Consider the following 46450-nt stretch of genomic DNA (forward strand, 5'->3'; position numbering starts at 1 on the left):
GCGGCATGGTCGCCGGCCTGATCAACGACATTCCGACGTGTCAGGAACTGATCGATCGGATCATGACCGAAGCGGACGGCATCATCCGGGAGCGTTTGGCGAACGCGCTTTGACCCAGCGTCGGGTAACCATTGACGGCTCGACGGGCCCAGCCTGGGAGCTTGCTTCGGGCACGTGGCCGGTGCTCCAGGCAACGGCGTTTTCAGTACCCCCGCCGTTGAATGACGTGAGCGTCGCGCTCCAGCGCCTCGCGAAAATCCGGATGGGCGATCGTGATCAGGCGTCGAGTGCGCTCGGCCAGGTTTTGCCCCTTGAGTTCGGCCGCGCCGAATTCGGTGACGATGACATCCACCTCGCTGCGGGCGGTGGTCACAGGCCCTGACAGCCGGGCGGTGATGCGGCTGAGGCGGCCGCCCTTGGCGGTCGCGGGCAGGGCGATGATCGACCGTCCACCCGGCGAGCGCGCACCGGCGCGGACATAATCGACTTGACCGCCGGTGCCGCCGAAGTAGCGGTCACCGCTTTGCTCTGCGTTGACCTGGCCGGTCAGGTCGACCTCGACGGCCGAGTTGATCGTCACCAACTGATCCAGTTGGGCGAGCACGGCGGCATCGTGGGTGTAGCCTGCGCGACGCATACCCAACTGGGGATTGCGGTCGGCGAACGCGAACAAGCGGCGCGTACCGATCAGTGCGCCGGTGATGGATACGCCCGCATCGACGGACTTGCGGGCGTTGGTCACCACACCAGCCTCGACCAAATCGACCAGGCCGTCGCCGATCATGCCGGAATGCACGCCGAGGTCGCGACGGTCGGTCAGCAGGCGCAAGGTGGCATCCGGGACCGCGCCGATTCCGACCTGCAGAACGCTGCCATCTTCGATGTATGCGGCCAGCATTGTCGCGATGGCCTGGTCCGTTTCGGTGACTGGGGCGGCCTGCACCTCGACCGGGGGGCGTGAGACCTGCACGGCACAATCAATCTTCGATGCAGGTAGCAGTGCGTCGCAGTGCGTGAATGGCACCTGATCATTGACCTCGGCAATCACCACCCGGGCTTTCGCCACGGCAGCTTGAGTAAAGTCGTTGATCAGTCCATAGCTGTGATTCCCGTTCGCGTCGGGCGGGCTCACTTGCACAAAAGCCACATCGCAGCCGATCAGCCCCTGCTCGATCATGGGCGCCACCTGGCCGACGTGGCAGGGAATGATCTTGAGCCGCTGTACCTTGCTCAGGGCGCGCAGGGCGCCCATCGCTCCCATGCTGGACAACCCGATGCGATCCGCTGCCGCGATCGTGAGCACGCCGGAAAAACTGGTAGCCGCAAAGGCTGATAGCTCGCCGACCGCCTCGGCCTGGGCAATCAACGTTTCGATCAGCGTGCTCGGCTCGCCACAGGCTTGACCCCAGATGATGTGGTCGCCGGGACGCAGATAGCGGGTCAGGTCGAGATCGGTCGCGTGGCTCGTTGCCGTCATGTACGTGCGGCCAGCTTCAGCAAGGTTTGAGCGCGTGCCAGATGCGGCCGGTCGAGCATGCTGCCTCGATGGCCGATGGTGCCGGCCTCGGGGTTTGCCGCGAACAGATCGACGATCTCCTGGGCGGCAGCCACTTCGTCCGCATTCGGCGTAAAGGCTTGGTTGATCACGTCCACCTGCGCCGGGTGAATGGCGAGCATGCCGCCAAAGCCGGCGCGTCGAACCTGGATTGCCCGTTCTCGTAGCCCGTCGAGGTCGCGAAAATCGCCATGAATCGTTTCCACGGCTACGACGCCCGCGGCGGTGGCCCCAAGCAGGCACAGGCTGCGCGCGAGTTCGTAGGTGAAGCCATAGCGGCCATCCGAGTCGCGGTTCTCGCTGGCGCCGACGTCATCGGCCAGGTCTTCGGCGCCCCAACTCATGGCCACGAGCCGTGGAGCCCCGCGGTACTGTCCGGTCGTGAACATGCCGGCGGCGGTTTCCGTCACCAGCGCAATGATCGCCGTGGAGCCGGACTCAATGCCATGGGCGGCCTCCAGGGCTGACAGATAGTGATCCAGGCGTTCGATATCTCCCGGCCCGCAGGATTTGGGGAGCATGATGCCGCCGGGCCGACCAGGCATCACCGCGGCCAGGTCGGCCAGGGCGTGCGACCCCTCCAGCGGGTTGATGCGCACCCAGAGCCGCGCCAGGTCATCGGCATGAGCCTGGAGCAGCGCTGGTATCTGTTCGCGCGCCAGCGGCTTCGCCTGCTCGGTCACCGCGTCCTCCAGGTCGAAGATCACGATATCGGCGTCGCTTGCCGCCGCCTTGTGCATCTTGCGCTCGCTGTCGCCTGGCGCAAAAAGCCAGGATCGCGCCGGTATTGGAAGTTGCATCATGAGGGTCGTAGCCTGATCGCAGGCTGTGATCGGACAGGCCGGCTATTCTGTCGCAATCACGAACCGCTTGCTTGCGACCCTCTGATGCCTGCCGCGGCCTCAGGCCGCCATGACCATCACCGCCTTGGCGTTGACGAATTCACGGACACCAAAGCCGCCATGTTCGCGGCCGTAGCCTGAATTCTTGACGCCACCAAAGGGCATGTTGGGCTGAGCCAGGCCGAAGCCGTTGACGAAGACCATGCCGGTGTCGAAGTGCTTGGTGGCCAGTTCGATGGCGCGGTCGGTGTCGGCGCTGAAGATGCCGCCGCCGAGGCCGAAGCGGCTGTCGTTGGCAATGCGCATGGCATCGTCGCTGTCCTTGGCGCGGATCAACGAGGCGACGGGACCAAACAGTTCGTCGTCGTAGGCCGGTTGGCCGGGCTCCACGTTTTCCAGCACCGTCGCCGGGTAGAAATAGCCGGGACCGTCTGGTTTCTCACCGCCGCATAGCACGGTGGCGCCGGCGTCCACGCTCTTGCGCACCTGGTCGTGCAGGTCATCGCGCAGGTCTTGGCGGGCCATGGGACCGACATCCGTGTCGTCCGCCATCGGGTCACCGCTCTTCAGCGACTGCATGGCCTGGACGAACCTGTCCTTGAACTGATCGTAAACGGCGTCGGTGACGATGAAACGCTTTGCAGCCACGCAGGTCTCGCCATTGTTGTAGACCCGGCCCATGACGCACATCTGCACGGCCCGGTCCAGATCGGCGTCCTCCAGCACCAGATAGGCGTCGTTGGAGCCGAGTTCCAGCACCGTTTTCTTCAGGGCCTTGCCCGCCTGCTCGCCGATGATGCGTCCGGCCGACGGACTGCCGGTGAGCGTCACGCCACGCACCTTGTTATGGGCGATCACGGCATCCGACTGGTCGTGATCGATGACCAGCACCGTGAACAGGTGCTCGGGCAATCCGGCTTCGCGATAGATCCGCTGCAGTTCCAGCGCACTGCCGGTGACCGATTCGGCGTGCTTGAGCAGCACGCCGTTGCCCGCCATCAGATTGGCGATGGAGTAGCGCACCACCTGATAGCACGGGAAATTCCAGGGCTGGATGCCGTAGATGACGCCGATTGGCTCGTAGGCGACCAGGCCGTACTCGCCACTTTGCAGCTCGCGGCGTTCGGTGGCGAGTTGTGCGGGCGCGTGCTCGGCCGTCCACTGGCAGATGCCGGCACAAAGCTCGACCTCTTCCATCCCCTGTGACCGCAGCTTGCCCATCTCGGTGGTCATCAGATCGGCCAGCTTGTCCTGATTGGCGGCCAGGCCCTCGCCGATCTTGCGGATGATGTCGGCCCGATCTTCTAGCGAGACCAGCTTCCATTGCTCGAAGGCCTCGTGGCAGCGGTCGATCGCCGCTTGCATTTGCTCATCGCTCATCTGCGGATAGCGGGCGAGTTCTTCGCCGGTGTTGGGGTTGTGGGTGATGGCGTCGCTCATGTTGTGTACTCCAGGGAGTGGGAATGGCGGAGGGGTCAGGCCAGTTCCGCGAGCAGAATGGCGCAGGCGAAACCGGCCGAGGTGGCCAGGGCGACCCAGGGGCCTCCCTGTTCAAAGGCTTCGGGGAACATGGTGTCGGCCAGCATTGCGAGAATGCCGCCGGCCGCCAGGGCCAGCAGAAAGCTTTCGCCGGCGGCGGGAATATCGGCCAGCAGGACGTAGCCGAGCACGCAGGAGGCCGTGCAGGCGATGCCGACCAGCGACCAGGCCACGATGATGTAGGTGGCCGAGCGGCCGGACTGGCGCATGCCCACCGTGCTGGCGATGGCCCCAGGCAGGTTGGACAGGAACACCGCGCCGAGCAGCACCAGCCCCAGGCCGGGGCCGCTCTCGGCCGCCAGCCCCATGCCGATGGCCGCGTTTTCGGGAATGCCGTCGAGCACCGTGCCCATGAGTACGGCCATGCCGCTGATGCCGGCCTGCTGGCGTGATTCCGGAATCCGCGCGGCCTGGGGCATCACGTCCTGCGGGTCGTTGCCTTGCAGCCGCGGACTTTCGTCGGCGGCGCGGTCCAGCAGCTGATCCAGTCCGATATAGAGCAGAGTGCCGGCGAACAGGCCCAGCAGGGCATAGCCCACCGAGCCGGTCTCGACAGCTTCGGCCATCAACTCGAAGGTCAGCGCCACTACCAGCGTGCCGGCGCCGAAGGCGATCACGGCGGCCAGCAGGCGGCGTGGGATGTGGACCAGCAACCCCAGCGCCACGCCCAGCGGAAACGCGGCGCTGGCCAGCAGGCCGTAGAGCAGGGCGGCCGTCACTGGTTGGACTGGCGGCTCCGAATGGCCTTGATCAGCTCATCCTTGTTCATCTGGCTGCGGCCCTCGATGTTCAGTTCAGCGGCCCGGTTGCTCAGCTCGTCCACCGATCGGGATTCCAGTGAGGTATTGGGGTTGCCGGTGCCCTGGGTGTTCTTGTTCGGGGTCCGGTTTTCTTCGCGGCGCTGGCTGTTGACGGTGCGTGCGGCGATGGACTTCGCCTCGTCCGCGGAACGGCCCCGGTCGAGTTCGCTCTGCTTGACGTGCTCGTATTGCCGTTCGTCCTTGTCGCTCCATGCTTGTGGCATTGCGCTCTCCTGTGTCGTGCGAACACCGGGCTCAATGCCCGGCATCCGGCTCGGGGGGATGAACCTGTTCGCGCAGCTCGGCCACCTGCTCCGGTGACACCTGCGCCCGTTCGGGGGCGCGTTCGCCAAAGCGTTCGCGGACATAGCTCGCCAGCGTGGCGACCTGTTTATCGTTCAGCCGCCAGGCGAAATCAGGCATGGTCAAAACGGTCGGATCTTGCTGCGTCTGCACACCCTGGGCACCCTGCAGAATCACCTTGATCAGGTTTGACGGGTCGTCCTGTGCGGTGGCGGAGTTGTTAACCAGTGCCGGAAACGCGCCGGGCATGCCCTGGCCCTGCAGGTGACAGGCCTGACAGTTGTCCATGAACAGGCGTTCGCCGGCGGTGACGCCACCATGGCCGTCGCCGATCGGCACGGCGGGCGGTGGCATCTTGCCGATCCGGATGGCCTGCGCTGTGCCGGATTGAGCCGGTCGCGAGGCAACCGACGGCGACAGGCCGCTGTTGTCGCCCGTCGGGGCGGTCGCGATCACAGTCTCGCCGTCCTCGTAACGCAGCGATTTCAGATAGGTTGCGATGGCCCGCAGGTCGTCTTCGGTGAGGTATTGCAAGCTGTCGTGGATGGCTTCCTTCATCGTTCCGGTTGCGGCGCTGCGTGACGCGGCCCCGGTTTGCAGGAACTGGACGATCTCGTTTTCCGGCCAGTCGGCCAGGCCCGGAGCGTCGCTAGTGCCTTCGCCGGCGGGCAGACGTGGTGCGTGCCAGCCCTGGATGCTGTGACCCATGAAGGCCTGGTCGGTCTTGCGCGCCATGGCCAGGTTGCGGGGTGTGTGGCAACTGCCGCAATGGCCTGGCCCCGTCACCAGATAGGCCCCTCGGTTCCAGCGGTCGGACTGCTGCGGATCCGGCTCGAACCGGCCGTCATCGAGGAACAGCAGGTTCCATCCCCACATGGCGGCCCGCCAGCTGAATGGCCACATCAGTTCATTACGCTTGTTCGGGACAGCCTGCGGCTCGACATGCTGGAAATAGGTCCACAGCGCCTCGACGTCCTCATCGCTTAGATGCGTGTAGGCCGTGTACGGCATGGCCGGATAAAGGTGTTTGCCGTCCTTGCCGACGCCCTGGCGCAATGCGGTGGTGAATTCCGCCTGCGTCCAGTCGCCGATGCCGTGTTCCGCATCCGGCGTGATGTTCGACGAATAAAGCGTTCCGAACGGCGTTTCGAAGGCGAAGCCACCGGCGTAGGGCGGGCCGTCCGATGCGGTGTGGCAGGCGGTGCAGTCGGCCGCCCGCGCGAGATAGGCACCGCGGCGAATGGTGTCGCCGTCTGCCGAGTCCAGCGCCTCGGCCGACACCGCCAGCTCGACCGGTTCGGCCTGGCTGTACTGCTGGGCCAATGCCGAAGTCGCCGCACCCGCCAGGAGCAGGACCAGCAGCGCAGTCATCCATGAAAGGGTGTGCTGACCCATGGCGCTAGACCAGCAGGCCGGGCGCATCGAGATACCGGCTGCGTATGCCGTCGATCATGAAATAGGTCAGCGCGCCCAGGGTACTGGTGGGATTGACGCCGAAGTTCTGCGGAAAGGCGCTGGCGCCGGGCACGAACAGGTTGGGCACATCCCAGACCTGCATGTACTTGTTGACCACGCTGGTGGCGGGGTCGTCGCCCATGATCGCGCCGCCGGTGTTGTGCGTGGTCTGGTAGGGCACGATGTCGTAGGGGCCCTTGCGCAGGTTCTTTTCGATCAGCCGGGGTGTGGGCGACATGGCCTGGGCAATTTTCTCGGCCTTGTTGGTCGTGAACTCCGACATCTTCAGATCGTTGTCGTGGAAGTCGAAGGTCATGCGCAGCAGCGGCTGGCCGAAGGCGTCCTTGTAGGTGGGGTCGAGATCCAGATAACAGTCCTTGTAGGCCATCGACGAGCCATGGCTGCTGATCGACAGGCTGGAGTTGTAGGACTTGGCCAGCGCCTGTTTCCACTGGCCGCCCCACTTGCCGGCGGCCTCGGGCGTGCGGGTCTGGTTAATCGGCCGGCCGCCGGTCTGCCAGGTCACCAGATAGGCGCCGCCGAGAAAGCCATGCTCGCTGTGGTCGAAGGCCGCCGTCTGCCAGTCAAAGACGGCCTGGCCCAGCGCGCCGGCACCGACGAAGGGATTCATGATCTCGTCGTCGAAATAGACATCCACCGAGCCCATGGTCTGGTAGGCGTAGTTGCGCCCCACGTTGCCGCTGCCGGTCTCCGGGTTGTACGGCTCGCCGATGCCGGAATTGAGCAGCAGTTGCACGTTGTGCACCGCGTAGGCGCCGCAGATCACCAGATCCGCCGGTTGTTCGACGATCTGGCCGTCCGGGTCCACATAGCGCACGCCGGTGGCGCGCTTGCCGTCGTCGGCCAGCAGGATGTGGGTCACCTGGCAGCCGGTGCGTAGTTCAAAGTTCGGCTTGGGCATGAGCACCGGATGGATGCAGGCCTGCGGCGAGGCCTTGGAATTGTTGTAGCAGCCGAAGCGCTCGCAAAAGCCGCAGAAGGTGCAGCCGCCCATGCGCACGCCATAAAGGTTGGTATACGGCGCCGAGGCATTGGCCGCCGGCACCGGAAACGGGTGCATGCCGGCCTTTTTCGCGGCGTCATCAAAGATGTTGGTGGCGTTCACCCGCTTGAGCGGGGGCAGCGGAAACGGGGCGCTGCGGTCGCCGGCGAAGGGGTTGCCGCCTTCCTGGAATTCGCCATTCACCGAACCGGCCTGACCGGAAATGCCGCAAAGGCGCTCGAAGCGCAGGTAATGCTGCTCCAGCTCCTCGTAGCTGATGCCCCAGTCCTGGATGGTCATGTCATCGGGGAGAAAATCCTCGCCGTAGCGTTCGATGGCCCAGGATCGATAGCGGAAGTCGTCCGGCATGCCACGCCAGGTCTGGCCGTTCCAGTGAACCATCGCGCCGCCCACGCCGGTGCCGAGCAGAAAGGAGCCGAGGTGGCGCATGGGCAGCGCGGTCTGGTCACGCTTGTTGCGGAAGGTCAGCGTGGATTGCGACAAATCCTGTTGCAGTTCATGGCGAATGCCGTATTTCAGCTCATCCATGATCTGCGGATAGGCGAAGTCGGGATCGGTGTTGCGCCATGGGCCGCGCTCCAGCGCCACGACCTCCAGGCCGTCTTCGGTGAGTTCCTGGGCGGCGATGGAGCTGGTCATGCCGAAACCGATGCAGACGACATCGACGGGCTTTTTCTTGATCGCCATGCTCAAACTCCGTGTATCGAGACGGGCGGGTAGGGGTAAGGCTGATCACTGCGCTCGGGCCAGGTGTAGAAATTGCCGCGCGCGCCGGGGAAGCCCAGCATCGTCCAGCCCGCCATGTCGCGATTTCCGCCGTACATGGGATCGGACAGAAAGCCTTCCTTGCTCATGCGCAGCAGCAGGTTGAAGAAGACCACGCTGTCGATGCCGTCCAGCGATCGGACGCCGTCATCCACGCCGGTGAGCAGGTCGTCTTGTTGATCGGTCGCCAGCTGTGCGAATCGCTTGCCGTGATCCTGCTGCGCGCGCCGGTCCAGCGCCCGCAGCCCGTCACGCATCAGTTCGGCCGGCGGTCGGCGTGACTGATAGCCCTGGCTGGGGACGCCGTTGGAAAACGGGCCTTGCATGTACCACCGCGCGCCGCTGCCGAAAGGCCGGCCAGCTGGCGGTCGATGAACTCGGGGATACCCAGTGCGCTTGCCGCCGGACTTAGCTCGTCTTCGGGGATGATGCGGTCGGCGGCGGCAGCGAGAATGGCCGCGTCATCGGCATTCAGTACCTGCCACTGGTAGTCGCCGCCGGGGCCGATCTTGCTCGGCGCGGCCAGCGGTGTCGGTGCGGCGCCCCGGGCCAGCGTCGCGGCCCCGGTCGCAGCCGCGACCGCAGCGCTGCCTTTAAGAAATTTTCGTCGATCCAACTGCGTCATGCGAGGCTCCCTGACGGGGGCTCACGTCGCCGGACGTCACCAATCCTTTGGTTCCTGACGCATCCGTGCGTCGTGGAGCGATGTTCAGTCTGTTCTGAACGGCTTCGGCCCCAGGAGTTCCCCGGACCGGGCCGCGGTTACGAGAATCCGGTGGGCGGACCGCCTGAAACCGCCTCGAATTTCAGTTCGTCGGAGGGGCGGATGTCGGCCTTGACCACCCGGCTCATCAGCGTCAGCGCGCGTTCATTCGCTTCGGCATCGACACTGGCCACGCAGTCGCAGGGCACGAACAGGCCAAACTCCCGCATGTAGGCATCGTGCGCCGTGAACAGCACGCAGACGTCGGCGGCGAAGCCCGCCAGGATCAGGGTGTCGCGGTCCAGATGCCGGAGCAGGATTTGCAGCGTGGTGCCGAAGAAGCCGGAGTGCCGCGGCTTGAGTACAAAGTAGTCGTCGTCTTCGGGATGCAGCAGTTCGGAAACCGGCTTACCCGGTGCGTCGTCCGCCGTGCAATGGCGGATCACCCCGGCAAAATCGGAGCGCCACTGACCGAAATTGTCGTTGGCGTAGATCACCGGTATGCAGGCCGCCTTGGCCTGAGATTTCAAGGCCTTGATTCGATGCGCCGCGTCCAGTGCGTCCCGGGCGAAGCGCTCGGATTCGCCATCGACCTGCATGTCGTTGATCACGTCGATCAGGATCAACGCGGTGCGTTCGGGCTCGACGCAGGTGCGGACTTGCGGATGCTCGGCGCGATCGTTCATGTCGGTTCCGACAAGCCAGCGCCGGCCGAGTTGCACGCGGCCCGCGGAACATGCTCCCGCGTTGCCGATCAAAGCAGCCATGACTTCTGCCTTTCACAACATCTATGCCCACGGTTATTTGCGCGCGGCCGTGTGCGTGCCGCATGTCCGGGTGGCCGACACCGTCTTCAACACCGAGCGCACGATTGCGCTGGCGCGGCAGGCCTCGGATCAGGGCGCGGCGGTGGCGCTGTTCCCCGAACTGGGGCTGTCCGCCTACACCAACGACGACCTGTTCCAGCAGGAGGCGCTGCTGGATGCCGTGCTGGCCGCAGTCGAGGCGGTGGTTGAGGCCAGTGTGGATCTGACGCCGATGTTGCTGGTGGGCGCGCCGCTGCGCTTCGAGGGCAAGCTGTTCAACTGCGCGGTCGTGGTCCATCGCGGCCGCATCCTGGGCGTCGTGCCCAAGAGCTACCTGCCGAACTACCGTGAGTTCTACGAAAAGCGGCAGTTCACCGCCGCCCGTGATGCGGTGGGCCAGACCCAGCGGCTGCTGGGCGAGGAGGTGCCGTTCGGCAACGATCTGGTCTTCGACGCGGTGACCGTCGACAACTTCTCGCTGCACGTGGAGATCTGCGAAGACCTCTGGTCGCCCGTGCCGCCCAGCACTTACGCCGCGCTGGCTGGGGCCACCGTGCTGGCGAATCTGTCGGCGAGCAACATCACCATCGGCAAGGCTGAATTCCGCCGCGATCTCTGTGCCTCGCAGTCCGGGAAATGCGTGGCGGCCTACCTTTATTCCGCGGCTGGCGCCGGGGAGTCCACGACCGATCTGGCCTGGGACGGCTACGCGCTGATCTACGAGAACAACGACCTGCTGGCCGAATCCGAACGCTTTGCGGATGACGAGCAGATCATCGTCACCGATGTCGATCTGGAGCGCCTGGCGCAGGACCGCATGCGCCTGACCAGCTTCAACGACGGTGTTGGCGATCACCGCGACAAGGTACGGGCGATGCGGCGCGTGGCCTTTGATTTCGCGCTGCCTGGCGGTCGTTATGCCCTGCTGCGCGATGTGCCGCGGTTTCCCTTTGTACCGGCCGACCCCGCCAGGCGCGACGAGCGCTGTTTCGAGGCCTACAACATCCAGGTGCACGGCTTGATCAAGCGGCTGCAGGCGACCGGCATCGACAAGCTGGTGATCGGCGTGTCTGGCGGTCTGGATTCGACCCATGCCCTCATTGTCGCCGCGCGGGCCATGGACCGCTTGGGGCTGCCGCGCAGTCACATCCTTGGTTACACGCTACCGGGTTTCGCCACCAGCGACACGACCAAATCCAACGCCTGGGCGTTGATGGACGCCCTGGGCATCACCGCCGAGGAGATCGACATCCGGCCGACCTGTCGGCAGATGCTGGAAGACCTGGGCCATCCGGCCGCGCGCGGCGAGCCGGTTTACGACGTGACCTACGAAAACGTCCAGGCCGGGCAGCGCACGTCACATCTGTTTCGCCTCGCCAATCACCATGGCGCGCTGGTGCTGGGTACAGGCGATTTGTCGGAGCTGGCCCTGGGCTGGTGCACCTCTGGTGGGGGCGACCAGATGTCGCATTACCACGTCAATGCCAGCGTGCCCAAGACGCTGATCCAGCATCTGATTCGCTGGGTGATCGCCTCCGGGCAACTCGACGCCACGGCCGGCGAGATTCTGCAGGCCATCGTCGACACGGAAATTTCTCCGGAACTTGTACCGGGGGAATCGGACCAATCCGAGGGGCCCAGTCAGAGCACGGAGGCGAAGATTGGTCCGTACGAGTTGCAGGATTTCAATATCTATTACGTCACCCGCTTCGGGTTTCCGCCGAGCAAGGTGGCGTTTCTCAGTCACAGCGTCTGGGGCGATGTGGAGGCCGGCGAGTGGCCGGCGGACTTCCCCGACGCCAAGCGCCGGGCGTACTCCCTGGGCGAGATCCGGCATTGGCTGGAGGTCTTTCTCCAGCGCTTTTTCGGCAATTCCCAGTTCAAGCGATCGGCGATGCCCAACGGGCCGAAAGTCGGCTCGGGTGGTTCGCTCTCGCCGCGCGGCGATTGGCGTGCCCCCAGCGATTCCGAGGCACGAATCTGGCTGGACGAACTGCGCCGCAACGTGCCCGACGACTAGGCTGCCGCATGGCGTCCGGGCCGCGGCAGGTGACGTCGCCGGTTGCCTCGTCGCGCATCCATCCCGAGGCCGCGCCGATTGAAATCGCGGCCATCAGCCCAGGTCTTCCGCCCGCGCAGCAATGCGCTGGTGGTCGTGTTCGGCGCGTTCATGGTCGTCGTCGTGGCCGGGACTGCGACAGCGGTGATCCTCTACGCGAATTCCGCATTCGTGACCGGCGTGGGTGAAACCCTGCAGCAGCCCGTGCCGTTCAGCCACCAGCACCATGTGGCCGAACTGGGTATCGACTGCCGCTACTGCCATGCCGACGTGGATCGCTCTGCCGTGGCCGGCGTACCGCCGACCTCGACCTGCATGAGCTGCCATTCCCAGCTTTGGACCCACGCGCAGATGCTGGAACCGGTCCGCAAGAGCCTGGAGCGCGACGAGCCGCTGCGCTGGAACCGCGTGCATGACCTGGCCGATTACGTCTATTTCAATCATGCGGCGCATGTGAACAACGGCGTGGGCTGCGAGTCCTGTCATGGTCGGGTGGATCGCATGCCGTTGGCCCGGCAGGTCCAGCCGCTGACGATGAGCTGGTGCCTGGATTGCCATCGCAACCCGGGGCCGAACCTGCGGCCCGAGCAGGCGATCACGGCCATGGGCTTCGACGCCGCAGCCGTCGACAGCCATGCGTTGCTGGAGCGCTACGGCATTCAGGTCGATCGCCTCAGCGACTGTTCGGTGTGTCACCGATGAGCCGGGTGCTGTCCCTGGAGGAGCTGCAAGCCTCGCTGGCGGTATCCGGAAGCGGGCCACGCTACTGGCGCAGCCTGGACGAGCTGGCCGGCAGGGAGGGGTTCGGCGAGCTGCTACGCGAGGAGTTCCCCCGGCTCGCCCCGCTGTGGGAGCAAAGCGTCGACCGCCGCGGCGTACTCAAACTGATGGCGGCCGGTCTCGCGCTGGCAGGTCTGGGCGCTTGCAGCCGCCCGGCCGAAGAGATCGTGCCCTACGTGAATATTCCGGACGGGCAGACCCCGGGCCGCGCCCGGCACTACGCCACCAGCCTGTTCGTCAATGGGCATGCCCACGGCGTGATCGCCAAGACCCTGGAAGGGCGGCCGGTGAAGCTGGAAGGCAATCCCGATCACCCGGCCACCCTCGGCGCCTGCGACAGCTGGACCCAGGCGGCCTTACTGGGGTTGTACGATCCGGATCGCTCCCGCACGCCGCGTTTTCGCGACCAGGTCTCTACCACTGGCGCATTGCTGGACGCATTGCTGCCACGGCGCAAACACTGGGACCGGACGGGCGGCGAGGGGCTGGCCTTCGTGCTGGGTGATCGCAACTCGCCCAGCGAACAGGCGCGGCTGCGGGCATTGCGGGCACGCTGGCCAGCCGCGCGCTGGTTCGGTCATGACGCCGATGGCCGGCGCCAGGCGATGCAGGGCGCCGACCAGCTATTCGGGCGGCCTCTGCAACCCGTTCACGACCTGTCGGACGCCGACGTCATCATCAGCCTGGACGCCGACCTGCTCGCCAGCGAACCCGGTTTTCTGGCGCATGCCCGCCATTTCGCCGCGGGTCGCCGGGCCGGCGCAGCCGGTGCGGCGATGAACCGGCTGTTTGTCGCCGAAGCCGCGCCCACAGTGACCGGCGCGGCGGCAGACCATCGTCTTGCCGTGGCCGCAGACGGGATCGATGCGCTGGCGAGGAGCTTGGCGCAGGCCTTGGGGCTGGAGGTCCCGGCCACGGGCTTGCCGGCCTCCTCGGCTGGCCGGGCCGCGGGATGGATCAAGGCTGCCGCGACCGATCTCGCCGCGGCGCAGCGGCCGGTGATCATCGCCGGTGCGCAGCAGTCGCCGGCGGTGCATGCGCTGGCCCTGGCGATGAATGCGCGGCTCGGCGCGCTGGGCCGCAGCCTGCGCCTGCGCGAACCCGATGGCCTCGTCACCGAGCCGCTGCAGAACCTGAACAAGGCCATCGCGGACCAGACTGTTGACTCGCTGATCCTGCTCGACGCCAATCCGGTGTACGACGCGCCGGGTGATCTGGATTTTTCCGAGACGTTCCGGACAGTCCCGTTTCGCCTGCACTGGGGGCCGTATGTCGATGAGACGGCGCGGCTGTGCCACTGGCATGTGCCGGCGACGCATGATCTGGAATCCTGGGGTGATGCGTGTGCGCATGACGGCAGCGTCGGCCTGATCCAGCCGCTGATCGAGCCCATGTATCAGGGGCGAACCGCGCTGCAGATGCTCGCGCTGCTGGACACCGGGCAGGAGCGCGAGGCACGCGGCCTGCTCAGCGATTACTGGCGAGACACCGCAGCACTATCCGGCGGGTTCGACGCGGCCTGGCAGCGTTGGCTGACCGCCGGTGTCGTCGCCGAGGCGCGGCCGGACTTCGTGTCGGCGCGGCCGCTGGCGGACTGGGCCGAGCGGCTACCGGAGCCGACACCGGACCGCGATGGCTTGTTGCTGCAGTTCCGGCTGCACCCCACGGTCTTCGACGGTCGTCATGCCAACAACGGCTGGCTGCAGGAGCTGCCGGCGCCGATGACCAAGCAGACCTGGGGCAATGCCGTGCAGATCGCGCCGGCCACGGCTGCGCGCCTGGAACTGGCCGACGGCGACGTGGTGCGGCTGTCGCTGGGTGAGCGCGCGCTGGAGTCGCCGGTGCTCATCGTCCCCGGGCATCCGCCGGACGCCCTGAGCCTGACCCTGGGCCATGGCCGCACCGCCGCCGGCCGTGTCGGCAATGGTGTCGGCGTGAATGCGGCGCGACTGCGACGCGCGGCCGCGCCGTGGTTCACCGGCGCTGCGGCCATCAGGCGCACCGGCGCCGCCGAGCCGCTGGCCCTGACCCAGAACCACCACCTGATGGAAGGCCGCGAGCTGATCAGGTCCGCAGATGTCGCGACCTATCGACAAGACCCCGGCTTCGCGCAGGAGCCGCCTCCCGACAAATCGCTGTATCCCGAGCCGTCACCGCGCGCCCGATCGGCATTGCCGCAATGGGGCATGAGCATTGATCTGAACACCTGCATCGGCTGCAACGCCTGCGTGACGGCCTGCCAGGCCGAGAACAACATCCCGGTGGTGGGCGCCGACGAAGTCGCCCGCGGGCACGAGATGCACTGGATACGCATCGACCGCTACTACGAAGGCGAGCCGGATGCGCCGCGTATGGCCTTTCAGCCCGTGCCCTGCATGCACTGCGAGAACGCGCCCTGCGAATACGTGTGTCCGGTGGAGGCGACACAGCATTCCAGCGACGGCCTGAACGAGATGGTCTACAACCGCTGCGTGGGCACGCGCTACTGCTCGCAGAACTGCCCCTACAAGGTGCGCCGTTTCAACTGGTTCGACTACAGCAATCAGGCGGCACTGGCGACGCCGGCCGCGGCCAATAATCCGGACGTGACCGTGCGCTCGCGTGGCGTCATGGAGAAGTGCACCTACTGCGTGCAGCGCATCCGCAGCGCCGAGATCGAGGCCGATATCAGCGATCTCCCGCTGGCCGATGGCGATGTGGTCACGGCCTGCCAGCAGGCCTGCCCGACGCAGGCGATTCACTTCGGAGATGTCGCCGATCCGGACAGCGCGGTCAGCCGCGCCAAGGCCCAGCCGCGCGACTACGGCCTGTTGACGCACCTGAACACCCGCCCGCGCACGACGTATCTGGCGAGTCTGCGCAACCCGGCACCAACGCTGGCCAATGGCGACGGCCATGGCGACGACGATGGCCACAGCCAAGACGACAGTGAGTCACCGGCATGAGCGAGCGCGAACCGCTGATGCCGGACCAGCTGACCCACGGCGGGCTCACGCAGCGTGTCAGCGCGCTGGTGCTGGAACGACGGCCACCGCGGTCATGGCGTGTGGGCGTGGTGGTCTGCGCGCTGCTCACGCTGGTGTTCGTCATCGGCCTGAGCCATTTGTTCGCGACCGGGGTCGGCATCTTCGGGCTGAACATCCCGGTCGCCTGGGGGCTGCCGATCACCAACACCATCTGGTGGATTGGCATCGCCCACGCCGGCACGCTGATCTCGGCCGTGCTGCTGCTCACCCGCCAGCGCTGGCGGGCGTCGATCAACCGCTTCGCCGAGGCCATGGCCATGTTCGCCATCGTCTGCGCCGGGCTTTATCCGGTGCTGCATCTGGGCCGGCCCTGGTTCTGGTACTACCTGCTGCCCTATCCCAACGACATGGGGCTTTGGCCGCAGTGGCGCAGTCCGCTGGTCTGGGACTTTTTCGCGATCGCGACCTATCTGCTGTTCACCAGCAGTTTTCTGTACCTGAGCCTGTTGCCGGATCTGGCCAGCCTGCGAGACCGGGCCAGTGCACGGGCCACGCGCCTGTTCTATGGCGTGCTGGCGCTGGGCTGGCGCGGCGATGCGCTGCACTGGGCGCGCTACGAGCGGGCGACCAAGACCATGGCGGCTGTGGCGGCGCCGATCGTCGTGGCGGTAACGGGCATCATTTCGCTGGATCTGGCCGTGTCCATCGTGCCCGGCTTCCACTTCACCATTTTCCCGCCGTATTTCGTCGCGGGCGCGCTGCTCTCCGGCTTTGCCACGGTCGCAATTCTGGCCGTGGTACTGCGCTGGATGTTCGCGCTGGAGGATCTGGTCACCCGCCAGCATCTCGACTACCTCGGCCGGATGATGCTGATCTTTGTCGTCATCGTGAACTACGCCTACACGCAGGAGATGTTCGCGGCCTGGTACTCGGGCGAGGTGGAGTACCGCTACGTGTATCTGGATCGCTGGACGGGCCCTTACGCGCCGGCCTGGTGGGGCATGATTCTGTGCAACGTCGGGCTCACCCAACTGCTGTGGTTCCGGCGCGTCCGCCGCTCACCGCTGGCGATGCTGGCCCTGGGCATCACCACCAATCTGGGCATGTGGCTGGAGCGTTTCCAGATCGTGTTCACGTCCACGCATGCCGACTACATGCCGTCGAACTGGGACACGGTCTGGCCCACGGGCTGGGACTGGGCGATCTACGCCGGGTCGCTGGGTTTGTTCGGCTTGTTGCTACTGCTGTTCGTGCGGCTGATGCCGATGATTTCCATGCATGACATGCGGGCGCAGATTGCCGATCGAGGGCGTGATGGCTAAGCCCATGGGCTGGCTCGCTCGATTGCCGGATGAGGGCGCATTGAGCGCTGCCGTGCAGCAGCTGCGGGCGCAGGGGTGGACGCGGCTCCAAGTGTTCTCGCCGTATCCGATCGAGGGTCTGGCCGAGGCGCTGGGGCACCGCAGCCGGTGGTCCGGCCCGGTGATTCTGCTGGTTGCGCTGGGCGCGGCCGGCGCGGCGTTCGCGATGCAGTGGTACTCCGCGGTGATCGACTATCCCTTCGTGGTCGGAGGCAAGCCGTTCGGGCACTGGGCACCGTTTGCGCTGGTCACCTTCGCCATGGGGCTGCTGGGCACCGTGTTGGCCGCGATCATCGGCATGCTCGCGGGCAATCATCTGCCGCAGCCTTACCATCCGGCCTTCAACGTGCCGGATTTCGCCGATGCCAGCGACGACGGTTTTTTTCTGCTGCTGGCGGCCGATGACCCCCAGGCCGGTGACGAGCCGGCCGTGCACCAGGCGCTGGAAGCCGCCGGCGCGCGCATCGTGGCCGAGGTGCCGGCATGAGGCCGGTGAGTCGTTACCTGATCTGGCTGGCGCTGCCGGCGCTCAGCGCCTGTGCGCAGCCGGATATGGAGGATCAGCCGAAGTACGAGACCTACGAAGCGGCTACCGAGTGGCCGGGGAAGCAATCTGCGAGAACACCGCCGGCCGGCACGGTGGCCCGTGACCGCGAGACCCTGCCGCCGCGGCCGGCAATGAGCCTGGCCTTGCTGGGGCAGGGTCGCCACGCCTTCAACGCATTCTGTTCGCCCTGTCATGGCCGCAGCGGGCGCGGCGACGGCATGGTTGTGCAGCGCGGATTTCCCGCGCCACCCGATCTGAACGCCGATGCCCTGCGATCGATCCCGGCGCGGCGAGTCGTCGACGTGATCACCCATGGGCATGGCGTCATGGTGTCCTACGCCGACCGCGTGCCACCTGGCCCACGCTGGGCGATCGCCGCCTATGTGCAGGCCTTGCAACGCGCTCAGCATGTGCCGATCGCCAACCTGAGCGACGCCGAGCGCCGGCAATTGGAGGCCTTGCCGTGATGCCGCGCGGACCGGCGCTGCTGGCCGCGGTCGGCGTCGTCGCCTGCCTGCTCGGGCTGCGGGTCGACCGCCTGGCGCTGGCCCAGGCCTGGTTGGTTGCCGTGCTCTGCCTGCTGCTGGGTCCATTGGGCGCCCTGGGTGCGCTGGCGACCCACGGCCTGACCGGTGGCCGCTGGGGCGACGCCACGGCCCCGCGCTGGCAGGCGCTGGCCTGGAGCCTGCCGCTGGTGCTGCTCGCGATGCTGCCGCTGCTATGGGCGGTCGACGGGTTGTTCGCCTGGCGAGCCCCGCTCGAATCCTTGCCGGAGGTGGTGCAGGCCAAGACGCTGTATCTGAACCTGCCGTTCTTTCTGCTGCGCTGGGTGGTTTATGCAGTGCTGTGGCTCGCGATGCTATGGGCGCTGCTGCTGCGCCAGGTCCGGCCGCTGGCCTGTGTACTGACGCTGATCGGCTTGCTGTATTCGGTGACCTTTTTCGGCTTCGACTGGGTGCTGTCGCTGGAGCCGAGTTTCTACACGGACATCTTCGGCCTATGGCTGCTGGTCACCGCCGTCGGCGTGGCCGCGGCGTTGGTCATGCTGCTGGACGACGGACGCAGGGCGGCTGCCCGCGCCGATGTCGCCGCGCTGTGGCTGGCTGTGCTGCTGGGCTGGGCATTTCTCGCCTTTGCGCAGTACATCATCGTCTGGTCCGGCAATCTGCCGCATGAGATCGGCTGGTATCTGCATCGCAGCACGCCGCTGTGGCGAGCCGTGAGCTGGCTGGTGTTTGTGCTGCTGGTCGGCCTGCCGTTCTGCCTGCTGCTCACCGGCCGCGGGCGGCGCAGTGGTCGGGTGCTGCGCGCCACGGCTGTGCTGGTGCTGCTCGGTACCGTCTTGCAGGCGGCCTGGTGGATCTTGCCCGCGTTCGACGAGCTGTCGTCGCATTTGCTGTGGCTGCTGCCTGCAAGCCTGCTGGCCCTGGGCGGCGGTCAGGGGGCCATCGTGAGTCACCGACTTGGCCGGGATAGCACATGAATTCGCAGCCTGGCTATGAGATGCAGGATGTCGACCCGCGCTTGCCGGCACGGCTGGCGCTGGCCATGGTCGTTTTTCTGCTGCTGGGCATCGCCACCGTGACCGGCATCATGCTGAGCCTGTGGGCGGTGGATGCGGGGCCGGAATCGCCCTTCGGTGCTGCGGATGAGCCAGTACCCGGCCCGGTCTTGCAGGCTGATCCGCGGGCCGACATGCAGGCGCTGGAGCGGCGCTGGCAAACCGAGTTGAACAGCATTGGCTGGGTCGATCGCGACGCCGGGATCGCACATATCCCGATTCGCGAGGCCATGCAGCGGACCGCGCAAGCCGGGTGGCGCGAGGAGGGCGGATCATGATGGTCCGGCGCTGCCTGCTCACGGCGCTGATGGCCTGGCCGGCCATGCTCCTGGCGCATGGCGATGTCGCGCATCAAGACGCCACGCTGGACAGCGCCCGCTACGAGCAGCGTATCGGGCATCGCATCCCGAGCGGGCTGGTGTTCGCCGATGAATCGGGCCAGCCGCTGCCGTTCGAGTCGCTCATCGGGGACCAACCACTGGTGCTGGTGATGAGCTGGTTCGATTGCCCGAAACTGTGCCCGATGGTGCTCGACGGGCTGGCCCGCAGCGCCGCGCGGGTCGACTTCATGCCGGGTCGGGACTACCGGGTTGCGGCCGTGAGCATCGCCCCGGACGAAGGCCCGGCGCAGGCGCGAGCGCTGCGCGCCGGCCTTGACGATGGCGCGGGTTCCTGGGCGTTGCTCACCGGCTCGTCCGGGCCGATCGACCGGTTGGCCGAGGCGGTGGGCTTTCGCTATGCCTATGACGCCGAGGCGGATCGCTATGCTCATCCGGCTGGCCTGGTCGTGATCGCCCCCGATGGCCGGGTCTCGCGGTATCTGTTCGGCTTGTCGCCCGATCCTAATGATCTAGAGCGCGCGCTCATCGACGCCAGCCAGGGTCAGCTGGGGTCGGTCGTCCAGCAGATCGTGCTGCGCTGTTTCCGCTACAACGCCGAGTCCGGCAGCTATTCGCTGGCGATCTGGAGCGGCTTAAGAATCGCGGCCGTGCTGACCCTCGGGTTGCTGGCGATGCTGGTTTGGTGGCTGCATCGCCGCGCTCAGCGGAGCGTGGTCCATGGCTGAGCAGGCGGGTTACCTCGACACGGTGGAGCAGGGCCTGGCCCTGCACCCGGAACAGGCGGCGACCAGTGCGGCGCAGGTCGATCTGCTGTTCTGGGTGCTCGTCGCCGTCTGCGTTGCGCTGGTGTTGACGCTGTTCGCCCTGGTCATCGGTTTCAGCGTGCGCTATCGGGCGGGTTCCCGGCGGCCGCGGCCGGGGGCGATCGCCGAATCGCTGGGGCGGCGTATCGAACTGGGCGGTGCGGCCGGGCTCACGGTGGCCTTTCTGGCGCTGTTCGCCTGGGCCGGCACGCTCTACCTTTATCTCTACCGCGATCCGGGCGGTGACATGCTCACCGTGAACGTCGTCGCCAAGCAGTGGATGTGGAAGCTGCAGCACCCCAACGGCGCGCGCGAGATCAACACCCTGCACGTGCCCACCGGGCAACGGGTTCGACTGCGCATGACCTCGCAGGACGTGATCCACAGCTTCTACATCCCGGCCTTCCGGCTCAAGCGCGATGCGGTCCCCAGGCTCTATACCACGGCCTGGTTCGAAGCCAGCAAGCCGGGGGAATACCACCTGTTCTGCGCCGAATACTGCGGCACCGACCATTCGCGCATGCGTGGCAAGGTCGTCGTGATGACGCCCGAGGACTATGCCGCCTGGGCGCAGAAGAACGGCGAGGGCGAGGGTCCGGTGCAGGCGGGCGAGCGCCTGTTCACGGCCTATGGCTGCAGCGGCTGCCATCGCGGCCGTGGGACCGTGCCTGCGCCGCGTCTGGATGGCGTGGCGGGGCGCCGCGTGGCACTGGCCGCCGGCGGTACCGTGCTGGCCGACGCGGCCTATCTGCGCGATTCCCTGCTGCTGCCCAACAAACATGTCGTCGCGGGCTATGAACCCGTCATGCCCAGTTATCAGGGGCAGATCCCGGAAGACGAAATCCTGCAGATCGTGACCTATCTGCAATCCCTGGAACCTGGTGACTGGACTGTGGAGCCCCGCCGATGAGCGAGCCTGGTACGCATTATCTGAACGAGGGCTGGACGCTGCGCTCCTGGCTGCTGACCACGGATCACAAGCGCATCGCGTGGATGTATTTCGCGACCATCACGGTGTTCTTCTTCATCGGCGGGCTGGCGGCCCTGCTGATCCGACTGGAACTGCTGACCCCCGCCGGCGAGATGGTCGAATCCGACACTTACAACAAGCTGTTTTCCGCCCATGGCATCGTCATGGTCTGGTTCTTTCTGGTGCCGTCCATCCCGGCAACGATGGGCAATTTTCTGCTGCCGCTGATGCTGGGCGCGCGGGATCTGGCGTTTCCTAAGCTGAACCTGCTGTCCTGGTACATCTTCACGCTGGGCGGGCTGTTCACGATGACAGCGGTGATCGCCGGGGGGGTGGACACCGGCTGGACCTTCTACACCCCGTACTCGACGCTGTTCTCGAACTCGGCCGTGGTGCTGGCCGCCTCGGGTGTGTTCGTGGTCGGATTCTCGTCGATTCTCACCGGGCTGAATTTCATCGTCACCACGCACAAGATGCGCGCGCCGGGGCTGACCTGGATGCGGCTGCCGCTGTTCTGCTGGGCGAACTACGCGACCAGCCTGATCATGATTCTGGCCACGCCGGTGCTGAGCATGGCGCTGTTGCTAATCGTGCTGGAGCGGGTGCTGGGCATCGGTATCTTCGACCCCGAACTGGGCGGCGATCCGCTGCTGTTCCAGCACCTGTTCTGGTTCTACTCGCACCCGGCGGTCTACATCATGATCCTGCCTGGCATGGGCGTGGTCAGCGAGATCATCACCTGCTTCGCCCGGCGGCCCATCTTCGGATACACCGGCATGGTGATCTCGATCATGGCCATCGCGCTGTTCGGCTTCATCGTCTGGGGCCACCACATGTTCGTGGCCGGGCAGAGTCTCTACGCGGGCATTCTGTTCTCGTTCTTCACCTTTCTGGTCGCCGTGCCGTCGGCAATCAAGACACTCAACTGGACGGCGACGCTATACGGCGGCCGCATCCGTTTCACCGCACCGATGATCTACGGGCTGTCGTTCCTGGGGTTGTTCACCATCGGCGGGCTAACCGGGGTGATTCTGGCGTCGCTGGCGGTAGACATTCACCTGCACGACACCTACTTCGTCACCGCGCATTTCCACTACATCATGGTCGGCGGCATGGTCACGGCCTATCTCGGCGGGCTGCATTTCTGGTGGCCCAAGATCACCGGGCGAATGTATTCCGGGCCCTGGTCCATCGTCGCGGCGCTGGCGCTGTTCATCGGCTTCAATCTGACGTTTTTCCCGCAGTTCCTACTCGGTTTTCTGGGTATGCCGCGGCGTTACCACGCCTATCCCGAAGAGTTTCAGCTATTGCATGTGATGTCCTCGCTGGGCGCCGGCGTGCTGGCCGTGGGTTACTTGTTGCCGATGGTTTATTTCGGCTGGTCGCTGTGGCGCGGCAAGCCGGCCGGCGACAACCCCTGGGATGCGACCGGCCTGGAGTGGCAGACCAGTTCGCCGCCGCCCAAGCACAATTTTGTCGACACGCCGACGGTGACCACACGGCCCTATGACTATGTCTGACGGCGCGACCATCGCCAGCCATTTCGAGGATGCCGAGCAGCAGCGCGAGGCGGGGCTGATGGGCATGTGGCTGTTCCTGGCAACGGAGCTGCTGTTGTTCGCCGGCCTGTTCGGCGGCTTCGCGATCTACCGGGGGCTGCACGGCGATGCCTTTGCCGCCGCGGCCCGGCATCTGGACCTGCCGCTGGCCACCGCCAACACGGTGATCCTGCTCACCAGCGGACTGAGCATGGCGCTGGCCGAGCGCATGGCGCATGCCGGCGCGCCCCAGCTCGCGCGCCGCTGGATTGCCGTCACCGTCGCGCTGGGCGCCAGCTTTCTCGCGATCAAGGGGTACGAGTGGCATCACGAGTACAGCGAGGGACTGATGCCGCTGCTGGGCCTGGCCTTCGAATACGACGGCCCGGATGCCGCGCAGGCGCATCTGTTCTTCGACTTCTATTTTGCGATGACCGGCCTGCATGCCTTGCACATGCTCATCGGTCTCGCAGCGCTGGTGCTGCTGTGGATGCTCGGCCGACCGCGTGCGGGGCTGCAACCCGATCGCTACATTCGACAGGTGCAGATCACCGGCATGTACTGGGCCTTTGTCGACGTGGTCTGGGTGTTCGTGTTCACCAGCCTTTATCTGCTGCGCTCATGAATCCGGCGATGCGAACATTGCTGCTGACCTGGGCCGCGTTGCTGGCGGTTTTGGCGATGTCTGTCGCCGTGGCGTTGTTGGCGCTTGGCCCCTGGAGCATCGCGCTCAACCTGGGCCTCGCATTGCTGATGGGCGGGTTGCTGGTCGCGAACTTCATGGACCTGCTCAGCGCAAAACCGCTGATCCGCGTGTTCGCGCTGGGCGCCCTGTTATGGGTTTTTCTGCTGTTCGTGATGCTGCCGGTGGATTATCTGACGCGCTAGCCGGGACGGCGACCACACCGCCCCGGCGGTTATGCGTCAGGCCCGGTCGGCCAGCCCGGCTGCACCCTCGTGCCCGGCACAGGGTGCGCAGCAGAACATGTCGCCGCCGCTTTGAACGCCGTGACCGATGATGCGGCAGCCGCAGTGCTTGCAGCTTGGCGCCAGCATGTGAATGGCGCATTCGAAGCAGTCAAAAACATGGGACTTGCCGCCGACTGAAATGGTCATCGGCCGGTCGTATTCATTACCGCAGGTTTCGCATTGAGCCATGGTCGATCTCCTGTCCGATCAATGGTGGGCGGAAACGGAACTGGACAAACGACCGGCGAGATCCGGCTGCGTGGCCTGGGCGAAATCGCCGAGACTGAGCATGCCCACGAGGCGTTTGTCCTTGTTGACGACCGGCAATCGGCGGAGCTGCTTGTCTTGCATTAACTGCATGGCTTCGAGGATGTCATCGTCTTCATTGCAGTACGCAATGCCCTCGGTCATGACATCCCTGGCCGTGGTCGAGGTGGTGTCCTTGCCGTCGGCTAGGCAGCGAGTGACCAGGTCCCGGTCGGTGACCATGCCGATCAAGCGGTCGTTCTCGCCAACGGGTATGGCACCGATGTCGTTGTCTCGCATCCGCTGAGCGAGTTCGGCGACCGGGACGTCGGGGGTGCAGAGCTCAACGCCCTGATGCATGGCTGTCTTGGTTTCCATTGATTCGTCCTTGGGGCAAATGGCTGTGGCTTGAATGGCCACATGGTTGCGACATATCGATCGGCACCATGTTCCTGTCTTTTTGCGAGGAAACACCGGGGCGAAACGGCTGTCGAACATCGCGCGGGGCACGACATGGAGCATGCAATGACGACATTGAATCCCGAGCTGCAGTTCGCCGTATCCAGCACCTTGCAGGAACGTCTCGCCGAGCTTGATGAGCAGATCACGGCGTCAGAAAGCGGGCAGGAGCCTTGGGTCGCCCGGGCCAGCGAGGCACCGGACGCCGGGGATGCGTCGGTGGCCGACCATCTGCAGACCAAGGAACGTGCGCTGGAGCAACAGGCGGTGGATCAGCGCAATCGCGTGATCGATGCCTTGCAGCGCCTGGAAACCGGCGATTACGGCGAGTGCATCGACTGCGGCACGGAAATCAAGGTTCAGCGCCTGCAGGTGCAGCCCGAGGTGGAGCGCTGTGTCCGCTGTCAGGAGGCGTATGAACACACGCACGCCAATGCGGGTGCGGGCGCCAGCCTGTAACGGCCTACGGCCTACGGCCTACGCGCCGGGTCGCTATGTGGCTCGATGGAGGAGATCCGGGTGCGCATGTCCTCGATGACCAGCTTGCGGTACTTCACCGCGTAACGCACCGGTAGCCGGGACATGGCCTGGATCACCTGATCTTCCTCGTTATCGGATTCGGCTTTGACCATGACGAACTCGCAGCCACGCCGAGCCAGCTCCAGCTGTTTCTCGCGGACCGGCAGACTCGCCCCGATGGAGGCCATGAAGCTGGGGTTGTCCAGATTCCGGGCAGCCTCGGTTTCCATCTGCTTGGCGGGCACCACCGTGATGTCGTCCTCGGGAAAACCCGCATCTTTCAGATAATCATGCGCCGCCGCGGCATCGCCATCATGGTCAAATGCGATGACCATGTGATCGGTGGGATAGAACATGCCGGCTTCGCGGGCATGATTGCTATCGGATTGGTTGGTCAGTTTGCTCATTTAAGTCTCCTGCCGTGCCGGAACCTGGCGGGACAAGCCCGCCAGGGCCGGGGCGGTTGATCAATGCTGCTGATTCCGGGCCTGCCGGATGGCGTCCCGTGCACGGTCTGCAATGGCGACCATGGGTCCGAGTGCGACATTGCCAGTAGCCGACGTCGGACCACTGGGATGCGGTCGGGTCGGTGCTATGGCTTCGGCAGCCCGGAAGATGGGCGACAACGATGCCAGCGTGTCCGCAGATACCGCCTGCTCGATCTTGGGGAACTCGTTGTCTTCCTCGGCTTCGGCATGCTCGATCACGTCATCGCGTAGCTCGGTCATGAGCTGGTTGAAATTCGCGTCATCCACATCCAGTTTTTCCAGGCGAGCGAGAAGCTCCTCGGCCGCCCGTTCTTCCTTGAGCCGGCGTTCGGCGATGTCGTCGCCTTGATCGGCTGAACGAACCAGCGGATGGAGCACTTCCTGCTCGGCTGTTTCGTGCACCACGAGCTTGTGGATGAGGGCGTGTAGCGCCTCGCGCTTGTCTGCAGGCGAGCCAGCCGTAGAGATGGCGTTGAAACGACGTTTGATCTCGGCGTGGTCCTCCAGAACGCGGCTGAGCACGTCATCGCGCTCACGCTGATGGGCCTTGGTTTCGTCTTCCTTGATGGCTTCGATGGAAAGCGGTTCGTTAATTGACATACGGATTCGCTCCTTGTCGGGGGTGAAATCAGATGATGGCCAGCCGGGCATCGGCGGCGGGTTCCGCTGCCTGCCCGGGCGCCTGCTACGACGGGCAGTTCAGCGTCAGGGCCTGCCAAGCCGGGTTACGACGTGCCTCGGCCAGCACATATGAGCAGGCAGGCACCACACAACAGCCTTGTTCGGCGGCGTCGTTCATCAGCCGCTCGACCAAGCGGTGTGCGAGTCCGTGGCCACGCCACGACCCGGGCACATAGGTGTGGTCGGCGGTGATGTTGCCGTCTGCCCTGCGGCGCCATGTCAGCTCGGCGAAGGCACGGGTTCCGTCCAGCGGGATGTAGTACCGCCCCCCGATCGGCGTGGCCTCGTGCTGCACCGTGTAGTCCGGTTGTTGCAGTGTGATCTCGTCGCTGCTGCTCATCCTGCGGTCGTCTCCCCGCCCAGTAATGGCAGGACGTGTCCGGTGATGTAGCTGGAATCCGCATTGCTTGCGAAGAACACATAGGCAGGCGCCATTTCTTCGGGCTGACCGGGTCGGCCCAGCGGCGTGGCTTCGCCGAACTCACGCATCTCCTCGTCGCTGCGCTCAGCCGGGTTCAGTGGTGTCCAGACCGGGCCGGGCGCCACGCAGTTGACCCGGATGCTTTGCTCGACCAGCGACTGCGCCAGCGACTTGGTGAAGGCGTGGATCGCACCCTTGGTCGACGAGTAGTCGAGCAACCGGCTTTTGCCTTCCAGACCAGTCACCGACCCGGTATTGATGATGGTGCTGCCGGGCGCCATGGCGGGCACGGCATACTTCACCATGTAGAAGTAGCCGAAAATATTCGTGCGGAATGTGGTTTCCCACTGCTCGATCGAAACGTCATCCAGCGAGTCGCGATGACGCTGGTAGGCGGCGTTGTTCACCAGCACGTCCAGCTTGCCGTAGGCATTCACGGTGGTGTCCACCGCGTGCTTGCAGAAGTCCGGATCGGCGACATCGCCCGGAATCAGCAGGGCCTTGCGGCCGGCCTCCTCAACGTGTTTCGCGGTGGTTTCGGCGTCGCCTTCTTCCTCGTTCAAATAAACGATGGCGACATCGGCGCCTTCCTTGGCGAACAGCGTGGCCACGGCACGGCCGATGCCGGAATCACCTCCGGTGATCAATGCGGTGCGGTTTTCCAGCTTGCCGGCGGGGCGATAGTCCGGGGCTTCAAACTGAGGGGCCGGGTCCATCCGGGATTCATCACCCGGCGGGGTCATGTTCTGGTCGGGAAATGGGGGTTTGCTGTGGTCTTCCATGGTGTTCGACTCCATTGACAGATTCGTACCCATCCCGCCCTTGAACTACCCCATAGGCACAAACTGTGACTGCGGATGGGGTCTGTTGTTCCAATCACGACAACCGAAAATTTCGCTGGTCGAGCCACGCGCAGCCGCTTCAATTCAGGCGTAAAGGATGGCGGCCGGGTGGAGCGGGGCCGCCGGCCGGATGCGTGGCACCTCGTTTGGCGGGTTTGCTTCGGACAGCCGCAGTCAGCCGTCGCAAGTCCAGAATCCCCGGTATCCGACGGACAGCCCCTGATCGAGTGTGAAGCTGAGTTCCGCGTTTTGCCGCCAGTCACGGGCATCGCGAGGTAGGGGGCTCACTGCGACTGATGCGCCACGGGTGGCGTAACGACGCTCGTTCTCAGCGCCCGGAGTCGCAGCTAGGCGGATCAGTGTGCCGTTGACCTTCATGGACGCCGCCTTGCCTTGGTCCGTCCACAGGATCGGGTTGGTCTCGCGGCTACGGTGAAACCGGCAGTGCTCCGGCGCTGCCAGCACCCGGTCAGTTTCGGTCCGCGAGATCGGTTCAGGGTCGAGATCGGAGGTCAGCGTGTTGGCCAGCGCGTCGGCGACTGTGCCCGGTTGGGCCGGCGGGTCCTCGTGGATCTGTGTGACCACGTTGCCAGCCGAGATGTCGGCGATCAGATACCGCATTTCTGCGATCTCGCGGCGTTGGGCGCTGGCGATTTCCTCGGCCAGTTGATGGACACGGGCATCGCGGATGCGCGCTCGCTCTGAAGTCATGATCGCGATGGAGTGGTGTGGAATCATGGCTCGCATGTAACTCGGTCCGTTCACGGTGACCTGGCTGCGAACCAGCCAGAGGCTCGATGCGAAGACCAGCGCCGCACCGATGAAGATCGCGATGTTCAGCCGTTTGCTGGAATACATCCCAAGCATGTAGGCCAGCATGATGATCGCCATGGTGGCGCCCATCAGCAGCGCCATGTAGGTGCGTGTTTCCGAGAAGAACAGGTGTTCCCACGCGTAGGTGTTCAGGTACATGAGGATGAACATCACTACGGTAGAGGTGATGATCATCAGTCCAAAGCGGATGTAGGACATGGGGGCTCCGTGCGGGTGGCTCAGGGTTGGGTTGCAGCGCGCTCCATCCGTGGCGTTTTCGTATGGAATGCCGCCTGTGTCTGTTGGACCGGTAGCGGATGGCATCCAGATCGCGGACGAATGCTTACGGCGCACGGCCTCCACGACTGATGTGGGGCCGGCTGGCCATAGACGCATCCGTCCACTCTGTATGACCGAACGTCGGGCGCGACGTTGGCGCCCGACGTTCGGAATTTGCGGTCGCTAAGCTATGTTTGGTCGACCAGTTCCTGGCGCTCCCAGAACCGCAGATTCCGGCAGGTTTGCACGAAAGCCTCCGCCGTTCTGGACTCGTCGGTCAGTGGCAGGTAGCCATCGTCGCGGTCGCTTTCACTGACGCCGGCGGCGTTTAGCAGGACGGCTGCGTCGCCGGAGAACCCGACAAACTTGCAGTGGGCATGTGCATCGCTGACGAAATCTCGGGCGGTCGCGTCGTTGGCCAGCGTGTGCGCGGCTGTCTCGTCGAGAATGACCGCGACGCTGTCGTAGACCACCGACGGTCCGCCATCGATCTTCTCGTCCACGGGGATGTTGTTGCCGTCGCTGTCCTGAATGCCACCGACCGAAGAGGCAATGAATTCAAGCATGGCGCCTTCAGCCTCGACGGCCTGTTTCAGCGCCTTGATGGTGCTGGCGTCGCTGCCATCGCCGACCAGCGCACCCACCTTGCGGCCGGCGAAGGATTCCGGGCCGTTGAGCAGGATGCTCAGGGCGCGGGATTCGACCAGGTCGGTTCGTGTCGTGGCTGCCGCCGGAACCGGCTCCGGCAGTGACTCGAGCCCCAGGCCCTGGGCCACGCGCTTGGCCAGGTCTTCATCAACATTGAGCAGGCCGGCGACCAGACGCTCTCGGATCGCCGTTTTCTGCACCTTGGACAGTTCGAAGACGAAGGCGTCGGCGATGTGCTGGCGTTCGACCGCCGTCTGGCTCAGGTAAAACTGTCGTGCCTGGCTGTAGTGGTCGGCGAAGGATTCCGGACGTATACGGCGCTTGTCGCCCGATTCCGGCGTGGCATGGCTGATGTAGCCGCGCTCGGGATTCTCGCGAGGCCCGCCAGCCTCACCCCAGGAGTTGGGCTCGTAGTTGGCCCGCCCGGTCGGGTTGGACACGGCCATGTGACCGTCCTGCATGAAGTGCGCCATCGGGCAGCGTGGCGCGTTGACCGGCAGGTGGGTGAAGTTGGGCGACCCCAGGCGTTTGAGCTGCGTGTCCAGGTAGGAGAAATTCCGGCCCTGCAGCAGCGGGTCGTTGGTGAAATCGATGCCCGGCACGACGTTTTGCGTGCAGAACGCGACCTGCTCGGTTTCGGCAAAGAAGTTGTCCACCGTCTGGTTCAGCACCATCTTGCCGATGGGCTTGGCCGGAACCAGATCTTCCGGGATCAGTTTGGTGGCATCGAGCACATCAAACTCGAACTGGTCGGCGAAGGCGTCATCGAACAGCTGGACGCAGAGCTCCCACTCCGGGTGGTCGCCGGCCTGGATCGCGTTCCACAGATCCCGGCGGTGAAAATCGGGGTCGGCGCCGTTGATCTTCAGCGCCTCATTCCAGACAACCGACTGCATGCCAAGCTTGGGTTTCCAGTGGAACTTGACGTACGTGGACTGCCCTTCGGCATTGACGAGGCGGAAGGTATGCACGCCGAAGCCTTCCATAAAGCGGAAGCTGCGCGGAATGGCGCGATCGGACATGATCCACATGAGCATGTGCATCGATTCCGGCATCAGCGAGGCGAAGTCCCAGAAGTTGTCATGCGCGGTTTGCGCCTGCGGAAAGCCGCGATCCGGCTCCGCCTTGGCAGCGTGGATCAGGTCCGGAAACTTCATCGCGTCCTGAATAAAGAACACCGGGATGTTGTTGCCGACCAGGTCCCAGTTGCCTTCGTCGGTGTAGAACTTGACCGCGAAGCCGCGCACGTCACGCGCCAGATCCGCCGACCCCTTGTTGCCGGCCACGGTGGAAAACCGCACGAAGACATCGGTCTTCTTGCCCTTGGCCTGAAAGGGGGCCGCACGGGTGATGTCGGTGAGCGGTTCGTAGCATTCGAAGTAACCCTTGGCACCAAAGCCGCGCGCATGAACCACGCGCTCGGGTATGCGCTCGTGGTCGAAGTGGAAGATCTTGTCGCGCATGACAAAGTCTTCCAGCAGCTTCGGGCCGCGCTCACCGATGGCCAGTGTGTTCTGATCGTCGGCGACCGGAACACCTTGTTGGGTGGTGAGCGTGGGGTGGTCGGCATCGGCGGTTTGGCGGGTTTCGCCGCCTTGGCCTCGGCGGGTTTTCACATCGCCGTAGTCAACGGATTGAAGATGCGGACATGCGGAAGCCGCGTTGGGTGTCGTTGATTCGTCTGTCACGGTGTCCTCCTTGACGGTCGTGGGTGGCGCCGAAGAAACCAGCAGCCATCAAGATGGATTCATGCCGGCTCCGCTTGTTCCATTGCTTTGCTCTATTGTCGTCATAGCGAACCCGTGCCGAATCCGTTCGTCCGAGGGGGCAGGGCGCTTGCTATAATTCGCGCGCCGGCATCCCACGTCGGCCCTACGCGTCCCGGGCACTCGCGCTGCCCGACCAGCCTGCAAGCTTGTGAAACAACAACGCCTTTATCGCGTCGCCTTTATCAACAAGGGCCAGCTCTACGAAGTCTATGCCCGCTCCGTGGCCTCCAGTGACCTGTATGGGTTTGTCGAGATCGAGGAACTGGTGTTCGGCGAACGCACGTCGCTGGTCATCGATCCGGCCGAGGAAAAGCTGGCTGCGGAGTTCGCGAACGTGAAGCGCTCCTTCGTTCCGATGCACGCCGTGGTGCGTATCGACGAGGTCGACAAGCGCGGCACAGCCAAGCTGACGCCGGTCGGGGAGGGCTCGAACGTGACGCCGTTTCCGATGTACACCCAGGGCAAGTCAGAAAGTACCTGATGCGGTTCGCCTACCTGGGTAGCGGCAGTCGCGGCAACGGGGCCGTGATCAGCTCCGGGTCGACACACGTCCTGCTCGACTGTGGCTTTCCCGCTGGCGAGGCGCAGCGGCGTCTGCAGCGTCTCGGGCTGGAGGCCAGCCAGCTGGCGGCGATTCTGGTCACGCACGAACATGGCGACCACATCGGTGGCGTGAGCGCATTGGCGCGCCGCCATCGACTGGCGGTGTTCATGACCCTGGGTACGCGTGCTGCCGGGAAGATGCACGCCGATGTTGACGTGCAGGTGATCGACGGACATTCGCCCTTTGCGGTGGACGATCTGGAGATTCACCCATACCCGGTGCCACATGATGCGCGCCAACCCTGCCAGTACGTGTTTCACGACGGGCAGATGCGCCTGGGCGTGCTGTCGGATGCCGGCTGCATTACACCGCATATTCGCAGCATGCTTGCGCCCTGCGACGGGCTCGCGGTGGAGTTCAATCACGATCGCGACATGCTCGCGCGCGGCCCGTATCCGCAGAGCCTGAAGACGCGGGTGGGCGGCCAGCTCGGGCATTTGAGCAATTGCCAGTCCGCCGGCTTACTCGCCGAAATCGGCATGGCGCGCCTGCAGCACCTGGTGCTGGCGCATTTGTCCGAACAGAACAATTCGCAGGCGCTGGCTCGGCAGGCTGCCGCCACGGCGCTGGATGTGGATGAAGACTGGGTGCAGATCGCCGACCAGGACCAGGGTCTGGACTGGCGGCAACTCGCGCCCCGATGAGCAATTGACGCAGAACCCCGACGACATAGGATTCGATCGATGACCACTCGCATGCTGCTGGGCCAGGCCGCGCTTTCTTCTTTTCGGCTGGATCGCCTCAACGCAGCGCTGGCCGAGGCCGGCAGCGAGGTGATCGTGCAAGGTTCGGCGTGGATTTATCTGGTCAACGCCTCGCGCCCGGCCGATTGGGATGTGATCGAGCAGCTGCTACCCGGCGTGACCACCGCGCCGCCCACCGGGACGGTTGCCCAATACGTGCTGCCGCGTGCGGGGACGCTGTCTCCCTGGTCCAGTAAGGCCACGGACATCGCACGGGTCTGCGGCATGGATGTCGACCGCCTGGAGCGCGGCCGCTTGCTGATGCTCAGCGCCGTGCCGGATGCGGCGGCCCTGGATCTGCTGCACGACCGGATGACCGAGCAGTTGCGCTCGACCCTGGATGATCTGGACGCGGTATTCGCCACCCCGCCGCGCCGCCCGCTGCGGCACATGCCGCTTGGTGATGATCCGCTGGCGTCGCTGCGCGCCGCCGATGCGGAACTCGGCCTGGCGCTGTCGGACGGTGAGATCGAATACCTGGCTGCGTTTTATGCGGAGTCTTCGCGTGAGCCCACCGACGCCGAGTTGATGATGTTCGCGCAGATCAATTCCGAGCACTGCCGGCACAAGATCTTCACTGCGCAGTTCACCATCGACGGCGAGCCGCAGGACCAATCGCTGTTCGACATGATCCGCGCCAGTTATGCCGCGTCGCCCGACAGCATTCTGTCGGCCTACAAGGACAATGCCGCGGTGCTGGAAGCCCAGCCCAGCGGGCAGTTCCGCGTGAGCGACGAGCCGGTCTATCAGCTGAACGAGGAGCCGTCGCATATCGCGATCAAGGTCGAGACCCATAACCATCCGACCGCGATTTCGCCTGATCCTGGTGCGGCCACCGGCGCCGGCGGCGAGATCCGCGACGAGGCCGCGACGGGGCGGGGCGGCTACACCAAGGCCGGGCTGAGCGGCTTTTCGGTGTCGAATCTCAAGATTCCCGGCGCGCCGCGACCCTGGGAGATCGATGTCGGCAAGCCGGGCCACATGGCCAGTGCGCTGCAGATCATGCTGGAAGGCCCGATCGGTGCCGCCAGCTACAACAACGAGTTCGGCCGGCCCAATCTCACCGGCTACTTTCGGACCTACGAGCAGAGCGTGGCAGGCCTGCTGCGGGGTTATCACAAGCCGATCATGATCGCGGGCGGTATCGGCAGTGTGCGCGACGGGCATGTGGAGAAGCTGCCGGTACCGGTTGATGCCAAGCTGATCGTGCTCGGCGGCCCGGCCATGCTAATCGGCCTGGGCGGCGGCGCGGCGAGCTCCGTGGGCGCTGGCGAGGGCCAGGAGTCGCTGGATTTTGCCTCGGTGCAGCGCGCCAACCCCGAGATCCAGCGTCGCGCGCAGGAAGTCATCGACCGCTGCTGCGCGCTGGGTGAAGACAACCCGATCCTGTCCATCCACGACGTGGGCGCGGGCGGTATCTCCAATGCCCTGCCAGAGATCATCGATGCCGATGGCCGCGGCGGCGTGATCCGCCTGAGCGACGTGCATTCGGCCGATCCGTCGCTGTCGCCGATGGAAATCTGGAGCAACGAATCGCAGGAGCGCTACGTGCTGGCGATCGCCGGCGAGTCGCTGGAGCAGTTCCGCGCAATGGCCCTGCGCGAGCGCTGTCCCTTCGCGGTGGTCGGCGAGGCGACCGCGAAGCCGCAGCTGGAGGTGCTTGATCACGCGGACGAGCACGCTGTGGACATGCCGATGACGGTGCTGCTCGGCAAGACACCGCAGATGCATCGCGACGTCCTTCGCATGACCTCGCCGGGCGATGGCTGGACCGGCGCCGACGTGGAGCTGGCCGATGCGATTGATCGCGTGCTGCGCCTGCCGTCGGTGGGGTCCAAGCAGTTTCTGATCACCATCGGTGATCGCTGCATCACCGGCCTGGTGGCCCGTGACCAAATGGTCGGACCCTGGCAGACGCCAGTGGCCGACTGCGCGGTGACGGCCGGTGGTTACACCGGCCATGTCGGCGAGGCGATGGCCATGGGTGAGCGCACGCCGGTGGCGCTGCTCAATGCGCCGGCGTCGGGCCGCATGGCCGTGGGCGAGGCGATAACGAACCTGCTGGCGTCGGACATCGAACGGCTGGACCGCGTGCGCCTGTCCGCGAACTGGATGGCGGCCTGCGGCGAGCCGGGCGAGGACGCGCGCCTATACGACACCGTGCGCGCCGTCGGCGCGGAGCTTTGTCCGGCGTTGGGTATTGCAATTCCGGTGGGCAAGGACTCGCTGTCCATGCGCACACGCTGGACCGTCGATGGCGAGACGCGACAGATGAGTTCGCCGATGTCGCTCATCGTCACCGCTTTCTCGGCCGTGCAGGACGTGCGCCGCACACTTACACCGGTACTGGAAGCCACAGGCGACACCCTGCTGGTGCTGCTAACCCCGGCCGGCGTGCAGCAACGCCTTGGGGCCAGCGCGCTGGCCCAGGTGTATCGCCAGACCGGTGACCTGGTACCTGATCTTGATGACGCCGCCGGCTTTAAGGCCTTTGTCGAGACTGTACTGGCGCAGAAGGCGGAGGATCGTTTCCTGGCCTATCACGACCGCTCGGACGGCGGTGTGCTGGCCGCGCTCTGCGAAATGGCCTTCGCCAGTCGCTGCGGCCTGGATGTCGATCTGGGCACTCAACTGCCTGTTCCCGCGCTGTTCAATGAGGAGCTGGGCGTGGTGGTGCAGATACGCGCCGATGACCAGGAGGCCATCACCGAGGCCTTCTTTGCCATTGGTGCGGGCGTGCAGGTGCTGGGCCGGCCGAACGAGTCGCAAACGCTGACGATCTCGGCCAACGGCGCCGAGGTCTTCAGCGCCGCGCGGAGCGATCTGCAGCAGCGCTGGGCCGAGACCAGCTGGCAGATGCAGCGCCTGCGTGACAATCCGGCGGGCGCCGACAGCGAATACGCGACGCTGCTGGATGACGAAGACCCCGGCCTGCACGCGGCGCTGAGCTATGACGTGAGCGAAGACGTCGCCGCGCCGTTTCTGAACCTGTCGCGGCCCAAGATCGCGGTGCTTCGCGAGCAGGGCGTCAACAGTGCCCGCGAAATGGCTTTTGCATTCCACGTGGCCGGTTTCGAGGCGGTGGACGTGCACATGTCCGACCTGATCGACCGGGTCCACGCACTGGATGACTACGCCGGCCTGGTCGCCCCTGGCGGGTTCTCCTACGGCGACGTGCTGGGTGCCGGTCGCGGCTGGGCGGGCTCCATTCGCTTCCATGCGGAACTGGCGAACCGCTTCCACGACTTTGTCACCCGCGACGACCGTTTCGTGCTCGGTATTTGCAATGGCTGCCAGATGATGGCCGAGTTGCGAGACCTGATCCCGGGGGCCGAACACTGGCCGCATTTTGTCCGCAACGCCTCGGAACAATTCGAGGGACGTGTGGCGATGGTGCAGGTGCCGAAGTTCACCAACTCCCTGTTCCTCGAAGGCATGCAGGGATCGCGGATGCCGGTGGCGGTATCGCATGGCGAGGGCCGAGCGTTGTTCGCCTCGGCCGATGATCAGGCAGCCCTGCAATCCGGCGGCGGGCTGGCGCTGCAATACGTCGACAACCGGGGCGTCGTCAGCGAAGCCTATCCGGCGAACCCCAACGGCTCGCCCGCCGGCATCGCCGGCGTGACCGCGGCCGATGGCCGCGTGCTGATCATGATGCCGCACCCGGAACGCGTGATCCGCACCGTTTCAAACTCCTGGAACGATCCGTCCTGGGGCGAGTACGGGCCGTGGATGCGCATCTTCCGCAACGCGCGGCGCTGGGTGGGCTAGTCGCTGTCGTCAGGCGGACGTAGCCGTGGTGCCAAACGTTTCGCCCAGCTCGGACACCCGGTGTAACGCGTTGCTCGCCCATCGCTCAAACGCCGGGGCATCGAGCGCAGGACTGAACAAGAACCCCTGCACGTAGGTGCAGTGCCAACGTTGCAGTTGCCAGAACTGTTCCAGCGATTCGATACCTTCGGCGACAATGTCCAGGCCCAGTTCGGTGCCCAGGCGGATCACCGCCTGGATCACCGTCGCGGCTTCGGGGTCTTCGGGCACGCCGCGAATAAAGGAACGATCGATCTTGAGCGTGTCGACCGGAAGCGATCGCAGGTGACTGAGCGAGGAGAAACCGACCCCGAAATCGTCGATCGCGATGTGGACCCGCATGGCGCGTAGTTCGGCCAGGATGGCGCGTGCGGCTGCAATATCGGCCACCACCGCGCCTTCGGTAATCTCCAGGTGAATGTGTTTACCGTTCAGATGATGCTGCGACAGTTGAGTGCGTACCGCGTCGATCAGGTGTCGGCCGCGCAGCTGGCTGGGTGACACGTTGACCGCGATCCAGTCAGGCCCATCAGACATGTCTTTCCAGGCGCTCGCCTGGCGACACGCCTCGGAGAGCACGTAGTCGGTGATGTCATTCATCAGCCCGTGATTTTCCGCCAGGGCAATGAAGACGCCTGGGTGGACGGCCGTGCCGTTCGGTCGGGTCCATCGAAGCAGTGCTTCGCAGCCTTTGACCCGATGGCTTGTTGTGCAGATCACCGGTTGGTAGTGCACGGCCAGTAGTCGATCACGCAATGCGCTGCGTAGTTCTTCCAGCATGTCCTGTTGTTTGCGTGCGGTTTCGGCCCATACCGCGTCAAACCACCGCCAAGATACGTGATCGGCTTCTGCGCGAGCCATGGCGATCTCGGCGTGCATCATGAGTTGCTCGGCATTCGCGCCGCCTTCCGGAAAGCGGGTGGCGCCCACATGAATGCTCAAACCGCTGGCCTGGAGTCGTCGTGCGAGTTGCCCGACGTTCTCGGACAGCGTGTGAACCCGGGCGGCCAACATCGATGCATCGTGGCCGGCGCAGTCGGAGATGATGGCCACCGCGTCCATGCCAAGTGCGCCGATGTCTTCGCCGGGCAACAGGCCGTCTCGGAACAGGCGCCCGATCTCGAACAGGATGTCGTTTCCGGCCTGGTGTCCACGGGCATGTCGCAGTTCGCGCAAACCTTTGATGCCGATCACGGCAACCGAGGGTTGCGTCCCTGATCGGTCTGCGAGCTGCACGCGTTCTTCCAGCTTTGCACGAACACCCGAGCGATTGGACAGGCCGGTCACGGTGTCGCGCGAAACGTGATGCAGGGCGATATCGCGATGTGTGGTCGCGATCTGACGCTGAATGATCTGATGCTTTTGAGACTCGCGCATATGTCGCGCCGTGCCGAGCATCAGCAGGAACATCGAGAAAATGGCGCCACCTCGTTGCAACAACTCCGTATCGCGCCATGGCCAGTCGGCAACGCCCATGAGGTTCAATGCCATCGCAACGCCGCCGATCATGTACAGGGACAGCGCGCCGAGCGACCACATGGCGAATTCCTGCCCGCGTATCGCCAGATGGAGACTGGCCGATATGGTCACGATGAACCACGCGAGAGCGAGAGTGCTATTCAACCCGGTCCAGAGCGGGAGGTGAATCCACGTGAGCGGAAGGCTGAGCAGGGCCAGCACGGGCACCGCCCACAACGCGAGGTGATGGCGGGGCAGGTTTTCTTGCAACTGCAGAACGCGGGAGAAGAGCAGAGAGCCGAACCAAAAATGCATGCACAGCAGCACCTGCGGGAGCTGGCTGGACGTCCAGATGGGCAAGCCGAGGTCGACGAGCAGACCTCGAAACCCGCCCACGCTAATCGCGAAACAGCCGTAGAACAGACTGAACCAAGCATAGGTTGCTCGCCTCGTGGTCAGTGCAAAGGCCACGCCGACCAGGATGAACGCGCCGAGGACACCGAAGTACAGGGCGAAACCGATCCGCTGCCCGGCGACCAGATGGGTGATCTGCGATCGCGAACCGATCGCAATCGGTACACGCAGCCAGCTTTCAGATTCCGCCGACACGTACATCGGGCGGGTGGCATCGACGATCGCCGGCACGGCAAAGCGATAACCCCGGTCCCAGATCAGCGGACGAGCGGAGTGACGGCCCCGGCAGTCATGTTGATACCCACCGGCCGGCAGCGGCCAGTGAACGCAGATCTGTTGCAGCGGCGGGTGGTCGAGCAGCAGCTCCCAGGGCGTCATGCGGTGTTCCGGCAGCCCCACGCTGAATCGAAGCCAGGCGCGTCCGCTATTCGCCCCGAGGCGCACAGGCGCCCGAACGGTTTCGAAGGCATCGCAGGCCGATGTTTCTGAGATCTCGGAAAACTCGACGTCTCGCGCGGTATCGACGAATAGCTCGACGGCACCGTTCAGTTCGATCAGGTCATCAACCGGCGTGTAGTGAACAACTTCGCTGCAGGGTGCTGACATCGCGACTGCAAATGCGGCTAACACATTCATTGCATTGCCCGCCGAGCGTAAACGGCGTCACTCGGACATAAAAGAGGCCGCGCGCGAACTATGCGAAGCCGGTTCCGGGCTTTCTGGCGCGATCCTGCGTAAAAAAGGGGTGCCCTTCTTCGGGAGCACTGCTACAGGGGCGCCACCCTAAATTCCAGTTGCTAAAAAAAATGTAAGGGAGGCTAAGAAAACCTGAAAAAACCGATAAATGGTCCTTCAGTCAGGGTTGGGCGTGTCCGCGGCTTGATCCTGCCGAATCCACAAATCCCGTTGCGGGAATGGGATCGTCACCTGGTGTTCGCGGAACGCCTGATCGATCGCAAAGCGCAGGTCGCTGGCGATGGCGTAACGTCTGGCGACATCCCGGACGAAGCACTTCAGCTCGAAATTCAACGACGAATCGCCAAAGTCGGCGAACCAGACCAGGGGATGCGGCACCTGTGTCTGATCCTCGCCCATGACCAGTTCATGAGCACTGGCGACGCCGAGTATCAGCTTTTTCACCAAGGCGGTATCGCTGCCGTAGGCCACGCCGACACCGACCGTGATGCGGCCAAAGCGATCGCGCAGCATCCAGTTGGTGACGTGATTCGATAGCAGGTCGGAATTGGGCACGATCACGTGCTGACGGTTCAGGGTTTCGATCTCCGTGGCACGGATGCGTACCTTGCGGACAAAGCCCTCGGTGCCGTTGACGTCGATGTAGTCGCCGCTGCGAATTGGGCGCTCGAACAGCAAGATCAGGCCCGAGACGAAGTTGTTGACGATGTTCTGCAAGCCGAACCCGATGCCGACGCCCAGCGCGCCCGCGATGATCGCGAACTTGGTGAGGTCAACTCCGCCGATGGCCAGGCCGATCAGCACCGCCACGACGAAGGCGGCGTAGCCGAATAGCGTCGCCACCGACTCCCGCAGCGAAGCATCCAGCGGGGTGCGTGCCAGCCAGGTGTTTTCCAGGCGGTGAGAGAGCCAGCGGAACAGGCTGACCAGCGCCAGAAACACGACGGCGCCGAGTAGCATCTGGCCGGGAACGATCCGGATCTCGCCGATGCTAATGCCGGTGCTGAGCAGCCGATCGAGCACCTGCTCGCTCATGGTGCTGAGCCCCCACTGATCGAGCAGGATGAGCGGCACCGCAACCCAGATCATCGTGACCAGCGCCCAGTGTGCCCAGGTGACTTCGCGCAGCGGCTCGCCCGGCTCGGCGCCCGCACGCTCACGCAGCCGCTGCTGCCAGGCCTGCTGACCCGTTGAAATGCCCGCAGCAAGCCGCTCCAGCACCGCGGTGAGCAATGCGGCGCCGCCAATCCAGGCCGCGGTCTTGGTCAGATGCAGGAACGGCCACACCGGGGCCGTGAACCATTGTTGCTGCAAGCCGTACCAAGCGCCGGCGAACAGGCCGCCAAGGACTAACGACAGCAGGGCGAGCAAGCGCATAGAGTCTTCCCCAGGACACGAGCCTGCATTGTAAGGGGATTGGTCAGCGCCGCGTTTTGCCGTTGAGGTTCAGGCCGCGCTCGTAGATACGGTTCAGCCAGGGGTCGGGCAGGCGGGCGGCGTATCCGACTTTCATCACCTGATTCATCGTCGCCTGCCGCCAGAGGCCGTTGTGCTCGTAGCGGACGGCTGAAGTGACCGCTGGCTGCGGTAGCCGCAGCGGGCGGCCGAAGCGGCGCAGCCTGAGCGAGAGTGCGGTGTCCTCGAAGATGAACCGCGGCGGCACCGGATCGGCCGGCAGCAGATCCCGGCGAAAGAAGATGCAGTGATCCAGATAGACGATGCCGCGGCGATCCATGCGAATGCGGTTGGAATAAAACGAGGTCCATTCCAGCAACGGATGGCTGCGATCGAAGCGGTGGGTGAACCCGCCCCAGGCCACGGAGTCAGGCAAGCGCAGCAAGGCTTCGATGCCGTCCGGCGTGAGCCGGCTGCGTGGGTGGTGAAACAGAACGCGCGGGTGAACCGCGGCGGCTACGCCCGCATTCAAGCGCTCCGCGCGGCTGCTCGATGGCAGATTGATCCAGGTGCATCCCGCCGCACGGACGCATTCATCGGTGCCGTCGCCGCTGTTGTTGTCGACGACGATCACCTGGATGCCGGGGTGCGCGACCAGCACGGCCAGACTGCGGGGCAACCATCCGAGCGACATGTCGCGGCTGGTCGGAATGACAACGCTGAGCATCAGGGGCGGGTCTGGATCATTTCAGTAGGCAGCGGGCGCGCCGGGCGGATCAGGCCGAGCAAGCACCTCCGCCCAGCACGCAGAACTTGGCGCAATGCGGGTGATTCAGCCGCACGGGTCGCAACGATTCGCGCAGGCTGTGCCCCAACTCGAATTCGGCATCGTAGGGCAGCAGCGTGCAGGCGGCGACCACCGGGCGGGCCTCGCCCTTGCGCTTGATGACCATGCGCGACGAAGCACACATCATGTCGTTCGGGCTGACATCGAGAATGCTCCAGCAGGCCGTCGTGATCTCTGGCACTTCGGCCTGTTCGTCCATTTCGGGAAACAGCATCAGGTGCCGTGGGTCGTCCGTGTTGATGTGAATGGCCTCGTCCCGGAACAGCCGAGCGAAGCCGGCGCGCATGGCGGGTTCATCCTCGCCCCACATCGTCCGGCCCGCGGCGGAAAGGTTGAAACCATGCTCGGACAGCCACTTCAGGCCCCGCAACATCGGCTGCCAGCTTCGCGGCCCGCGCTCGGTTTCATGTTGGGTCGGCGCGTAGTGGTCCACCGATACGCGTATTTCCAACCGCTCGCCGTAGCGTCGCTGCAGGTCCAGTAGTTCGGCCTGCCGCTTTTCCATCGGACGCATGGCGTTGGTCAGCACCAGCACCCGGAAGCCGCGCCCAAGCGCATCACCGAGCATGGCGATGAAGTCGGGATTCATGAAGGGCTCGCCGCCGGTGAATCCGATCTCGGCGGTGCGCAGGCCCTCGCGCTCGATCTCATCGAGATAGCCCGCGACCTCAGCCGCCGTGAGGTACACCAGCCGGTCATTACTGGGTGTGGATTCGATGTAGCAATGGGTGCAGGCGAGGTTGCAAAGCGTGCCGGTGTTGAACCACAGCGTATCCAGCGCCACCGGATCAACCCAGGCGCGTGGTTCGCCCTTGGCTGTCCATTGCGGGTCGGAGAACTTCTCGGGCGTCGTATTGGCAGGCAGGCCAGTCATCGGTCGGGCATCGTGTTCGAAGCTGTGCAGGATACGACCCTGTGACTGTTCAATGCATCTCATGACTACGGTATTGGTCTGTCGGCATTGCGCGTCGACGTAATGTAGAAGGTGGCGCCATTCGTGCCCGTTTCAGCTGTTCGGGATATTGAGCAGGTTAGAACGATCCGCTGTCACGCTATTGCCACAACGGGCCTCTTAGAATTTCGCACCGGCAATGAGGCAAGGACGGTCCAGTGACCTTCGCTGTACTTCGACAAGTGAGCGGCCCTGCTCGTGTGGAGGTATTGCTGGCGTTACTTTGCGGGGTGACCGCATGGGTGCTCTGCGCATGCAGCGGAGACGGAAGCCCGGTCAGCCGGCCGGTTCAGGAACCTGAACCGCTGGCGCCGAGCGCGGATGCAACGCTGTACGAGTCGTCGTCAGGTCAACTTGCCAATGGTGCGGGCGTGTCACTTTATGTGGGAACGACACGCCAGGAATCAGAGCGGGTCCGGCGTGCGCTTATACGGTTTGACCTGTCGGAATTGTCGGCTAGCTGCGAGTTGATCCGCTCGGCGCAGCTTCGGATGACGGTTACGCGATCGCAGGGCGGCGCGCTGCAGCTGTCGGTGTACCGTGTTCTCACAGAATGGAACGAAGGTTCGGCTGGTGCGGGAACAGCGGACGATGGGAGAGGCGCACCGGCCGGGTCGGGCGATGTCACCTGGTTGCACACGGGCAGCGGCTCTCTATGGGCGATGGCGGGCGGCGACCATGATCAGTCTCCGGCGCTTCAGGAAAGCATTTCGGCCACTACCGGTGTCGTCACCATTCAGGACGCAACAGGCGGGTTGCGCGACCTGGTGCAATTCTGGCGCGACAATCCCGGGCAGAACTTTGGCGCGCTTCTGCTCGCGGACGAATCGTTGATCGGGACGGTGCGTCGTTTCCAAAGCCGCGAATCAGGCTCGAGCGGGGCTCCTCAACTGGTCTTGCAGTGCAGCTAAGTTGCGGCCGTGAGCACAAGGTTCGCTTGTATCGGGAATCGTCTGTTTCGGTACAGGATAAAAAATTTTCGCTATGCCCCATTGCGTGGCGACGAACCGCTAGACATCTAAACGCTCGGAGCTAATCAATCAGCAGGCCGACTTGGATTGCGCGGTCAGATCAGGCGAAGGCTGATCGCTTTGAGTACGGCCTGGGTGCGGTCGCGCACCTGCAGCTTGTCCAGCACGCCGGAGACATAGTTCTTCACCGTGCCTTCGGCCAGGAACAGCATGCTGGCGATTTCGCGATTGGCGTAGCCGCCGACCATGAGCCGCAGAACGCTGCGTTCGCGTTCGGTGAGCGTTGGAACGTCGGCCCCGCCGGCCGGCGGGGTGAACTGCCCGGCATTGCGCACGGCTTGCGATGCGGTGGGTGCATAGGCGGTCTGGCCGGCGTGCACGGACTCAATGGCCGCCAGCAGTTCTTCCGGCGATACATCCTTGCGCAGAAAACCGCGCGCACCGGCGGCCACCGCCTGCTCGAACAGGGCGGGTTCCTCGAACGTGGTCAGGATGATCACCGGTATCGGGTCGCCCCGTCGACGCGGTTCACGCAGGGTGTCGATCCCGTCGCGGCCCGCCGTCGGCGGTTTCAATTCGCTCCCGGTGAATGGGTGCTCGTCGCTCATTTGGAATGACCAAACTTCACTTCTCGCGCCTTGCCTGGCCTGTTTTCAGGCAGCAACTTGGGGGCGCGCATAGATCAGTGTTTCCCTAGAGTCCCCGGCACAGCCGCAGACCATCACGACCGTCGTAGTAACCGGGTAGCTCCCGCTGTGGTTGAAACGCGAGCTTCTGGTACAGCGCCAGCGCGGCGACGTTGTCGGCGGCCACTTCGAGGCAGATGCGGTCGCAGCCGGCAAGTGCGGCGAGGTGACAGGCGTCGTCCACCAGACCCGCTGCCAAACCATGTCCGCGTTGCGTGGTGTCGACGATGAGCGAGTAGATTCTGGCGGCCCGGCTGTTGCTGCGCGTGAGCAGGATGAGCGTGGCGACGAGCGTCGGGTGGTCCGTGTCGGCGTCGATCACGCGAATCAGCGCCGACGGCCTTTGGAGTAAGCGGCGCATCGATCGGCGTGAGATTCGATCGGCATCGAACCCCTGTTCCAGCACCATCAAGGCATCAAGGTCATCAGGTCTGGCGGTGCGTATCCGGCACGTGGACGTGATCATTGGCGACGGGTTCGGGCATCGAGCCGGTCCATCATGTGCTGCATGACGATGCGGTACAGATCGGCGCCCAGCACGCGATCCTCCACACCGGCGTCGAGGCTGGGGTTGTCGTTGACCTCGATCAACGCAACCCGACTACCGAACTGCTTGAGGTCCACACCATAGAGGCCGTCACCCACGGTTTTCGCCGCCTTCATCGCGACGTCGAGCACGCGTGTCGGTACGGCATCAATCGGCAGCGTGTCGGCCGCACCTTCCTGTTTTCCGTCCGTGTCACGTTTGATGATCTGCCAGTGTTCGGGCGCCATGTAGTAGCGACAGGCATAGAGCGGCTGGCCGTTGAGAATACCGATTCTCCAGTCGTATTCGGTGGGTACGAATGACTGCACCACCAGCAGATCCGAACGCTCCAGCAACTCCTTGGCGGTCTGCTTGAGTTCGGTCGCGTCGTCAATCTTGACGACACCGCGAGAGAACGCGCTATCCGGTTGTTTGAGCACGCAGGGAAAACCAACGATGTCGGCGACTTCTTTGAGATTGCCTCGGTGCAGAATCAAGGTTTTCGGGGTCGGCACGCCCGCGCGGGTCATCCGCTGCGCCAGCCAAACCTTGTTGGTGCAGCGGAGTATCGACTGCGGATCGTCGATGACCACCAGGTCATCTTGAGCCGCGCGGCGTGCAAAGCGATAGGTGTGATGGTTGACCGCCGTGGTTTCGCGGATGAACAGCGCGTCGAACTCCAGCAAACGGCCGTAATCCGCTCGCTCCAAGAACTCCACGCCGAAACCCAGGTCTTCCGCCGCGTTTCTGAATTGCTTCAGGGCGCGCGCGTCGGATGGGGGCTCCTGCTCTTCCGGATTGTGCAGAATCGCGAGGTCGTAGCGGGCACGCTTGACGCGCTTGCGACTGGGCCGCTTGCCGGCGAAATAATCGGCGGCCGATGCGTGCAGACAATCACGCTGACCGGCAGGCACATCACCAAGGGCAATCGCGGACAGGCCGACGATCTCCCAACGCGCCTGCCGCGAAAAGCGTGCGCGCAGCAAAGGCGCGGGGAACAGGTTGAACAAGGCTCGTGCCAGACGGGCATGCCGCTTGGCAGCACAACGCCCGAAGTACACATGCAGCTCGAACGTGTCGGATTCCAGCGGCGCGAGGCTGGTTTGCACCAGATCATCCGTTTCAGCGCGGATGATGCGCGGGCCGTCGCGTGATTTGAGATCCTGCACCGTGCTGATCTCGGGCAGCGGCTGATGCCCTCGAGCACCTGCCAGCAGCGACACGTAATACCCGGCGCTCTGGTAGCGGTGGGAACTGCACAGGTTGTAGATGCGGCGACGGCCGCCGCCGGCGTGACGGTCGTCGGTGAGATAGTCCTCCGCCGTGATCACCGCAATGCCATCGGGCGGTTCGGGCCAGTCAGCCAGATGGTCGACCACGACCAACCCGGTCACGTCGTCACCCGCTTGGAACTCACTGCCTGCATCGCCGCATCACCGCTGGATCGCTTGCGCGAAAGCGCGGATTGTAGGACCAACCGCCACGAAATGAACGACGCTATTGCAGGACATTCCGAACGACCGCCCACGCCTGCAGCTTTTGCTCGAAACGCAGGCTGGCGTGCGCCGGGCTGGTCGACGGCAACCGGGTTGCCGGAAGCCGGGCGATCGCCGCATCACCGCGATGATGACGCCGGAACAGGGTCGCCGCGGCACCCCCATTGAAGAACACGTGGCTGATGCCGGGACATCGGACCAACAACTCATCAAGCGGATTCGGCTGGACCGATTCGCGGCGGATGTCGGCATCCAGACTACCGGGGCGCTCGGCCTGGCTCGCCACGTCCCAGACCGCGACCTGCTGACTGCGCAACTGATGGCAACGCGCTTCGTAGTCCAGCTCGGCATCAAAGCCAAACAACGCGCCCATGATCGGCCAAAACGCATTGCGCGGATGGCCGTAGTACTGATGTGCCTGCACCGACGCCACGCTGGGCAGCGAGCCTAGAATCAGCGCACGAGCGTCGGCAGCGGCGATCGGCGGAAACCCCGAGACCCTGTGCATACCCGTCATTCAGGCAATGGCGCGTGCCCGTTGTCAGAGAGCACGGCATCGATCAACGCACGCCACGGCCCTTCGGGCGTCCAGATCGCGAGCAGGTCGGGCAGGGCTTGGGCTGGCATCATGCCCTGGCGTTCGATGCGGTCGAGAAACACCATGGCGGACACCCGCATGTTCAGCGCGCAATGCACCAGCACAGGTCGGTCCTCGCAGGCGGCCAGCGTCGCACTGAACCGGTTCAAATCGTCGCGGCCGGGCGTCGAGAACTCGATCGGCTGATGGTGGTACACCACCCCCTGCGCGGCCAGCACATCAGCTTCGTCGGCCACCGCGTGGTCGGAGTCGGCCAAGGCGAGGTTGATGACGTTGGCAATACCGGCCTCCCCCAGCCCCTGCAGTTGCAAACGGGATGGCTGGCCAGCGGTGTGCAACGCTGACCCGAGCTGGCGATAAGCCCGCAACCTGCCCAGATCCACTCCAGCCATCACATGCCGG

General features: G+C 64.7%; 45 protein-coding genes. 18 read left to right on the plus strand and 27 right to left on the minus strand.

The window, feature by feature from the left end; all coding sequences use genetic code 11:
* Positions 1 to 202 precede the first annotated feature (202 nt).
* From ACE1EY_RS01705 to ACE1EY_RS01750, 10 genes are all read right to left on the minus strand, one after another.
* Positions 203 to 1477 (minus strand): acetyl-CoA hydrolase/transferase family protein, encoded by a 1275-nt coding sequence (locus tag ACE1EY_RS01705; RefSeq protein ID WP_370299295.1) that lies wholly within the window; start codon positions 1475 to 1477, stop codon positions 203 to 205.
* On the minus strand, positions 1474 to 2358 hold the full coding sequence (locus ACE1EY_RS01710) for a CoA ester lyase (protein WP_370299296.1): 885 nt from the start codon (positions 2356 to 2358) through the stop codon (positions 1474 to 1476). The genes ACE1EY_RS01705 and ACE1EY_RS01710 overlap by 4 nt, the downstream gene beginning before the upstream one ends.
* Positions 2359 to 2457: 99 nt before the next feature.
* Positions 2458 to 3837 carry an NAD-dependent succinate-semialdehyde dehydrogenase gene (locus ACE1EY_RS01715; protein WP_370299297.1) on the minus strand — a complete coding sequence of 460 codons (1380 nt, stop codon included), beginning with the start codon at positions 3835 to 3837 and terminating at the stop codon, positions 2458 to 2460.
* Positions 3838 to 3872: 35 nt separating this feature from the next.
* Positions 3873 to 4655 carry a ZIP family metal transporter gene (locus tag ACE1EY_RS01720; protein WP_370299298.1) on the minus strand — a complete coding sequence of 261 codons (783 nt, stop codon included), beginning with the start codon at positions 4653 to 4655 and terminating at the stop codon, positions 3873 to 3875.
* The gene (locus ACE1EY_RS01725) at positions 4652 to 4960 is read right to left on the minus strand and encodes a Rho termination factor N-terminal domain-containing protein (RefSeq protein WP_291513551.1); all 309 of its coding nucleotides are present in this window, start codon (positions 4958 to 4960) and stop codon (positions 4652 to 4654) included. Before ACE1EY_RS01725 ends, ACE1EY_RS01720 begins: the two co-directional genes overlap by 4 nt.
* A gap of 31 nt (positions 4961 to 4991) precedes the next feature.
* Positions 4992 to 6434 (minus strand): c-type cytochrome, encoded by a 1443-nt coding sequence (locus ACE1EY_RS01730; RefSeq protein ID WP_373928025.1) that lies wholly within the window; start codon positions 6432 to 6434, stop codon positions 4992 to 4994.
* Positions 6435 to 6438: 4 nt separating this feature from the next.
* Entirely contained in the window at positions 6439 to 8205 is a 1767-nt protein-coding gene (locus ACE1EY_RS01735; protein WP_370299300.1) for a GMC family oxidoreductase, read from the minus strand.
* A gap of 2 nt (positions 8206 to 8207) precedes the next feature.
* Positions 8208 to 8540: a gluconate 2-dehydrogenase subunit 3 family protein gene (locus tag ACE1EY_RS01740; RefSeq protein WP_370299301.1), complete on the minus strand. Its 333-nt coding sequence runs from the start codon at positions 8538 to 8540 to the stop codon at positions 8208 to 8210.
* On the minus strand, positions 8540 to 8908 hold the full coding sequence (locus ACE1EY_RS01745) for a gluconate 2-dehydrogenase subunit 3 family protein (protein WP_370299302.1): 369 nt from the start codon (positions 8906 to 8908) through the stop codon (positions 8540 to 8542). The genes ACE1EY_RS01740 and ACE1EY_RS01745 overlap by 1 nt, the downstream gene beginning before the upstream one ends.
* Before the next feature lie 137 nt (positions 8909 to 9045).
* Positions 9046 to 9672, minus strand: coding sequence for a cysteine hydrolase family protein (locus tag ACE1EY_RS01750; RefSeq protein WP_373928026.1), 627 nt, complete (start codon positions 9670 to 9672; stop codon positions 9046 to 9048).
* A gap of 79 nt (positions 9673 to 9751) precedes the next feature.
* Between ACE1EY_RS01750 and ACE1EY_RS01755 the strand changes: the two genes are divergently transcribed.
* The 13 genes from ACE1EY_RS01755 to ACE1EY_RS01815 all read left to right on the plus strand — a co-directional run bounded on the left by ACE1EY_RS01755 (position 9752) and on the right by ACE1EY_RS01815 (position 23606).
* Complete coding sequence (locus ACE1EY_RS01755; RefSeq protein ID WP_370299304.1) at positions 9752 to 11812, plus strand: NAD(+) synthase; 2061 nt, start codon at positions 9752 to 9754, stop codon at positions 11810 to 11812.
* Positions 11813 to 11890: 78 nt separating this feature from the next.
* On the plus strand, positions 11891 to 12553 hold the full coding sequence (locus ACE1EY_RS01760) for a cytochrome c3 family protein (RefSeq protein ID WP_291513557.1): 663 nt from the start codon (positions 11891 to 11893) through the stop codon (positions 12551 to 12553).
* Positions 12550 to 15576, plus strand: coding sequence for a TAT-variant-translocated molybdopterin oxidoreductase (locus ACE1EY_RS01765; protein ID WP_370299305.1), 3027 nt, complete (start codon positions 12550 to 12552; stop codon positions 15574 to 15576). The genes ACE1EY_RS01760 and ACE1EY_RS01765 overlap by 4 nt, the downstream gene beginning before the upstream one ends.
* Positions 15573 to 16919, plus strand: coding sequence for an NrfD/PsrC family molybdoenzyme membrane anchor subunit (nrfD, locus tag ACE1EY_RS01770; RefSeq protein WP_370299306.1), 1347 nt, complete (start codon positions 15573 to 15575; stop codon positions 16917 to 16919). Before ACE1EY_RS01765 ends, nrfD begins: the two co-directional genes overlap by 4 nt.
* Positions 16912 to 17445, plus strand: a complete 534-nt coding sequence (locus tag ACE1EY_RS01775; RefSeq protein ID WP_291513560.1) for a DUF3341 domain-containing protein — start codon at positions 16912 to 16914, stop codon at positions 17443 to 17445. Before nrfD ends, ACE1EY_RS01775 begins: the two co-directional genes overlap by 8 nt.
* On the plus strand, positions 17442 to 17972 hold the full coding sequence (locus ACE1EY_RS01780) for a cytochrome c (protein WP_370299307.1): 531 nt from the start codon (positions 17442 to 17444) through the stop codon (positions 17970 to 17972). Before ACE1EY_RS01775 ends, ACE1EY_RS01780 begins: the two co-directional genes overlap by 4 nt.
* Positions 17969 to 18988 carry a hypothetical protein gene (locus ACE1EY_RS01785; protein ID WP_373928027.1) on the plus strand — a complete coding sequence of 340 codons (1020 nt, stop codon included), beginning with the start codon at positions 17969 to 17971 and terminating at the stop codon, positions 18986 to 18988. The genes ACE1EY_RS01780 and ACE1EY_RS01785 overlap by 4 nt, the downstream gene beginning before the upstream one ends.
* Positions 18985 to 19344 (plus strand): hypothetical protein, encoded by a 360-nt coding sequence (locus ACE1EY_RS01790; RefSeq protein ID WP_370299309.1) that lies wholly within the window; start codon positions 18985 to 18987, stop codon positions 19342 to 19344. Before ACE1EY_RS01785 ends, ACE1EY_RS01790 begins: the two co-directional genes overlap by 4 nt.
* The gene (locus ACE1EY_RS01795) at positions 19341 to 20132 is read left to right on the plus strand and encodes an SCO family protein (protein WP_370299310.1); all 792 of its coding nucleotides are present in this window, start codon (positions 19341 to 19343) and stop codon (positions 20130 to 20132) included. The genes ACE1EY_RS01790 and ACE1EY_RS01795 overlap by 4 nt, the downstream gene beginning before the upstream one ends.
* A complete protein-coding gene (gene coxB / locus ACE1EY_RS01800; protein ID WP_370299311.1) occupies positions 20125 to 21120 on the plus strand; it encodes a cytochrome c oxidase subunit II in 996 nt (331 codons plus the stop codon). The genes ACE1EY_RS01795 and coxB overlap by 8 nt, the downstream gene beginning before the upstream one ends.
* Positions 21117 to 22700, plus strand: a complete 1584-nt coding sequence (locus ACE1EY_RS01805; protein WP_291513566.1) for a cbb3-type cytochrome c oxidase subunit I — start codon at positions 21117 to 21119, stop codon at positions 22698 to 22700. The genes coxB and ACE1EY_RS01805 overlap by 4 nt, the downstream gene beginning before the upstream one ends.
* A complete protein-coding gene (locus tag ACE1EY_RS01810) occupies positions 22687 to 23343 on the plus strand; it encodes a cytochrome c oxidase subunit 3 (RefSeq protein ID WP_373928028.1) in 657 nt (218 codons plus the stop codon). Before ACE1EY_RS01805 ends, ACE1EY_RS01810 begins: the two co-directional genes overlap by 14 nt.
* An 8-nt stretch (positions 23344 to 23351) precedes the next feature.
* On the plus strand, positions 23352 to 23606 hold the full coding sequence (locus ACE1EY_RS01815; protein ID WP_373928029.1) for a hypothetical protein: 255 nt from the start codon (positions 23352 to 23354) through the stop codon (positions 23604 to 23606).
* Between the two features lie 36 nt (positions 23607 to 23642).
* Here ACE1EY_RS01815 and ACE1EY_RS01820 read toward each other — a convergent pair whose 3' ends face one another.
* A complete protein-coding gene (locus ACE1EY_RS01820; RefSeq protein WP_291513569.1) occupies positions 23643 to 23876 on the minus strand; it encodes a hypothetical protein in 234 nt (77 codons plus the stop codon).
* Between the two features lie 18 nt (positions 23877 to 23894).
* Complete coding sequence (locus ACE1EY_RS01825; protein ID WP_291513570.1) at positions 23895 to 24311, minus strand: CBS domain-containing protein; 417 nt, start codon at positions 24309 to 24311, stop codon at positions 23895 to 23897.
* A gap of 147 nt (positions 24312 to 24458) precedes the next feature.
* Between ACE1EY_RS01825 and ACE1EY_RS01830 the strand changes: the two genes are divergently transcribed.
* Positions 24459 to 24851, plus strand: a complete 393-nt coding sequence (locus ACE1EY_RS01830; RefSeq protein ID WP_291513571.1) for a TraR/DksA family transcriptional regulator — start codon at positions 24459 to 24461, stop codon at positions 24849 to 24851.
* An 11-nt stretch (positions 24852 to 24862) separates the two neighbouring features.
* Here the strand turns inward: ACE1EY_RS01830 and ACE1EY_RS01835 are convergent, their stop codons facing one another.
* The 6 genes from ACE1EY_RS01835 to ACE1EY_RS01860 all read right to left on the minus strand — a co-directional run bounded on the left by ACE1EY_RS01835 (position 24863) and on the right by ACE1EY_RS01860 (position 30771).
* On the minus strand, positions 24863 to 25318 hold the full coding sequence (locus ACE1EY_RS01835; protein ID WP_291513572.1) for a hypothetical protein: 456 nt from the start codon (positions 25316 to 25318) through the stop codon (positions 24863 to 24865).
* Positions 25319 to 25378: 60 nt separating this feature from the next.
* Complete coding sequence (locus ACE1EY_RS01840; protein WP_291513573.1) at positions 25379 to 25999, minus strand: hemerythrin domain-containing protein; 621 nt, start codon at positions 25997 to 25999, stop codon at positions 25379 to 25381.
* A gap of 85 nt (positions 26000 to 26084) precedes the next feature.
* Complete coding sequence (locus ACE1EY_RS01845; RefSeq protein WP_291513574.1) at positions 26085 to 26420, minus strand: GNAT family N-acetyltransferase; 336 nt, start codon at positions 26418 to 26420, stop codon at positions 26085 to 26087.
* Positions 26417 to 27283, minus strand: coding sequence for an SDR family oxidoreductase (locus ACE1EY_RS01850; RefSeq protein ID WP_370299313.1), 867 nt, complete (start codon positions 27281 to 27283; stop codon positions 26417 to 26419). The genes ACE1EY_RS01845 and ACE1EY_RS01850 overlap by 4 nt, the downstream gene beginning before the upstream one ends.
* A gap of 234 nt (positions 27284 to 27517) precedes the next feature.
* Positions 27518 to 28375, minus strand: a complete 858-nt coding sequence (locus ACE1EY_RS01855) for a DUF305 domain-containing protein (protein WP_291513576.1) — start codon at positions 28373 to 28375, stop codon at positions 27518 to 27520.
* A gap of 248 nt (positions 28376 to 28623) precedes the next feature.
* Positions 28624 to 30771 carry a catalase gene (locus tag ACE1EY_RS01860; protein WP_370299314.1) on the minus strand — a complete coding sequence of 716 codons (2148 nt, stop codon included), beginning with the start codon at positions 30769 to 30771 and terminating at the stop codon, positions 28624 to 28626.
* A 229-nt stretch (positions 30772 to 31000) separates the two neighbouring features.
* Between ACE1EY_RS01860 and ACE1EY_RS01865 the strand changes: the two genes are divergently transcribed.
* From ACE1EY_RS01865 to purL, 3 genes are read left to right on the plus strand one after another with little or no spacing between them, the layout of a single operon-like run.
* Positions 31001 to 31333: a DUF1820 family protein gene (locus ACE1EY_RS01865; RefSeq protein ID WP_291513578.1), complete on the plus strand. Its 333-nt coding sequence runs from the start codon at positions 31001 to 31003 to the stop codon at positions 31331 to 31333.
* A complete protein-coding gene (locus ACE1EY_RS01870) occupies positions 31333 to 32100 on the plus strand; it encodes an MBL fold metallo-hydrolase (RefSeq protein WP_291513579.1) in 768 nt (255 codons plus the stop codon). The genes ACE1EY_RS01865 and ACE1EY_RS01870 overlap by 1 nt, the downstream gene beginning before the upstream one ends.
* 39 nt (positions 32101 to 32139) lie before the next feature.
* The gene (gene purL, locus ACE1EY_RS01875; RefSeq protein WP_370299315.1) at positions 32140 to 35970 is read left to right on the plus strand and encodes a phosphoribosylformylglycinamidine synthase; all 3831 of its coding nucleotides are present in this window, start codon (positions 32140 to 32142) and stop codon (positions 35968 to 35970) included.
* Positions 35971 to 35979: 9 nt separating this feature from the next.
* Here the strand turns inward: purL and ACE1EY_RS01880 are convergent, their stop codons facing one another.
* The 4 genes from ACE1EY_RS01880 to ACE1EY_RS01895 form a co-directional block, all read right to left on the minus strand.
* Complete coding sequence (locus ACE1EY_RS01880) at positions 35980 to 38487, minus strand: EAL domain-containing protein (RefSeq protein ID WP_370299316.1); 2508 nt, start codon at positions 38485 to 38487, stop codon at positions 35980 to 35982.
* A gap of 246 nt (positions 38488 to 38733) precedes the next feature.
* The gene (locus ACE1EY_RS01885) at positions 38734 to 39954 is read right to left on the minus strand and encodes a mechanosensitive ion channel family protein (RefSeq protein WP_370299317.1); all 1221 of its coding nucleotides are present in this window, start codon (positions 39952 to 39954) and stop codon (positions 38734 to 38736) included.
* Between the two features lie 43 nt (positions 39955 to 39997).
* Positions 39998 to 40699, minus strand: a complete 702-nt coding sequence (locus ACE1EY_RS01890) for a glycosyltransferase (protein WP_370299318.1) — start codon at positions 40697 to 40699, stop codon at positions 39998 to 40000.
* Between the two features lie 49 nt (positions 40700 to 40748).
* Positions 40749 to 41756 carry a radical SAM protein gene (locus ACE1EY_RS01895; RefSeq protein ID WP_370299319.1) on the minus strand — a complete coding sequence of 336 codons (1008 nt, stop codon included), beginning with the start codon at positions 41754 to 41756 and terminating at the stop codon, positions 40749 to 40751.
* Between the two features lie 173 nt (positions 41757 to 41929).
* On the opposite strand from ACE1EY_RS01895, the gene ACE1EY_RS01900 reads away from it, so the two are divergent.
* Positions 41930 to 42682: a DNRLRE domain-containing protein gene (locus tag ACE1EY_RS01900; protein ID WP_370299320.1), complete on the plus strand. Its 753-nt coding sequence runs from the start codon at positions 41930 to 41932 to the stop codon at positions 42680 to 42682.
* A 155-nt stretch (positions 42683 to 42837) separates the two neighbouring features.
* Here the strand turns inward: ACE1EY_RS01900 and ACE1EY_RS01905 are convergent, their stop codons facing one another.
* The 5 genes from ACE1EY_RS01905 to ACE1EY_RS01925 all read right to left on the minus strand — a co-directional run.
* Positions 42838 to 43350 carry a LuxR C-terminal-related transcriptional regulator gene (locus ACE1EY_RS01905; protein WP_370299321.1) on the minus strand — a complete coding sequence of 171 codons (513 nt, stop codon included), beginning with the start codon at positions 43348 to 43350 and terminating at the stop codon, positions 42838 to 42840.
* A gap of 85 nt (positions 43351 to 43435) precedes the next feature.
* Complete coding sequence (locus ACE1EY_RS01910; RefSeq protein WP_291512651.1) at positions 43436 to 43894, minus strand: N-acetyltransferase; 459 nt, start codon at positions 43892 to 43894, stop codon at positions 43436 to 43438.
* Positions 43891 to 45348: a RimK family protein gene (locus ACE1EY_RS01915; RefSeq protein WP_291512652.1), complete on the minus strand. Its 1458-nt coding sequence runs from the start codon at positions 45346 to 45348 to the stop codon at positions 43891 to 43893. Before ACE1EY_RS01915 ends, ACE1EY_RS01910 begins: the two co-directional genes overlap by 4 nt.
* Before the next feature lie 103 nt (positions 45349 to 45451).
* Positions 45452 to 45958, minus strand: a complete 507-nt coding sequence (locus tag ACE1EY_RS01920; protein ID WP_373928030.1) for a DNA-deoxyinosine glycosylase — start codon at positions 45956 to 45958, stop codon at positions 45452 to 45454.
* Between the two features lie 5 nt (positions 45959 to 45963).
* Positions 45964 to 46450, minus strand: a 487-nt coding sequence (locus ACE1EY_RS01925) for a protein tyrosine phosphatase family protein (RefSeq protein ID WP_370299322.1), incomplete at its 5' end; no start/stop codon positions are given.

The organism is Abyssibacter sp., from assembly GCF_964229365.1.
Taxonomy (GTDB): domain Bacteria; phylum Pseudomonadota; class Gammaproteobacteria; order Nevskiales; family OUC007; genus Abyssibacter.

Excerpts from the sequence above, each read along its gene's own strand:
- ACE1EY_RS01795 (WP_370299310.1), top strand. The coding sequence starts at position 19,341 with ATGATGGTCCGGCGCTGCCTGCTCACGGCGCTGATGGCCTGGCCGGCC.
- ACE1EY_RS01855 (WP_291513576.1), bottom strand. The coding sequence starts at position 28,375 with ATGTCCTACATCCGCTTTGGACTGATGATCATCACCTCTACCGTAGTG.
- ACE1EY_RS01815 (WP_373928029.1), top strand. The coding sequence starts at position 23,352 with ATGCGAACATTGCTGCTGACCTGGGCCGCGTTGCTGGCGGTTTTGGCG.
- ACE1EY_RS01905 (WP_370299321.1), bottom strand. The coding sequence starts at position 43,350 with ATGAGCGACGAGCACCCATTCACCGGGAGCGAATTGAAACCGCCGACG.
- ACE1EY_RS01910 (WP_291512651.1), bottom strand. The coding sequence starts at position 43,894 with ATGATCACGTCCACGTGCCGGATACGCACCGCCAGACCTGATGACCTT.
- ACE1EY_RS01735 (WP_370299300.1), bottom strand. The coding sequence starts at position 8,205 with ATGGCGATCAAGAAAAAGCCCGTCGATGTCGTCTGCATCGGTTTCGGC.
- ACE1EY_RS01750 (WP_373928026.1), bottom strand. The coding sequence starts at position 9,672 with ATGAACGATCGCGCCGAGCATCCGCAAGTCCGCACCTGCGTCGAGCCC.
- ACE1EY_RS01755 (WP_370299304.1), top strand. The coding sequence starts at position 9,752 with ATGACTTCTGCCTTTCACAACATCTATGCCCACGGTTATTTGCGCGCG.
- ACE1EY_RS01810 (WP_373928028.1), top strand. The coding sequence starts at position 22,687 with ATGACTATGTCTGACGGCGCGACCATCGCCAGCCATTTCGAGGATGCC.
- ACE1EY_RS01880 (WP_370299316.1), bottom strand. The coding sequence starts at position 38,487 with ATGTCAGCACCCTGCAGCGAAGTTGTTCACTACACGCCGGTTGATGAC.
- ACE1EY_RS01730 (WP_373928025.1), bottom strand. The coding sequence starts at position 6,434 with ATGGGTCAGCACACCCTTTCATGGATGACTGCGCTGCTGGTCCTGCTC.
- ACE1EY_RS01745 (WP_370299302.1), bottom strand. The coding sequence starts at position 8,908 with ATGACGCAGTTGGATCGACGAAAATTTCTTAAAGGCAGCGCTGCGGTC.
- ACE1EY_RS01710 (WP_370299296.1), bottom strand. The coding sequence starts at position 2,358 with ATGATGCAACTTCCAATACCGGCGCGATCCTGGCTTTTTGCGCCAGGC.
- ACE1EY_RS01780 (WP_370299307.1), top strand. The coding sequence starts at position 17,442 with ATGAGGCCGGTGAGTCGTTACCTGATCTGGCTGGCGCTGCCGGCGCTC.
- ACE1EY_RS01790 (WP_370299309.1), top strand. The coding sequence starts at position 18,985 with ATGAATTCGCAGCCTGGCTATGAGATGCAGGATGTCGACCCGCGCTTG.
- nrfD (WP_370299306.1), top strand. The coding sequence starts at position 15,573 with ATGAGCGAGCGCGAACCGCTGATGCCGGACCAGCTGACCCACGGCGGG.
- ACE1EY_RS01840 (WP_291513573.1), bottom strand. The coding sequence starts at position 25,999 with ATGTCAATTAACGAACCGCTTTCCATCGAAGCCATCAAGGAAGACGAA.
- ACE1EY_RS01820 (WP_291513569.1), bottom strand. The coding sequence starts at position 23,876 with ATGGCTCAATGCGAAACCTGCGGTAATGAATACGACCGGCCGATGACC.
- ACE1EY_RS01835 (WP_291513572.1), bottom strand. The coding sequence starts at position 25,318 with ATGAGCAAACTGACCAACCAATCCGATAGCAATCATGCCCGCGAAGCC.
- ACE1EY_RS01845 (WP_291513574.1), bottom strand. The coding sequence starts at position 26,420 with ATGAGCAGCAGCGACGAGATCACACTGCAACAACCGGACTACACGGTG.
- ACE1EY_RS01740 (WP_370299301.1), bottom strand. The coding sequence starts at position 8,540 with ATGCGTGACGGGCTGCGGGCGCTGGACCGGCGCGCGCAGCAGGATCAC.
- ACE1EY_RS01850 (WP_370299313.1), bottom strand. The coding sequence starts at position 27,283 with ATGGAAGACCACAGCAAACCCCCATTTCCCGACCAGAACATGACCCCG.
- ACE1EY_RS01725 (WP_291513551.1), bottom strand. The coding sequence starts at position 4,960 with ATGCCACAAGCATGGAGCGACAAGGACGAACGGCAATACGAGCACGTC.
- ACE1EY_RS01890 (WP_370299318.1), bottom strand. The coding sequence starts at position 40,699 with ATGCTCAGCGTTGTCATTCCGACCAGCCGCGACATGTCGCTCGGATGG.
- ACE1EY_RS01920 (WP_373928030.1), bottom strand. The coding sequence starts at position 45,958 with ATGCACAGGGTCTCGGGGTTTCCGCCGATCGCCGCTGCCGACGCTCGT.
- ACE1EY_RS01895 (WP_370299319.1), bottom strand. The coding sequence starts at position 41,756 with ATGAGATGCATTGAACAGTCACAGGGTCGTATCCTGCACAGCTTCGAA.
- ACE1EY_RS01715 (WP_370299297.1), bottom strand. The coding sequence starts at position 3,837 with ATGAGCGACGCCATCACCCACAACCCCAACACCGGCGAAGAACTCGCC.
- ACE1EY_RS01705 (WP_370299295.1), bottom strand. The coding sequence starts at position 1,477 with ATGACGGCAACGAGCCACGCGACCGATCTCGACCTGACCCGCTATCTG.
- coxB (WP_370299311.1), top strand. The coding sequence starts at position 20,125 with ATGGCTGAGCAGGCGGGTTACCTCGACACGGTGGAGCAGGGCCTGGCC.
- ACE1EY_RS01825 (WP_291513570.1), bottom strand. The coding sequence starts at position 24,311 with ATGGAAACCAAGACAGCCATGCATCAGGGCGTTGAGCTCTGCACCCCC.
- ACE1EY_RS01765 (WP_370299305.1), top strand. The coding sequence starts at position 12,550 with ATGAGCCGGGTGCTGTCCCTGGAGGAGCTGCAAGCCTCGCTGGCGGTA.
- ACE1EY_RS01805 (WP_291513566.1), top strand. The coding sequence starts at position 21,117 with ATGAGCGAGCCTGGTACGCATTATCTGAACGAGGGCTGGACGCTGCGC.
- purL (WP_370299315.1), top strand. The coding sequence starts at position 32,140 with ATGACCACTCGCATGCTGCTGGGCCAGGCCGCGCTTTCTTCTTTTCGG.
- ACE1EY_RS01830 (WP_291513571.1), top strand. The coding sequence starts at position 24,459 with ATGACGACATTGAATCCCGAGCTGCAGTTCGCCGTATCCAGCACCTTG.
- ACE1EY_RS01775 (WP_291513560.1), top strand. The coding sequence starts at position 16,912 with ATGGCTAAGCCCATGGGCTGGCTCGCTCGATTGCCGGATGAGGGCGCA.
- ACE1EY_RS01870 (WP_291513579.1), top strand. The coding sequence starts at position 31,333 with ATGCGGTTCGCCTACCTGGGTAGCGGCAGTCGCGGCAACGGGGCCGTG.
- ACE1EY_RS01885 (WP_370299317.1), bottom strand. The coding sequence starts at position 39,954 with ATGCGCTTGCTCGCCCTGCTGTCGTTAGTCCTTGGCGGCCTGTTCGCC.